The sequence below is a fragment of the Aeromonas piscicola genome (genome assembly GCF_000820005.1).
In the GTDB taxonomy this organism is placed as follows: domain Bacteria; phylum Pseudomonadota; class Gammaproteobacteria; order Enterobacterales; family Aeromonadaceae; genus Aeromonas; species Aeromonas piscicola.
In genome coordinates this window covers 287,947-344,373 of record NZ_CDBL01000073.1, presented here as the reverse complement: position 1 = coordinate 344,373, position 56,427 = coordinate 287,947, and the positions used below count along the sequence as shown (strand labels likewise).

The 56,427-nt window shown below is 61.2% G+C and carries 54 protein-coding genes, 1 tRNA gene and 2 pseudogenes (1 of these 57 only partly in view); 34 read left to right on the top strand and 23 right to left on the bottom strand.

The genetic code is table 11. The features are described 5' to 3' along the window. A protein-coding gene (ygfK, locus tag BN1128_RS19610) for a putative selenate reductase subunit YgfK (protein WP_042871845.1) crosses the window boundary here: on the bottom strand, positions 1-1,510 show its 5' end (the start). Its footprint begins 1,613 nt before the window's first position; the window shows 1,510 of its 3,123 coding nt (coding positions 1-1,510); its start codon is at positions 1,508-1,510; its stop codon lies beyond the left edge, outside the window. A 404-nt stretch (positions 1,511-1,914) separates the two neighbouring features. Continuing rightward, entirely contained in the window at positions 1,915-2,547 is a 633-nt protein-coding gene (gene mocA / locus BN1128_RS19605) for a molybdenum cofactor cytidylyltransferase (protein WP_082030482.1), read from the bottom strand. Between mocA and yqeC the strand changes: the two genes are divergently transcribed. Both yqeC and yqeB read left to right on the top strand, forming a co-directional pair. Next, the gene (yqeC, locus tag BN1128_RS19600) at positions 2,546-3,400 is read left to right on the top strand and encodes a selenium cofactor biosynthesis protein YqeC (RefSeq protein ID WP_042871841.1); all 855 of its coding nucleotides are present in this window, start codon (positions 2,546-2,548) and stop codon (positions 3,398-3,400) included. The two genes, mocA and yqeC, sit on opposite strands and share 2 nt — an antisense overlap. Positions 3,401-3,427: 27 nt before the next feature. Beyond that, positions 3,428-5,020, top strand: coding sequence for a selenium-dependent molybdenum cofactor biosynthesis protein YqeB (yqeB, locus tag BN1128_RS19595; protein WP_042871840.1), 1,593 nt, complete (start codon positions 3,428-3,430; stop codon positions 5,018-5,020). Positions 5,021-5,090: 70 nt separating this feature from the next. On the opposite strand, the gene BN1128_RS19590 is transcribed toward yqeB, so the two are convergent. From BN1128_RS19590 to fadI, 12 genes are all read right to left on the bottom strand, one after another. After that, the gene (locus tag BN1128_RS19590; RefSeq protein WP_042871838.1) at positions 5,091-6,014 is read right to left on the bottom strand and encodes a DMT family transporter; all 924 of its coding nucleotides are present in this window, start codon (positions 6,012-6,014) and stop codon (positions 5,091-5,093) included. 153 nt (positions 6,015-6,167) lie between these two features. Continuing rightward, positions 6,168-7,100: a carbamate kinase gene (gene arcC, locus BN1128_RS19585; RefSeq protein ID WP_042871908.1), complete on the bottom strand. Its 933-nt coding sequence runs from the start codon at positions 7,098-7,100 to the stop codon at positions 6,168-6,170. Between the two features lie 102 nt (positions 7,101-7,202). Further along, positions 7,203-8,639 (bottom strand): dihydropyrimidinase, encoded by a 1,437-nt coding sequence (hydA, locus tag BN1128_RS19580; RefSeq protein WP_042871906.1) that lies wholly within the window; start codon positions 8,637-8,639, stop codon positions 7,203-7,205. A 105-nt stretch (positions 8,640-8,744) separates the two neighbouring features. Beyond that, positions 8,745-9,962 carry a YgeY family selenium metabolism-linked hydrolase gene (locus BN1128_RS19575; protein ID WP_042871836.1) on the bottom strand — a complete coding sequence of 406 codons (1,218 nt, stop codon included), beginning with the start codon at positions 9,960-9,962 and terminating at the stop codon, positions 8,745-8,747. 140 nt (positions 9,963-10,102) lie between these two features. Continuing rightward, complete coding sequence (gene dpaL, locus BN1128_RS19570; RefSeq protein WP_042871904.1) at positions 10,103-11,302, bottom strand: diaminopropionate ammonia-lyase; 1,200 nt, start codon at positions 11,300-11,302, stop codon at positions 10,103-10,105. 125 nt (positions 11,303-11,427) lie between these two features. Then, positions 11,428-12,615, bottom strand: a complete 1,188-nt coding sequence (gene ygeW / locus BN1128_RS19565; RefSeq protein ID WP_042871834.1) for a knotted carbamoyltransferase YgeW — start codon at positions 12,613-12,615, stop codon at positions 11,428-11,430. Positions 12,616-13,031: 416 nt separating this feature from the next. Next, positions 13,032-14,912: a sigma-54-dependent Fis family transcriptional regulator gene (locus tag BN1128_RS19560; RefSeq protein WP_042871831.1), complete on the bottom strand. Its 1,881-nt coding sequence runs from the start codon at positions 14,910-14,912 to the stop codon at positions 13,032-13,034. A 215-nt stretch (positions 14,913-15,127) separates the two neighbouring features. Further along, positions 15,128-16,012 (bottom strand): AEC family transporter, encoded by an 885-nt coding sequence (locus BN1128_RS19555; RefSeq protein WP_042871830.1) that lies wholly within the window; start codon positions 16,010-16,012, stop codon positions 15,128-15,130. Positions 16,013-16,024: 12 nt separating this feature from the next. Then, positions 16,025-16,582, bottom strand: coding sequence for a YaeQ family protein (locus tag BN1128_RS19550; RefSeq protein WP_042871828.1), 558 nt, complete (start codon positions 16,580-16,582; stop codon positions 16,025-16,027). A 193-nt stretch (positions 16,583-16,775) separates the two neighbouring features. Further along, positions 16,776-16,916, bottom strand: coding sequence for a TIGR02808 family protein (locus tag BN1128_RS24930; RefSeq protein ID WP_005301193.1), 141 nt, complete (start codon positions 16,914-16,916; stop codon positions 16,776-16,778). A 301-nt stretch (positions 16,917-17,217) separates the two neighbouring features. Beyond that, positions 17,218-19,341 carry a fatty acid oxidation complex subunit alpha FadJ gene (gene fadJ, locus BN1128_RS19545; RefSeq protein WP_042871826.1) on the bottom strand — a complete coding sequence of 708 codons (2,124 nt, stop codon included), beginning with the start codon at positions 19,339-19,341 and terminating at the stop codon, positions 17,218-17,220. Continuing rightward, positions 19,341-20,651 carry an acetyl-CoA C-acyltransferase FadI gene (gene fadI, locus BN1128_RS19540; RefSeq protein ID WP_042871824.1) on the bottom strand — a complete coding sequence of 437 codons (1,311 nt, stop codon included), beginning with the start codon at positions 20,649-20,651 and terminating at the stop codon, positions 19,341-19,343. Before fadI ends, fadJ begins: the two co-directional genes overlap by 1 nt. 195 nt (positions 20,652-20,846) lie before the next feature. Here fadI and BN1128_RS19535 point away from each other — a divergent pair, with 195 nt between their 5' ends. From BN1128_RS19535 to BN1128_RS19485, 11 genes and pseudogenes are all read left to right on the top strand, one after another. Continuing rightward, positions 20,847-21,797, top strand: a complete 951-nt coding sequence (locus BN1128_RS19535) for an AAA family ATPase (RefSeq protein WP_042871822.1) — start codon at positions 20,847-20,849, stop codon at positions 21,795-21,797. Further along, positions 21,788-22,684 carry a DUF58 domain-containing protein gene (locus tag BN1128_RS19530; protein ID WP_042871820.1) on the top strand — a complete coding sequence of 299 codons (897 nt, stop codon included), beginning with the start codon at positions 21,788-21,790 and terminating at the stop codon, positions 22,682-22,684. The genes BN1128_RS19535 and BN1128_RS19530 overlap by 10 nt, the downstream gene beginning before the upstream one ends. Further along, the gene (locus tag BN1128_RS19525; protein WP_042871818.1) at positions 22,669-23,226 is read left to right on the top strand and encodes a DUF4381 domain-containing protein; all 558 of its coding nucleotides are present in this window, start codon (positions 22,669-22,671) and stop codon (positions 23,224-23,226) included. The genes BN1128_RS19530 and BN1128_RS19525 overlap by 16 nt, the downstream gene beginning before the upstream one ends. Beyond that, positions 23,223-24,230, top strand: coding sequence for a VWA domain-containing protein (locus BN1128_RS19520; RefSeq protein WP_042871816.1), 1,008 nt, complete (start codon positions 23,223-23,225; stop codon positions 24,228-24,230). Before BN1128_RS19525 ends, BN1128_RS19520 begins: the two co-directional genes overlap by 4 nt. A gap of 24 nt (positions 24,231-24,254) precedes the next feature. After that, positions 24,255-25,772, top strand: coding sequence for a VWA domain-containing protein (locus BN1128_RS19515; RefSeq protein ID WP_042871814.1), 1,518 nt, complete (start codon positions 24,255-24,257; stop codon positions 25,770-25,772). Continuing rightward, positions 25,769-27,310, top strand: a complete 1,542-nt coding sequence (locus BN1128_RS19510; RefSeq protein WP_156140527.1) for a BatD family protein — start codon at positions 25,769-25,771, stop codon at positions 27,308-27,310. Before BN1128_RS19515 ends, BN1128_RS19510 begins: the two co-directional genes overlap by 4 nt. Before the next feature lie 36 nt (positions 27,311-27,346). After that, complete coding sequence (locus tag BN1128_RS19505) at positions 27,347-27,937, top strand: sigma-70 family RNA polymerase sigma factor (RefSeq protein WP_082030481.1); 591 nt, start codon at positions 27,347-27,349, stop codon at positions 27,935-27,937. Continuing rightward, on the top strand, positions 27,930-28,673 hold the full coding sequence (locus tag BN1128_RS19500) for a DUF3379 domain-containing protein (RefSeq protein WP_042871808.1): 744 nt from the start codon (positions 27,930-27,932) through the stop codon (positions 28,671-28,673). Before BN1128_RS19505 ends, BN1128_RS19500 begins: the two co-directional genes overlap by 8 nt. Positions 28,674-29,082: 409 nt before the next feature. Beyond that, positions 29,083-30,381 (top strand): outer membrane protein transport protein, encoded by a 1,299-nt coding sequence (locus BN1128_RS19495; protein WP_042871805.1) that lies wholly within the window; start codon positions 29,083-29,085, stop codon positions 30,379-30,381. Positions 30,382-30,634: 253 nt separating this feature from the next. Further along, complete coding sequence (locus BN1128_RS19490) at positions 30,635-31,891, top strand: outer membrane protein transport protein (RefSeq protein WP_042871803.1); 1,257 nt, start codon at positions 30,635-30,637, stop codon at positions 31,889-31,891. 129 nt (positions 31,892-32,020) lie between these two features. Continuing rightward, positions 32,021-32,962 (top strand): annotated as a pseudogene (locus BN1128_RS19485) (EAL and HDOD domain-containing protein); the annotation flags it as partial. Positions 32,963-33,094: 132 nt separating this feature from the next. Here BN1128_RS19485 and BN1128_RS26595 read toward each other — a convergent pair. Both BN1128_RS26595 and BN1128_RS19480 read right to left on the bottom strand, forming a co-directional pair. Further along, positions 33,095-33,289, bottom strand: a pseudogene (locus BN1128_RS26595) (hypothetical protein); the annotation flags it as partial. Next, entirely contained in the window at positions 33,241-34,404 is a 1,164-nt protein-coding gene (locus tag BN1128_RS19480; RefSeq protein WP_042871799.1) for an acetyl-CoA C-acyltransferase, read from the bottom strand. The pseudogene BN1128_RS26595 and the gene BN1128_RS19480, both read right to left, overlap by 49 nt. Positions 34,405-34,537: 133 nt before the next feature. Here BN1128_RS19480 and BN1128_RS19475 point away from each other — a divergent pair, with 133 nt between their 5' ends. Beyond that, positions 34,538-34,933 (top strand): MerR family transcriptional regulator, encoded by a 396-nt coding sequence (locus tag BN1128_RS19475; protein WP_042871898.1) that lies wholly within the window; start codon positions 34,538-34,540, stop codon positions 34,931-34,933. A 192-nt stretch (positions 34,934-35,125) separates the two neighbouring features. Here BN1128_RS19475 and BN1128_RS19470 read toward each other — a convergent pair whose 3' ends face one another. Then, positions 35,126-36,370 (bottom strand): dicarboxylate/amino acid:cation symporter, encoded by a 1,245-nt coding sequence (locus BN1128_RS19470; RefSeq protein ID WP_042871797.1) that lies wholly within the window; start codon positions 36,368-36,370, stop codon positions 35,126-35,128. A gap of 269 nt (positions 36,371-36,639) precedes the next feature. Between BN1128_RS19470 and ppnP the strand changes: the two genes are divergently transcribed. From ppnP to BN1128_RS19455, 3 genes are all read left to right on the top strand, one after another. Continuing rightward, the gene (gene ppnP, locus BN1128_RS19465) at positions 36,640-36,924 is read left to right on the top strand and encodes a pyrimidine/purine nucleoside phosphorylase (RefSeq protein ID WP_042871795.1); all 285 of its coding nucleotides are present in this window, start codon (positions 36,640-36,642) and stop codon (positions 36,922-36,924) included. A gap of 210 nt (positions 36,925-37,134) precedes the next feature. After that, a complete protein-coding gene (locus BN1128_RS19460; protein WP_042871793.1) occupies positions 37,135-38,517 on the top strand; it encodes an L-serine ammonia-lyase in 1,383 nt (460 codons plus the stop codon). A gap of 276 nt (positions 38,518-38,793) precedes the next feature. Next, positions 38,794-40,164 carry an L-serine ammonia-lyase gene (locus BN1128_RS19455; protein WP_042871791.1) on the top strand — a complete coding sequence of 457 codons (1,371 nt, stop codon included), beginning with the start codon at positions 38,794-38,796 and terminating at the stop codon, positions 40,162-40,164. 174 nt (positions 40,165-40,338) lie between these two features. On the opposite strand, the gene BN1128_RS19450 is transcribed toward BN1128_RS19455, so the two are convergent. Together BN1128_RS19450 and BN1128_RS19445 are read right to left on the bottom strand one after the other, a co-directional pair. Continuing rightward, a complete protein-coding gene (locus BN1128_RS19450; RefSeq protein ID WP_042871788.1) occupies positions 40,339-41,298 on the bottom strand; it encodes a lytic murein transglycosylase in 960 nt (319 codons plus the stop codon). Further along, positions 41,298-41,576 (bottom strand): YcgL domain-containing protein, encoded by a 279-nt coding sequence (locus BN1128_RS19445; protein WP_042871786.1) that lies wholly within the window; start codon positions 41,574-41,576, stop codon positions 41,298-41,300. Before BN1128_RS19445 ends, BN1128_RS19450 begins: the two co-directional genes overlap by 1 nt. Before the next feature lie 107 nt (positions 41,577-41,683). On the opposite strand from BN1128_RS19445, the gene minC reads away from it, so the two are divergent. From minC to BN1128_RS19415, 6 genes are all read left to right on the top strand, one after another. Next, a complete protein-coding gene (gene minC, locus BN1128_RS19440) occupies positions 41,684-42,400 on the top strand; it encodes a septum site-determining protein MinC (RefSeq protein ID WP_042871784.1) in 717 nt (238 codons plus the stop codon). An 18-nt stretch (positions 42,401-42,418) separates the two neighbouring features. After that, positions 42,419-43,231 carry a septum site-determining protein MinD gene (gene minD / locus BN1128_RS19435; RefSeq protein WP_042037334.1) on the top strand — a complete coding sequence of 271 codons (813 nt, stop codon included), beginning with the start codon at positions 42,419-42,421 and terminating at the stop codon, positions 43,229-43,231. Positions 43,232-43,233: 2 nt separating this feature from the next. Further along, positions 43,234-43,500: a cell division topological specificity factor MinE gene (minE, locus tag BN1128_RS19430; RefSeq protein ID WP_005311265.1), complete on the top strand. Its 267-nt coding sequence runs from the start codon at positions 43,234-43,236 to the stop codon at positions 43,498-43,500. A gap of 195 nt (positions 43,501-43,695) precedes the next feature. After that, positions 43,696-44,022 carry an HI1450 family dsDNA-mimic protein gene (locus tag BN1128_RS19425; RefSeq protein ID WP_042871781.1) on the top strand — a complete coding sequence of 109 codons (327 nt, stop codon included), beginning with the start codon at positions 43,696-43,698 and terminating at the stop codon, positions 44,020-44,022. Positions 44,023-44,075: 53 nt separating this feature from the next. Further along, complete coding sequence (gene mtgA / locus BN1128_RS19420; protein ID WP_156140541.1) at positions 44,076-44,783, top strand: monofunctional biosynthetic peptidoglycan transglycosylase; 708 nt, start codon at positions 44,076-44,078, stop codon at positions 44,781-44,783. 357 nt (positions 44,784-45,140) lie between these two features. After that, entirely contained in the window at positions 45,141-45,464 is a 324-nt protein-coding gene (locus BN1128_RS19415; RefSeq protein WP_042871776.1) for an HI1450 family dsDNA-mimic protein, read from the top strand. Positions 45,465-45,503: 39 nt separating this feature from the next. On the opposite strand, the gene BN1128_RS19410 is transcribed toward BN1128_RS19415, so the two are convergent. Continuing rightward, complete coding sequence (locus BN1128_RS19410) at positions 45,504-45,815, bottom strand: DUF1289 domain-containing protein (RefSeq protein ID WP_042871774.1); 312 nt, start codon at positions 45,813-45,815, stop codon at positions 45,504-45,506. Next, the gene (locus BN1128_RS19405) at positions 45,816-46,688 is read right to left on the bottom strand and encodes a CvfB family protein (protein ID WP_042871772.1); all 873 of its coding nucleotides are present in this window, start codon (positions 46,686-46,688) and stop codon (positions 45,816-45,818) included. Positions 46,689-46,900: 212 nt separating this feature from the next. Here BN1128_RS19405 and BN1128_RS19400 point away from each other — a divergent pair, with 212 nt between their 5' ends. The 4 genes from BN1128_RS19400 (at position 46,901) to BN1128_RS19385 (ending at position 49,283) form a co-directional block, all read left to right on the top strand. Continuing rightward, entirely contained in the window at positions 46,901-48,115 is a 1,215-nt protein-coding gene (locus BN1128_RS19400; RefSeq protein ID WP_042871769.1) for a UPF0149 family protein, read from the top strand. A 170-nt stretch (positions 48,116-48,285) separates the two neighbouring features. Next, the gene (locus BN1128_RS19395) at positions 48,286-48,756 is read left to right on the top strand and encodes a MarR family winged helix-turn-helix transcriptional regulator (protein ID WP_042871766.1); all 471 of its coding nucleotides are present in this window, start codon (positions 48,286-48,288) and stop codon (positions 48,754-48,756) included. Continuing rightward, positions 48,753-48,941, top strand: coding sequence for a DUF4250 domain-containing protein (locus BN1128_RS19390; protein ID WP_042871763.1), 189 nt, complete (start codon positions 48,753-48,755; stop codon positions 48,939-48,941). Before BN1128_RS19395 ends, BN1128_RS19390 begins: the two co-directional genes overlap by 4 nt. Positions 48,942-49,103: 162 nt before the next feature. Continuing rightward, a complete protein-coding gene (locus BN1128_RS19385) occupies positions 49,104-49,283 on the top strand; it encodes a hypothetical protein (RefSeq protein WP_042871761.1) in 180 nt (59 codons plus the stop codon). A gap of 126 nt (positions 49,284-49,409) precedes the next feature. On the opposite strand, the gene BN1128_RS19380 is transcribed toward BN1128_RS19385, so the two are convergent. Next, entirely contained in the window at positions 49,410-49,997 is a 588-nt protein-coding gene (locus tag BN1128_RS19380) for an FMN-dependent NADH-azoreductase (protein ID WP_042871759.1), read from the bottom strand. Between the two features lie 226 nt (positions 49,998-50,223). On the opposite strand from BN1128_RS19380, the gene BN1128_RS19375 reads away from it, so the two are divergent. The 4 genes from BN1128_RS19375 (at position 50,224) to BN1128_RS19360 (ending at position 53,526) form a co-directional block, all read left to right on the top strand. Next, the gene (locus tag BN1128_RS19375; protein WP_042871757.1) at positions 50,224-51,114 is read left to right on the top strand and encodes a DMT family transporter; all 891 of its coding nucleotides are present in this window, start codon (positions 50,224-50,226) and stop codon (positions 51,112-51,114) included. Between the two features lie 87 nt (positions 51,115-51,201). Further along, entirely contained in the window at positions 51,202-52,380 is a 1,179-nt protein-coding gene (gene purT, locus BN1128_RS19370) for a formate-dependent phosphoribosylglycinamide formyltransferase (RefSeq protein WP_042871755.1), read from the top strand. Positions 52,381-52,508: 128 nt separating this feature from the next. Beyond that, entirely contained in the window at positions 52,509-53,168 is a 660-nt protein-coding gene (gene hxpB, locus BN1128_RS19365; RefSeq protein WP_042871753.1) for a hexitol phosphatase HxpB, read from the top strand. 154 nt (positions 53,169-53,322) lie between these two features. Further along, the gene (locus tag BN1128_RS19360; protein ID WP_005301298.1) at positions 53,323-53,526 is read left to right on the top strand and encodes a CPXCG motif-containing cysteine-rich protein; all 204 of its coding nucleotides are present in this window, start codon (positions 53,323-53,325) and stop codon (positions 53,524-53,526) included. Positions 53,527-53,643: 117 nt separating this feature from the next. Here the strand turns inward: BN1128_RS19360 and BN1128_RS19355 are convergent, their stop codons facing one another. Then, the gene (locus BN1128_RS19355) at positions 53,644-54,261 is read right to left on the bottom strand and encodes a riboflavin synthase (protein WP_042871751.1); all 618 of its coding nucleotides are present in this window, start codon (positions 54,259-54,261) and stop codon (positions 53,644-53,646) included. Positions 54,262-54,391: 130 nt separating this feature from the next. Here BN1128_RS19355 and BN1128_RS19350 point away from each other — a divergent pair, with 130 nt between their 5' ends. From BN1128_RS19350 to BN1128_RS19340, 3 genes are all read left to right on the top strand, one after another. Then, positions 54,392-54,598, top strand: a complete 207-nt coding sequence (locus tag BN1128_RS19350; RefSeq protein ID WP_042037351.1) for a YaeP family protein — start codon at positions 54,392-54,394, stop codon at positions 54,596-54,598. A gap of 151 nt (positions 54,599-54,749) precedes the next feature. Beyond that, positions 54,750-56,129, top strand: coding sequence for an MATE family efflux transporter (locus BN1128_RS19345; RefSeq protein ID WP_042871749.1), 1,380 nt, complete (start codon positions 54,750-54,752; stop codon positions 56,127-56,129). A gap of 161 nt (positions 56,130-56,290) precedes the next feature. Further along, a tRNA-Val gene (locus BN1128_RS19340) sits at positions 56,291-56,367 on the top strand. Positions 56,368-56,427: the final 60 nt, after the last annotated feature.

The following is a 56,427-nucleotide window of genomic DNA, read 5'->3' as shown; positions in this document are numbered from 1 at the left end:
TATGGCCGGTGATGGCAGGCAAGGCGTTGCGCTGATAAATCAGCTCAAGGGCAGCCACGTATTCACCCTCGCCCATCAGGCGAATGTACTCGGGAATATCCTGATGCACGGCGCAGGCAGTGACACAGGGCGCCACGTAGCAGTCGGTCAGCGGCAGGCCACCGCCCACTTCGATGCGATCCTCGGACTTCCACTCCTTCTGGGTGTAGTCCATGGTGAGGGCCTTGGCGGCAAGCCGCTCCAGCTTGGCCACATCCACCTGACTCATGCCCCAGCTGCCCGACGCATCTATCTCTTTGAGGCACTCAATCTGGCGCAGGTAGCCACCCGGTTTCAGCAGGTCGGTGGCCATGGTGATAGGACGGATGCCGGTTTCGAAGATCTCTGCAATGTTGAACTTGCTGGCGCCGCCCGAGTAGGAGATGGGCAGCTTGCCATCGAAGGCGCGGGAGAGCACGGCCGCCACGTTGATGGAGAGCGGGAACAGCGCCCGGCCGGACATGTACATCTCATCCCCCGGCAACGCCCCCTTGCGGTTGATGGTGCCGAGCGTGTTGGTCAGCTTGACCCCGAAGGTCAGCCCCTTCTCGGCCCCCAGCGCCATCAGGCGAACCAGCATCCCTTTGGCCTGATCCAGCTTGAGGTCGTGATCGAACGACGCTTCGCTCAGACCGATGTAATCAAAGCCGCAGGTGTCGAGGATCTCGCGCACCCGCGGGTAGCCCAGCAGGGTCGGGTTCAGTTTGACGAAGGTGTTGAGCCCCTTCTCTTCCAGCATGTAGCGGCAGATGGCCTCGATCTCGTTGGGCGGGCAGCCGTGCATGGTGGAGAGGGTGAGGCCGTGCACCATATCGGCTGGAATGCGATCCGCCAGCTGTTGCAGACGATCGCGACGGGAGCCCAGACCCAGCTCGGCGATAAATTGCGGGTCGGCCACCAGTTCGCGCACCACCTGCTGGTACTCGGCAAACTTCGGACTGGTGCTGGCATCCATCAGGCTGTGGATGAATTGCTGCATCGGCGGCTGTTTGATGCCGTCGAGGTTGTAGCCCACGCTCATGTTGAAGATGAAGGATTTGGCCTCTCCATCGAGGCGGGGGTCAAACACCTCCTCCAGCAGATAGAGGGCAAACCAGGCTTTCAGGTACTCATCGAACGCCTTGGGCAGGGTGAACTCGGTGGACCACTCGGTATTGAAGCACTCATCCTCGGCATCGATGCAGGGCTTTTCCAGTTCGAGACGGTCCAGGATCTGCACCGTCTTGAGCTCGATAAAGCGCCCGCCGGTCAGCCAGGAGGTGACGATGTTCTGGGCCAACTGGGTATGGGGGCCAGCTGCCGGGCCTATGGGGGTTTCGCAGGTTTCACCGAACACCTTGATCTTGCGCTCGTCCTGCTTGCGATAGAATTGCGCGGCGGGAATACCGAAAATGCTCTGACTCTCTTTATATTCCGCGAAAATACGGGTCAGAAGGTTCTTGAACGGAACGGGTCGCATAATATCGCCCATGATGATCTCCTTGCAGCGGCTCTGCTCATTGACTGGGTGAATAAATGGGGCTCATTCACAAGGCAGCCCCTTGAAACAGACAAGAGCAACAATCAGGCCAGTGCTGGCATATTTAAATTTGTGAGCGTAAAAGCGTGAGGCACCTCGAATTAATGAAATGTCGACAGGCAATACCTGTTTAGGGAATGAGAGCAGCTATCAATAACGCACATTAATAACGCAGCAATCGCGATAGATGCTGAGAAAGTATCACGTTGGCGGGGTTGGAATATCAGTTTGATAATCTCGTTGCGCCTGCCTTTATCAGGCCACGCAGGGTGATAATGTCGGCCACCATACCGGCAAAAATGCCGCGTTCGCCCTGGCTCCGACTTTCATAATTATGCACTCACCAACAGCCAGGCTCAGCCAGCGCCGTCTGCCCGCAACAGCGCCTGATAACGCTCAGGGGTGTCCACATCCAGCAGGATGGCGTCACTTTGCACCTCGACGAAGCGATGGGGATGTGCCATCAGCCAGCGACGGATGGAGCCTTGTACCGGCGCCTCGGCCAGCGCCTTGCCAAGCGATGATGGCAGCAACACCGGGTGCCCTGACTCTCCTTGATAACGGGGGAAAAGTGTGTGGGGCCCCCGTGCTTGCCAGAGCGTCTGGTAGACATCGAGGGGAATGCAGGGCAGATCGCCGTGGGAGATGAAGAGGTAGTCGCTGCTGCTGGCCGCCAATGCCAGCCGGATGGAGCTACCGAGCCCCTGTGCATAATCATGGTTTTCCACCAGCAGGATCTCGGGTCTGTCTGCATAGCGAGCCATCAACTCATCACCGCGATGCCCCACCACCAAAATAATCCGGTCACAGAAAGCGAGGGCATTTTTGAGACTCTCATCAAGAATCGTGCTCTGGCGATACGGTAGCATCAGTTTCCACGCGCCCATTCGCGACGAGAGGCCGGCCGCCGTTATTATGCAGTCGCATCTTGCTCTGGAATGACAGTGCTGTTCACTGTCTGCGCCCTTATTTGAATCGGTCGTTGCCATGCCCATCCCCTCACCTGTCCAGCGTGCCTTTCCCGATATTGAGACACTATTAAACCCGCTCACCGAAAATATAGATAGCCGTACCACCTTAATTAGCCTCTGCGGTGCAGGCGGCAAAACCAGCACCCTGTTCTGGCTGGCGGAATATTTTTATCGGCAGGGTAAAAAGGTGCTGTTCACCACCAGTACCCGGATGTTTCTGCCAGCCCAGTCACACTATCGGGAATTGATCCTGGAAGCCGATCCCGTCCGCCAGCTCACCCGCTGCCAGCAAGTGCCCGATGGCCCCACCCTGGTCGCCCTGTTCAGCCATATCGATCAGGCCAGCGGCAAGGTAGCAGGCCCCACGCCCCAGCAGATTGATCTCATCAAGGGGCAGCAGCGCTTCGATCTCATCCTGGTGGAGGCGGACGGCGCCCATCACAAGTTATTGAAAGTGCCCGCTTTGCACGAACCTTGCATTCCCCAGAGCAGTGATTGGGTGATCGCCCTGGTGGGCGGCGCCATGGTGGGGGCCAAGGCCGACCCCCAGCAGATCCACCGCTGGACCGAGCTCCAGGCCCTGTGCGGGATAGAGGCCGGTGACCCGCTCGACTGGGCGCTGTTTGACCGGCTACTCGCCCACCCGCAGGGGGTGTTCAAGGGCTCCCCGGCCAGGGCGCGCCGGATCTGGTTTATCAATGGCGATTATCAAAATGAGGCGTCATGGCAGCCGCAGTTGATAACGCTGCTGGCCCGTCATCCCGAGCTCCATGCCATCTGGCAGGGAGCGGTACGCGAGCCCATCGCCATTCGTCATGTGGTGAGCCAGGCCCCTCTGGATGGCGAACTGGTGGCTTCACCTCGCACATGACCCGTTAAGGATGAAATGAGGTACCTTATGAATCTTTTTTCACACGCAGCCCGACTGGAACAGGAGAACACCCCGTTCGCGATTGCCCAGATCATAGAGAGCCGTGGCTCCACCCCGCGCCATCAGGCCCAGATGCTGGTGATGGCCGATGGCCAGATCCTCGGCACCATAGGCGGCGGCATGATTGAACGGCTGGTGATCGAAGAGGCCGTGGCGGCCATTGGTGAGCGCAAGCCGCGCATCTTCCATGGCCGGATGGCCCGCAACGGCGAACATGCGGTGGGGTCGGATTGTGGCGGCGCCATGTCGGTCTATATCGATGTCTACGGCCTGCGTCCCCGTCTGGTATTGATCGGCGCTGGTCACGTCAACCGGGCGCTGGCCCATGCCGCCGCGCCGCTGGGTTTTGATATCCATGTGGGCGACTGCTTTGAAGGGAGCCTCAACCCCGATCACTTCCCCGCCGGTACCCATCTCAAGCAGGCCGATACCATCAGCGCGGTGATCGAGGCGCTGGCCATCGAGCCCGCCAACTTCGTCATCATCGCCACCAACCATCAGGACAAGGAGGCGCTGGATCGGCTCATCCCCCGTCCCCTCGCCTACCTGGGGCTGCTCGCCAGCAAGCGCAAGGTGCAGACCTTCACCCAGGCCCTGCGCCAGCAAGGGGTGAGCCAGCAGCAACTGCAGCGTTTGCACGCCCCCATCGGCTACAACATAGGTGCCGAGACGCCCGAGGAGATCGCCATCAGCATCCTCGCCGAGCTGCTGCAGGTGAAAAACGGCAAATCGGGTGGCCTGATGCAGGACGATGTGCGCCTCAAGCGGGATCGGCTGGTGGTGATGCGCGGCTCCGGCGATATCGCCACCGGGGTGGCGCTGCGGCTGCACAATGCGGGCTTCAAGGTGGTGATGCTGGATCTCGACAAACCTACCGTGATCCGCCGCACCGTCGCCTTCGCCCAGGGGATGTTTGACGGTGAAACCAGTGTCGAGGGGGTGCGCGCCAAGCGGGTAGAGAGCGTCGAGCAGGCGTTCGAGCAGCTGGATCGGGGCATTATCCCGCTGCTGGTTGACCCCGACTGCGCCACCCTCACCGAGCTCAAACCGCGCTATCTGGTAGATGCCATCCTCGCCAAGCAGAATCTCGGTACCCACAAGGAGATGGCCCCCATTACTGTGGCCCTCGGTCCGGGTTTTGAGGCGGGGCGCGACTGCGATGCGGTGATCGAGACCAACCGTGGCCACCATCTGGGGCGAGTCATCTATCAGGGCCCAGCCCAGCCCAACACCGGCATTCCCGGGGTGATCGAGGGGCACTCCGCCCGCCGGGTGGTGCGCGCCCCCGCCCCTGGGGTGATGAAGAGCATTATCAAACTCGGCGATCTGGTGCAGGAAGGGGATGTGATAGCCCATGTGGGGGATACCCCCATTATCGCGCCGCTCTCGGGCATGGTGCGGGGGCTGCTCAGCGATGGCATCGAAGTGCCGGTCGGCTTCAAGATCGGTGACATCGACCCCAGAGGAGAGCGCGCCGACCCCACCACAGTCTCTGACAAGGCTCGGGCGATCGGCGGCGCCGTACTGGAAGCCATGATGCACCTGGCACTGCGCAGATAAGCCAGCACAGAAGCAAAAAAGGGCCCGCCATGATGGCGGGCCCTTTGCTATTCCTTTACCTGCGATGGGCTCAACCGTGCTTGACCCGGGTCTCCCCCGCCACCGTCACCACGGATCGCTTGCCCTTGCGGCTGATGACGATAAGCGCCAGCACGATAAGCAAAATGCCGCTCCCCTCCACCGGCCCCGGATTCTCGCCGAGCAGCCACCAGGAGAGCAGCACGCCGGTCACCGGCACCGCCAGGGTGCTGAGCCCGGCAATCCCCGCCGGCAATTTTTTCAGCACAAACAGCCAGAGGCTCCAGGCCAGCGCGGTGGCGAAGATGGCGCTGTAGGCGAGTGCACCAAACACATAAGGCTGCCAGTCGATGGAACGTTCCGGCACCAACGCCGCCACCATCGCCATCACGGCAGTTGCGTAGATCATCTGCCAGGTGGTGAGAGACATCAGATCCACCCCTGGGTGGCGGGCATACATCCGCTTGGCGATGATGGCGCTGATCCCCCAGCAGATGCCGGAGGCGATCCCCAGCAGCGCGCTCTTCATCGAATCGAGGTGCAGCTGCCAGGGCTCTATCACCAGCAGCAGGCCGCAAGCTGCCACGCCGACCGCCAGATAGTGCAGCTTGCGCATCCGCTCACCGAGAAACAGGGCCGCGAAGATCACCACCCAGAACGGCATGGTGTAACTCAGGATGGCCACCTTGCCCGCCCCGCCGCTGATGAGCGCCCACTGGGCCAGCCCCACCATGCCGCAGGTCTGAAACAGGGCGATGGCCAGGGTGTAGCGAAACGGGGTGGGTGTGAGGTATTGGCGACCACGTAGACACTGCACCAGCAGCAGCACCAGGGATCCGCACAGGCAGCGCAGGGCGGTGAACTCGAAGGCCCCCGCGTAGAGCATCACCTGCTTCATCACTATCCAGCTGTAACTCCAGATGGCGGTGAGCAGGACCAAGCCCCCCAGCGCCGCCATATTGATCTTTGTGCTCATTGCTCTGCCTTGTCGCCTCTGCTGCTGGCCCATCTTATGCCAAGGGGGGCCATCTTACGCCTCTCCTTTCGCCCTGCCCATCGTCGGGTGGCGGGACTGTCGGCCAAACAAAGGGGGCCTTGGGCCCCCTGTTTGCAACCATCAAAAGCGAGGCTATTGGCTGATCAGGGTCCCCGTCTTGCCGGCGATCCCCTCGGCGGCCTTCTCCAGCAGGGTGATCAGGGATTTGCGCCCCGGCAAGGATGTGGCGAACGAGAGCGCCGCCTCCACCTTGGGCAGCATGGATCCCTTGGCAAACTGCCCCTGGGCGATAAAGCCGTTGGCATCGGCCACGCTCAGGGTATCGAGCCACTGCACATCCGGCTTGCCGAAGTTGATGGCGACTTTCTCCACCGCAGTGAGGATGATCAGCATGTCGGCATCAATCAGTTCCGCCAGCTTGGCACTGGCCCAATCCTTGTCGATCACCGCACTGGCACCGCGCAGATGATTGCCCTCGCGCAGCACCGGAATGCCGCCCCCGCCGACGGTGATCACCACCTGACCGGCGGCCAGCATGGCGGAGACTGTCTCTTTCTCTATGATGTCGATGGGTTTGGGGGATGCCACCACCCGGCGATAGCCACGACCGGCGTCCTCCTTGAGGTGCTCACCCTGCGCCATCAGCGCCTCGGCCTCCTCTTTGCTAAAGAAGCCGCCGATGGGTTTGCTGGGTTCGAGGAAGGCGGGATCGTTTTTATCCACCTCAACTTGCGTCACCAGGGTAGCGACCGGCTTGTGGATGCCGCGATCCAGCAAGGCTTCGCGCAGGGCGTTTTGCAGGTCATAACCGATGTAGCCCTGACTCAGGGCCACGCAGACCGACATGGGCAGATGGGGCGCTTTTGCGTCGTGGCGGGCCGCTACCTCGAACGCCTGCTGGATCATCCCCACCTGTGGCCCGTTGCCGTGGGTAACCACCACTTCGTGCCCCTGGGCGATCAAGTCGGCGATGGTGTGCGCCGTGCTCTGCACCGCCTTCATCTGCTCGGGCAGGTTGTTGCCCAGAGCGTTGCCCCCCAGGGCCAGTACGATACGCTGTTTCATCTTGTGCTCTCCGATGATAAGGGTGGCCGGCGTCATACCGGCTCGATTGTTCTGTCTATTGCTGTGCTGATTTTTGTTCTCTTGCCGCGACAAACGCCCGCCCTAGCGGGTTGCCAACTGTGTGGCGCAAGGGAATGGCGCGCGGACCGCGGCGCCCAGCAGCGGATCAAAGGGTGCCCGCGCCAGAAAGCGGCCGTGCCCCCGTTGCCCGGTAAATTCGCCATCGCGGGCCACTGTCTGGCCACGACTCAGGGTCATCCTCAGCCGGCCAGGGCAATGCATCCCCTCGTAGGGGCTGTAGTCGCCATTGTCATGCAATGCGGCGTGACGGATCTGGGTCTCACCACAGGGATCCATCAGCACCAGATCGGCGTCGGCCCCCGGTTGCAGGTTACCCTTGCGCGGCCAGAGGCCGAACAGCCTGGCCGGATTGGCGCAGGTAAGCGCCACGAAGCGCGACGGCGAGATGCGCCCACCGAGCACCCCGTGGGCAAACAGCAGCAGCATCCGGTTTTCGACCCCGGGCAGCCCGTTGGGGCAACGGCTGAAATCGCCGCCTGACAGGGTCATGCGCTGGGCGTGGGAGAAGTTGCAGTGATCGGTCGCCACCGTATCGATATCACCCGCGCTGATGCCGACCCACAGCTTGTCCTGCTCGCTGCGCCCGCGCAGTGGCGGGCTCAACAGGAAGTCGACCCCGTCTTCGCGGTAGTAGCAGCTGTCATCGAGTAGCAGATATTGCGGGCAGGTCTCCACCCAAACCGGCTGACCCTGACGGCGTGCCAGTTTCAGATACTCCAGTCCCAATCCGTTGGAGAGATGAACGATATAGAGCGGCGCATTGCCCGCCAGCCCCGCCAGATTGATCATCCGGGCGATGGCCTCCGCCTCGCACTCAAGCGGACGGCTCTGCGGGTGATACCAGGGTTCATGGTGGCCCGCGGCCAGCAGGGCCGCACGGCGCGCCGCGATGGCGGCATCGTTCTCGGGATGGACGGTGGCGAGCGCCCCCACCTCTTTGAGGCGGGCCAGCGCACGCAGCACGTCATGGTCCCCCAGCTTGTACTGGTAGGTGAGATAGAGCTTGAAGCTGCTGATCCCCTCCTCCTGCACCATGGCGGCCATCTCATGGAGAATGGCGTCATCCACATGCTGGATCACGCCGTGAAAGCTGTAGTCGATCACCGCCTGATCGGCGGCGTAATCGTGATAGCGGGCCAGCTGGTGATGCAGATTGCACCCCACCGGGCCAAATCCCATGTGATCGACGATGGTGGTGGTGCCACCACAGGCGGCGGCACGGGTACCGCTGAAAAAATCATCGCAACTGCGGGCAATCCCCACATCGATGTTGAAGTGGGTGTGGACGTCGATGCCGCCCGGCATCACGTAGCAACCGCTGGCATCGATCAGTTCGGTCTCGCCATCGGGCTGGATATCGGCGGCGCGCTCAAGGATCACCCCATTTTCGATCAGCAGATCCTGACGATATTCACCCTGTGCATCGACCAGCACACCGTTTTTGATCAGCCGTTTCATCCCCACCACCTCGAACATCACTTCAAACAGCAAAGCCCCGCCTCAATGGAGACGGGGCACTTTCAACAGACGGGCGGTGATGAAAATCACCGCCCGGCAGCCCCCTTACTTGTCCAGCTCGGCCAGATAGAGCATGGGGATCACCGCATACATGGCGGCGCACTTGACCAGATGCTCTTTCCAGGTCTTCTCGTTCGGCGCGTGGGCTTCCGGCTCTTTGCCCGGGCCAAAACCGATGACCGGAATGCCGTGGCGGCCCATGATGGAGACCCCGTTGGTCGAGAAGGTCCACTTGTCCACCACAGGCTCCTTGTTGAACAGCTCGCGATAAGCCTTGGAGAGGGTCCGGACCGTGATGTGATCCTCTTCCACCTTCCAGGTCGGGAAGTAGCACTCGGTCGGATAGACCAGACCGGTGTAGGCCGGACGATCGTACTGGTACATGGAGACCTCGGCACCGGCGGCTTGCACCGCAGGCAGGGCGCGGATCTCGTCGAGCGCACCTTGCCAGCTCTCGCCCCAGGTGAGGCGGCGGTCGATGGAGACAGCGCAGCTGTCCGCCACGGCGCAGCGGCTTGGCGAAGTGAAGAAGATCTCGGAGACGGTCAATGTGCCCTTGCCGAGGAAGTCGTCGTTGCCGAGGTTGTGGCTGAGCGCCTGCAACTCGCCCAGGATCGGGCCCATCTTGAAGATGGCGTTGTCACCGCGCTCCGGCGCCGAGCCGTGGCAGCTCACCCCTTGTACCTCGACGCGGATCTCCATGCGGCCACGGTGGCCACGGTAGATCTGGCAGTCGGTCGGCTCGGTACTGACCACGAACTCGGGGCGGATCTTGCTCTGCTCTATGATGTACTGCCAGCACAGACCGTCGCAGTCCTCCTCCTGCACTGTGCCTGTCACCAGCAGGGTATATTGATCTTCCAGCCCCATCTCCTTGATGAGCTTGCCGGCATAGACCATGGAGGCCATGCCCCCTTCCTGATCGGAGGCGCCACGGCCGCCGATGATCTCGTGATCTTCCATCCCCTCATAGGGGTCGAAGGTCCAGTTGGCGCGGTTGCCGACCCCCACGGTATCGATGTGGGCATCCATGGCGATCAGGTGCGGGCCCTGGCCGATATAGCCGAGAATGTTGCCCATGGGATCTATCTCGACCCTGTCGAAACCGACCTTCTCCATCTCCTCTTTGATGCGCAGCACTACCCGCTTCTCGTCGCAGCTTTCACTCGGGATGGCGATCATGTCGCGCAGGAACTGACTCATCTCGGCCTTGTACTGATGGGCCTTCTCCAACACCATTTCAAACGGAATTTGCTTGCTCATTGTGATTTCTCCAAACATTCGAGAGTGTGCTGCCTGTTCATCGGCAGCGCCCTGTGCCCGTTACCGCGCCCCGTTGGCTAGGCGCGATCAGTTCTTCAATTCGTGTCGCTGCTCTTGCAGGGAGTGACTCGCAGCCGGAGTTACTCGCAGGCTGGATGTTTGCCTTCCCACACCACTTCCCGGTAGTGGGTCACATCGGTATCCCCTTCGGTGTTGATGATGAGCACCACCGAGTTGCTATCCAGCCCGAGGCGAGCCATCAGCGCCGCGCGATCCGGGTGGTGACGCACTGCCGCCAGCACGCCGGTGCCGACCGAGCCGGACTCACCGGAGATGATGCGAGGATCGCTGCCAAGGGGGTTGCCCAGCACCCGCATCCCCAATGCCGATACCTTGTCATGGCAGGAGATGAACTGGGTGGTGCAGCTTTTGAGCAGCGGCCAGCCGAGGGGGTTGGGTTCGCCGCAGGCGAGACCAGCCATGATGGTGCGCATATCGCCCCCCACGTTGACCATCTCCCCCGCTACGCCGGAGCGGTATATGCAGTCAGCCTGATCCGGCTCGATAACTATGCTGTGCAGATTTTTCGCCCCGAAGCAGTCCACCAGATAACCCAGCACCCCGCCCGCCAGCGCCCCGACCCCGGCCTGCAGCAGCACGTGGGTGGGCTGCTTGGTGCCCATTCCCTGCATCTGTTCGACCGCTTCGTCGGCCAAGGTGGAGTAACCCTGCATGATCCAGGTCGGGATCTTGGTGTAGCCCTCCCAGGCGGTGTCCTGGACTATGAGCCAGCCGCGCTCTTCGGCCATCTTCATGGTCAGGCGCACGGTGTCGTCATAGTTCATGTCGGTGACGATGCACTCGGCACCGAGATTGAGGATGTGATCCACCCGCTCCTGCGCCGAGCCCTTGGGCATGTAGACCACCGCATGCTGACCTACCTGCTTGGCGGCCCAGGCAACGCCGCGACCGTGGTTGCCATCTGTGGTGGTGGCAAAGGTCATCGGCTCCTTGATGGTGCGTTTGATGAGATCGAAGGAGAAATCCTCGACTGCCACCCCATATTTTTCACAGAGCAGGTTGGCGATGGCGTAGACGCCCCCCAGCATCTTGAAGGCGTTGAGGCCAAAGCGCTTTGACTCGTCCTTGACCAATATATTTTTCACCCCGATATAGGCGGCCAGCGCTTTCAGGTCGCACAGGGGGGTCGGCTCATAACCGGCCAGTTTTTTATGAAAGGCACGAGCCTTCTGCGCCTCGGCGCGAGAAAACAGGGGCAGGGATTCACCGGTAAAAAAACGGTTATCGGCAATATCCATCTTCAGGGAGAATTGGGACATGAATACCTCACAGAGAGTCATCTCGCCGGGGATCATTGATTAAAAAGAGCCTTGGGGAGAGAACCCGTAACAATGATTGCGCCATGATGGCCGGGCGGGGAAATATTCCCGGCCCGGCCCAACCATTATTTGACGCGTTTTTGCGCCTCTTTGATCAAGCCCTCTAGCGCGGCGCCTGGCGCCGAGAATTTACGGGCAACTATCATGGCGGCGATAATATAGGGCTTCCAACTCGCCTCTTTATAAGTGGCGATGCGGTATTTCTCGAATACCCCTTCGCTCACCTCGCCCGCCTGACAGGAGACGCCGGTAATATCGGCCGGCAGGCAGTGCATATAGAGCGCCTCGCCCCCCTTGGTGAGGGCCATCATCTCTTCGGTGCAGTGCCAATCCTGATGCTTGGCGTTTTGCGCCAGGCACTGCTTTTCCAGCTCCTTGAGGCCGGCGTGATCGTTGGCCCGCAGCAGCTCGGTACGCTGCTCCATCACCTGATAGGGAGCCCAGGACTTGGGATAGACGATGTCTGCATCCTTGAAGGCCTCTTCCATGGAGGTGACCTGACGAAAGCTCCCGCCGGAGGCCTTGGCGTTCTCATGGGCCACCGCGATCACGTCCGGGATCAGGTCATACCCTTCGGGATGGGCCAGGGTCACGTCCATGCCGAAGCGGGTCATCAGCCCTATGATGCCCTGGGGCACGGAGAGCGGCTTGCCGTAGCTCGGGGAGTAGGCCCAGGTCATGGCAATCTTCTTGCCCTTGAGGCTCTCCAGGCTGCCGAAGTGCTCCTGCAGCCAGGCGAGATCAGCCATGGACTGGGTCGGGTGATCAATGTCGCACTGCAGGTTGACCAGGGCCGGACGCTGGGGCAGCACCCCCTTCTCGAACCCTTCGTCCAGTGCCGCGCCCACTTCACGCATGTAGGCGTTGCCCGCCCCCAGATACATGTCATCGCGAATGCCGATGGCATCGGCGCAAAACGAGATCATGTTGGCGGTTTCACGCACCGTCTCGCCGTGGGCAATCTGGGATTTGCCCTCGTCCAGATCCTGCTGGGTGAGGCCGAGCAGGTTGAGGGCGGAGGCATAGGAGAAACGGGTGCGGGTGGAGTTGTCACGAAACACCGAGATGCCAAGGCCGGTATTGAACAGCCTGGTGGCTATATTCTCGGCCCGCAGCCCCTTGAGGGCCTCAGCCAGCTTGAGGACCAGCGCCAGCTCCTGGGGGGTTTGCTCCCAGGTCAGCAGAAAGTCCTTTTCATGCAGGTTGGATTTGAGCTCATTGATCTCTTTGATTAACTGGTTCACTGCTTTCATCGTTAGCCCCAATCTGTTGATGAGATATGGATTGCTCCCCTTCCACTCACAAGGTCACCGAAAATAGGGCCATTAGGTGAGTTCATCGGTCAGCGTCAAACAAGAGCAATCAATAAGCATGCCAATGCGGTATTTAAGGGGGAATAACGAGAAACAGGAAAATAGATGTGAGCCAGCGCACATGACAACGCTATTTAGAGATACAAGGTGGCACTTTTACGATAAATGCCGACACGCCAAAGCCGTATTTAAAATAGTGACAGTATGCGCGCTGATAATTATCACCCTGGCTATCAGATACGGCCAGTTAATTGATAGGCGATGCGGGGGAATTATCATAATGATAATGGCCTTGCTCAAGGCGCAGCCATTATCTGCGAGCAGACCGCCGCTTGTGGCCAGCGGCGGTGTGAGGATCAGGCCTGCACGGCGATCTCATACTTCTTTATCTTGCGATAGAGGGTCGCAATCCCAATCCCCAACGCCTGGGCGGCCAGCTTCTTGTTGCCAAGGCGCTGCAAGGTCTCCTCTATCACCTGCTTTTCCATGCTCTCCAGCCCGTTTTCCCCGAGGGGCAGCTCCAGACCTCGCTCGGATGGGCCGGTTTCAGTCATGGCGGGAGAGGCAATGCCCGGCGCGGGACGACCCGCGACCACCGGGTTTTCCCCGGCGCTGCGCCATTGGTTGCGCAGCAGATGCATATCTTCAGGCGCCACCTCAGCGTCACAGCGCTGGTTGCGCAATATGTTGGGGGGCAGGAGTATGCTCTCGATCACCTCCCCCGCCTGCACCACGTTGACCAGGTATTCGATGAGGTTGCTGAGCTCGCGCACGTTGCCAGGCCAGCGATACCCCTCGAGCAGGCCCATCACCTCCGGGCTCAGCCCCGGATAGATGAGGCCGATGCGGCTGGTGTGCAGGTTGAGGAAGTAGTGGGTCAGCAGCGCCACGTCCCCTGCCCGCTCGCGCAGCGGCGGCAGGTGGATGGGGATGACGTTGAGGCGATAGAAGAGATCCTCGCGAAACTTGCCCTCGGCAATGTACTGCTCCAGATGCTGGTGGGTCGCGGCTATGATGCGAATGTCCACCGGCACGGGGCGGCTGGCACCTATCGGCGTCACCTCCCGCAGCTCCAGCACCCGCAGCAGCTTGGCCTGCATGGTGAGCGGCATGTCCCCTATCTCGTCGAGAAACAGGGTGCCCTGGTGGGCGGCCTGGATCAGCCCCTGCTTGCCGCCGCTGGAGGCGCCGGTGAAGGCCCCCTTCACGTAGCCAAACAGCTCGCTCTCCAGCAACTGCTCCGGAATGGCGGCGCAGTTGATGGCGATGAAGGGCTTGTCATGACGCGGGCTGAGCCGGTGAATGGCGCAGGCCACCACCTCCTTGCCGGTGCCGCTCTCGCCGCAGACCAGCACGCTGGAGGGGCTCAGGGCGATGCGATGGAGCAGTTTTTTCAGCGCCCGCATCGGCTTGCTTTCACCGATCAGCAGCGCCATGCCCTCGTCCGGCTCCAGCGGCTGGCTCAGGGCAGAGTGGGACTGGTGAAATGCCATCAGAAACAGCTGCTGGCCCTGCACATGGTGCAGCTGGCCTATGATGAGCTCCTGGCGATCCGCCAGTGTGATGATGTGCTGCATGTGCCCGGTCAGCCCCTGCTGGGCGAAGGTGAGCGGACGTACGCCAATCTCGCGCCCCAGCAACTGCTCCTGCTGGCAGTTGAGCTGCTTGAGCGCCACCTCGTTGGCATAGCGCAGCTGGCTCTTCTCGTCGAGCAGCAGGCAGCCCTGATCCATGTGGCTCATCAGGTTGAGGAACACCTTGTTGACCCCGTCTGACAAGCCGCGGGAATCGAGCAGCTTGGCCACGAAGATGCTGGAGATGTGTTGCACATAGTCGCACACCTCCTGCAGATTGTTATTGAGGCGGGCCTGCTGCTCGGCGTTGAAGGCCACCAGGCTGATGACCCCGATACAGGTCTCCTCCACCATGATGGGCACCCCGAGGAAGGCGCGTTCCCGGCAGCTATCCTTGCAGCTGCACCCCTCACAGACAGGATCCTCGCTGGTGTGGGTGACTATCTTCTCACTCTGGTGTTCGATCACGTAGCGCAACAGGCGGGAGTCTCCCTCCAGCTGGCGGCCGAAAAACGTGCCGTAAGGGCCGGTTCCCGCCACCCGCACCATGTTGGCGTCGACAATTTCCACTTCCAGTTGCAGCACGCTGGCCAGCATCTTGGCAAAGCGCAAGATGGTGGGCTGGATCTGCATCAACAAACATTGGTTACTGACGGACATCATGTTGTTAATCCCTTGGCTCCCACCCTGGGTGGGATTCATGCTGGCCAGATACTATGCCAATTCGACGGCAGCGACTTCGCCGAGGATCACGAAAAGGGAACTTGCATCCACCCCGCTGCCGGGAGTGGGCGCTAGCGCAGACTGGAGAAGAAGAGAGCGAAGGAGCAAGCCGCGGACGCCAGCAGGCGTCCACGAAAAATGCGGAAAAAACCGGCTCAGCCGTTGATGTGCAGGGCCAGCCAGACCGCCAGCGGGATCACCACGACCGAGAGCGCATTGCCGCCGAGCACGATACTGGCCACCTTCTCGGGCTGACACTGGTACTGCTCGCACAGCATGTAGTTGAGCACGGCAGGGGGCAGTGCCACCGACAACATCAACAGCGGGATCCACTCCGCCTGCAACGGCAGCAGCCAGACCGCCAAGCCCAGGGAGGCGCCGCCCGCCAGCAGGTAGAGCAGGTTGCACTTGAGGGCGAGCCCCAGGTGATCCAGCTCCCCTTCCATCAGCCGGATACCGAGGGCAAACAGCATCAAGGGCACCGAGATCTGTCCGAGCAGTGAGGCGCTGGTCACCAGGTATTCCGGCAGCGCAATGTGCAGGTTGGCCACCAGCAAGCCGGCGAAGGCGGCCCACAGCACAGGGCTGCGCAGCCAGAGCCAGCGGGAGGTATTGGCCGAGAGGATGAACATGCCCACCGAGAAGTGGAGCAGGTTGGAGAGCACGAACAGTATGACGATGGCGCCGAGCTGCTGCTCGCCAAAGGCCAGCACCATCAGCGGAATGCCGAGGTTGCCCGTGTTGCGAAACATGGCGGGCAGGATCAGCGCCGGTCTGCTGATGCTCTTGAGCCTGAGCAGGGAGAGCAGCAGACCCGGCAACAGGATCACCAGGGCCCCCGCCGCGATGAGCGGCAAATGGGCCATCAGTGCCAGCGGGTATTTGACCAGTGCCGAGAACACCAGCGCCGGGGTAAACAGCTCGATATTGGCCCGGTTGACATAGCCCAGCGCCCCGCCCGGCCGCAGCCGGCCATAGAGGGCACCCAGGCCCACCACGGCAAACACGGGGATGACGATATTGAGCAGAGCGCTGAACATGGGCGAGTCTCTTTACAGTTCGCGGGCGGGTGGCCCCATCAGCAAGACGGGATCCAGCGTCACTTCCAGCGTGCCGTTGCTGACCCAGAGCTGACCGTCGGAGATGGTGCAGGTGAGGTGCATGGTGCGCGCCACCATGGCGGTCAGCGGCAGGGTCTGGCTGTCGGAGAGTTCGATCACAGTGAGGTTGTCGTGCTGGCTGAGCTTGCCCTGATTCTGCTTCCACCAGACGTTGGTGCCACGGCCACCGTAGAGGTAGAGCACCACATGACGGGAGCGGTTGCACGCCTTCTTCAGACGACGCTCGTCGGGCTGGCCCATCTCGATCCAGAGCTCGATTTCATCGGAATAGTTCTTGCGCCACAGCTCGGGCTCGTCGTCAGCGGAGAGCCCCTTGGTGAACTCCAGCCGCTCGGCGGCGTGCCAGGCGAAGGCCGCCAGCCGGATCATCATGCGCTCATCGGTCTCGGAAGGGTGACGAGCCAGGGTCAGTGAGACGTCCTGATATTGGTGGCGGTCCATGTCGGACAGGCTGAGTTGAGCCTTGAATACGGTTGCCTTGAGAGCCATAGAAACCTTGAATACCTTGAGTGGTCAATCCGGGGTGGAAAAACTGCGCGCCAGTGTAATCAAAATCGGCGATCGGTTCGACCACCTTGGCCAAAGATTTGCCCTGAGCGGCGCGGATAAGTGCCGAAAAAGGCTCAAAAAACAAATGCCAGTCCGAAGACTGGCATTTGGCGGTATGAACGAAAGAAGCGGATCACTTCTCGGCGGACTTGACCCCGAAGGCATTGAGCAGCAAGCAGCAGGTCACTGCCACCGCCACAAACCCGCTCAGGAAGATAAAGGGCATGGCCCCGTATCCCAATACAGTCCAGATGGTTTGTTCAAGCAGACTCATTATGTGTCCTTCATCCAGTGAAATGGGTGTCCCTTTCGTGACGGAGTTATCTCCCCGTTCCTGATGATGCTATTTGACCCCAACCAGCGCCTGAGTCCTATGCCACCAAAGTAATAAATAGGGGGCGACTTTGCGCTGGATCAACAATTTAGCCCTTGGTCAGGACAAATATGGACACAACTCAGCCAGTTGTCAGCCGACTGTGCCTGCCGCCCACGGCATGGATCGCGCAAAACGAAGGAGGCGACCCCGGGGTCGCCTCCTTGACATCAGCCCTGCCGTCACCGGCAAGGTGCGATGCTTAGTAGAAGCTCAGCTGCTCCGCCGCCATCGCCTTGAGGCGCTCACAGGGTGCAAAGCGGTCGCCATAGCGTTTCTGGTAGTGCTCGAGGCGCCCCACCAAGTGCTCTATGCCGAGGCTGTCCATGTAACGGAAGGGGCCACCGAGGAAGGGCGGGAAGCCGATGCCAAAGATGGCGCCAATGTCGCCGTCACGGGCCGAAGCCACCACACCGCTGTCCAGCGCCATGGCCGCTTCGTTGAGCATCATCAGCACGCAGCGCTCGGCAATCTCCATCCGGGATTGCTTGGGCACAGGCTTGACTCCCAGTACGGCGTAGACACTCTCGTCCACCTTCTTCTTGCCTTTGGCCGCCTTGCCATAGAGGTAGAAGCCCTTGCCGTTCTTGCGCCCCTTGCGATCGTTTTGCAGCAGCTTGTCAAACGCCGCCGGGGCCTGGAAGCGCTCGCCACCCAGCTCTTTCTCCAGGATGGGCGAGATCTTGGCACCCACGTCTATCCCCACCTCGTCGAGCAGGGTAATGGGACCGACCGGGAAGCCGAAATCGAGCAGAGCGCCGTCCAGCACCTCCACCGGCTCCCCTTCCAGCACCAGCCGCGCCGCCTCGTTCATGTAGGGGGCCAGGATGCGGTTGACGTAGAAACCGGCCTCGTCTTTCACCACGATCGGGGTCTTGCCCTGAGCACGAGCAAACGCCAGCGTGGTGGCCACCGTCTCGGCACTGGTGCCAGCGTGGGGAATGATTTCAGCCAGCGGCATCTTGCCCACCGGGCTGAAATAGTGCAGCCCAACGATCCGCTCCGGGTGCGCCGCCTCGGCCGCTATCTGGTGGATGGGCAGGGAGGAGGTGTTGGAGGCAAACACTGTGTGCTCACCACACTCACGCTCCACCTCCTTCACCATCTGATGCTTGAGGGCGAGATCTTCAAACACCGCCTCCACCACCATGTCCACCCGGTGAAAACCGGAGTAGTCGAGGGTGCCTGACAGCAGGCTCATCTGTTTCTCCAGCTCGCTGCGCAGAATGTGGCGACGCTTGAGTTTCTTGGCCAGGATCTCATAGCTGTAGCGCATGGCATTGCCGATACCGGCACTCGCCACGTCCTTGATCCGCACCGGTACCCCCGCCTTGGTGGCGGTGACGAAGGCGATACCGCCCCCCATCAGGCCCCCACCCAGCACGGCGGCGTGCGTGACCTTGCGCGGTTCGGCTCCCTGATAGGTGACTTCCTTCTTCATCTCTGTGGTGGCGAAGAAAATGGAGCGCAGGGCAGCGGATTCCGCCGTCATCACCAGCTCGCCAAAGTGGCGGGATTCGGCGGCAAGGCCTGCCTGCATCCCCTCTTCCACCCCGATGCGTACCACCTCGAGGATCCGCTCCGGCGCTGGGTAGTTGCCGCGGGTCTTGGCCTTGACCCCCTTGCGGGCCTGATCGAACAGCACCTTGCGACCCAGCGCATTGGTCTCCAGCAGCTTGCCCTGCAGATCCCGCTTCAGCTCGTGACGGGGTTTGCCCTTCTTGGCCAGCTTGATGGCAGCATCAAGCAGGATGGAAGGCGGCACCACATCGTCCACCAGTCCCAGTTTTTTGGCCTGTTTGGCCCGCACCTGCTTGCCGGTCAGCATCAGGTCCAGCGCCTTGGCCACCCCGATGAGGCGCGGCAGCCGCTGGGTCCCGCCGGAGCCCGGCAGCAAACCCAGTTGTACTTCCGGCAGCCCCAGCACGGTTTTGCCGTGATCTGTCACCACCCGGCCATGACAGGCCAGCGCCAGCTCCAGCCCGCCGCCGAGGCAGGGACCGTGAATGGCGGCGATCACCGGGATGGCCAGCGACTCGATCTCGGCAAAAATCACCTGCCCTTCCCGCGACAGCGTCTGGGCATCCTGGGCACTGGTGCAGGCCGCCAGCATGCTGATGTCGGCACCTGCGATGAAGGAGTCCTTCTTGCCGGAGGCCACCACCAGACCGATCAGCTCCTTGTTGGCCTTCACCTCGGCCAGCACGGTGCGGATCTCGTCCACAAAAGCGGCCTTCAGGGTATTCATGCTCTCGCCCGGTACATCCATGGTGAGGATACCGATGCCATCCTGGCGCACCGCCAGGGAAAAAGTCTTCTCGCTCATCACTCTACCTCCAACACCATGGCCACACCGAGCCCACCCGCCGCACAGGCGGTATTAAGCCCCAATCCCCCACCCCGACGACGCAGCTCGTGCAGCGTCTGGGTGATCATGCGCGCACCTGTTGCGGCAAAAGGATGGCCATAGGCCAGGGAGCCACCGAGCACGTTGAACTTGTCCATGTCCACCTCGCCGATGGCCTGATCGCGGCCCAATTTGCTCCGGGCAAACTCCAGGCTTGAAAACATCTTGAGGTTGGCCAGGGTCTGGGCGGCAAAGGCCTCATGCATGTCGATCAGGGTGAGATCGGCGAGGGTGATGCCGGCGCGGTCCAGCGCCAGCGGCGTGGCATAGGAGGGGCCCATCAGCATGTCCTGCCAGACATCGATGGCAGAGAAGGCGAAGCTGCGGATATAGCCAAGCGGCTCTAGCCCCAGCTCTTTGGCCCGCCCTTCGCGCATCAGCAGCACGGCGGCGGCACCGTCGGTGAGCGGGGTGGCGTTGGCGGCGGTGACAGTGCCATGCACCCGGTCAAACACGGGTTTGAGCTTGGCGTAGCTCGCCAGATCGGACGCTTCGCGGATGTTGTTGTCCCGCTCCAGCGGCGACTTGTAGGGGGGCACGTGGGCGGTGAACACCTCGCCGCTCAGCTTGCCATCGGCCCAAGCTTGCGCCGCCAGGCTGTGGGAGCGGTGGGCCAGCGCATCTTGCGCCTCGCGGCTGATCTGGTGGCTCTTGGCCATCTGCTCGGCGGTCTGCCCCATGGAGAGACCGGTGGAATACTCGGCCACAGCGGGCGGCACCGGCATCAGATCCTTGATCCTCAATGCCCGCAGAATATTGAAGCGCTGCTGCAGGTTGCGAGCCTTGTTGAGATCCACCAGAGCGCGCGCCAGCGTCTTGCTGACGCCGATGGGCAGTACGGAGGAAGAATCGGCCCCACCGGCAATGGCGATGTCGACCGTGCCGGCCATGATGGATTCGGTGACGTTGGCCACCGCCTGGAAACTGGTGGCGCAGGCGCGCGACACGCTATAGGCATCCGTGGTCACGCTCATGCCGGTGCCGAGCACGATTTCGCGGGCGATATTGGGCGCTTCCGGCATCTGTACCACCTGGCCGAACACCAGCTGGTCGATGAGTTTGGGATCGAGATCGGTACGGGCGAGCAGTTCACTCACCACCAGCTTGCCGAGATCCACCGCGGGCACGCCGTGAAAGGCGGTGGCCTGCTTGGCAAAGGGGGTACGCAGACCCGCCACGACGGCAATCCGTTCGCCCTGGCGAGTCGTCAGTTTCAATGGCTGTTTCATCCTGGCTCCTTGGTTAAACGAGAAGATTAAAAGGAAGAGGTCTGACCTCCATTGGGCCACATCTTAACAATCCACTCACAAATTTCATACGGCTGATTGAAACTAAATTGCCCCCATCTTTGCACCCTCCCTCGCCCTTGGGGGCCAACTGGAGTATAAAAAGATCAACCTCCATAAAAACAACGGGTTCATCACATGGCAGCGGCCGAGTTCAGAGCGCTTGGGGACTATCTTGGCAGTCAAATTCTGGGACAGGGAGCACTGATAGAGGGGCTGCTGATCGCCCTGCTATGTGAAGGACATGTGTTAATCGAAGGGGCCCCCGGTCTTGCCAAGACCCGCGCCGTCAAGGCGCTGGCCGGGGCCGTGGAGGGGCGCTTCGCCCGCATCCAGTTTACCCCCGACCTGCTGCCTGCCGATCTCACCGGCAGCGAGGTGTTTCACCCGCAAGATGCCAGCTTCGTGTTCCAGCCCGGCCCATTGTTCAACCACCTGGTACTGGCGGACGAGATCAACCGGGCCCCTGCCAAGGTGCAATCCGCGCTGCTGGAGGCCATGGCCGAGCACCAGATCACGGTGGGCAAGAAGAGCTGGCGCCTGCCACCGCTGTTCATGGTGGCGGCGACGCAAAATCCGATAGAGCAGGAAGGAACCTACCCGCTGCCGGAGGCCCAACTCGACCGTTTCCTGCTCAAGCTGCTGGTGGATTACCCCAGCCCCGCCATGGAGCTCGCCATCTTGCAGCTCAACGCCCGGGGCGAACAGCTGACGCCACCGCCGGTCACCCTGAGCCAGGCCGACCTGCTGGCGGCCCGCTCGGCGGTACAGGCAGTCCAGATGCAGGGGCGGCTAGAGCACTATCTGGTGCAACTGGTGTGCGCCACCCGCCCGGGCAGCGGCCTGTGCCCCGAGCTTGAACCCCTCATCGCCGTGGGTGCCAGCCCCAGGGCCAGCATAGGCCTGGCCCGCACCGCCCGCGCCCAGGCCTGGCTCACCGGACGGGACTTCGTGCTGCCGGAGGACATACAACAGCTGGCGCCAGCCATACTGCGCCATCGCCTGATTCCCAGCTATCAGGCGCTGGCAGACAACCTGGACAACGACACCCTGATCGCCCGGCTGCTGGACGCGATACCGTGCCCTTAACTCCCCACCCGGATCCCCGCGCGCATCCCGCTATTGCCCTCACCCTGGCCCAGTTGCTGGCCATCCGGCTGTGGGCGAGACAGGGGCCGAGGGCGCGTGTCCAGCCGGCCCAGCAGGGCAGACTTGGCCGCATGCCGGGACTCACCTTTCGCGAGCTGCGCGCCTATCAGGCGGGGGATGAGGTGCGCCACATCGACTGGCGGGTCACAGCACGGCTAGGTCGCCCCTACACCAGACTCTACAGCGAGGAGCAGGATCAGGCACACTGGCTGCTGATTGATCTCTCCCCTGCCATGTACTTCGGCTCACAGGTGCAACTCAAGGCCCGCCTGGGCTGCGAGCTGGCAGCAGCTCTCTTGTGGCAGGGGGAGAAACAGGCCAACACCCTGATCTGCCACGGCGTTGAATGCCATGTCCAACCCCAGCGCGGCTCCCTGGTACCCTTGCTGGAGGCCCTTTGCCACCACTATGACAAGGGGCTGGATCGCACGCCCCTGCCGCACTCGCTGGCCCGGACCCTGGCACGGCTTACCCTGCCCCATGGCGCCAGATTGACGATCATCACGGATCACCAGCCCTGCGATGAGCCACTCCGCCAACAGTTGCAACTGCTCGGTCGCCGCCACGATATCCATTGCTGGCAGATCCGGGATCCGCTGGAGGCAAGCCTGCCCGCGCAGGGACGGCTGGCGGTGCAGGCGGGCAGACAACGCGGCTGGCTCGATGCCACTCAGCCCGGCTTTGCCCACCGCTACCAGCGAGCGGCCGAGCGGCTGGCCAGGCAGTGCCATCAGCAACTGCTGCCGCTGGTGCAGCGTCTCTACCGGCTCGACAACGGCCAGCCGCTGCAGCGTCAGTGGCAGGAGGGTGCATGTCGCCAGTTCTGAGCCTGATCGCCGCCGTCTCCAGCGCGCCCCCCATGTCTGCGCTGGCGGCGCAGCTGCGCGACATACACCCTGGCCCCATGTTGACCCAGGCACAGGATCCCCGGCTTCAGGGCTGGTGGGCGCTGCTGATCATGCTGCTGATGGGGGCGCTGATCGGCGCGGCCCTACTCAGCCTGCTGCGCTATCGCCGCTGGCAGCGACAAATCGACTGGGAGGCGCCCGAGCTGGTGCCCCGACTACAGGCTGCGCTGCGCGAGGCCGCCCTTGTCCGCTGGCCCGAGGCGCACACCTTGCAAGGGGAGGCCTGGCTTGCGTTTCTGGACAGGCAGGGCAGCAGCCAGTTTCGTGAATTTACGGCCCTCTGGCCACGCTGGCTCTACGGTCAGGGGATACCGGATCCCCGCCAACGGGAGGCGCTGCGCCGTGCCTACCTCAGCTGGGGAAGAGCCTGCTGCTGCCTGCCACAGAGGGTGATCACACTCAGATGCCGCTGGCAACAGGGCCTCATACGCCTGCGCACCAGCATCAGGAGAGCGTCATGATCCTCGCCTGGCCCTGGTTTGCGCTGGCACTGGCACTGCCACTCCTGGTGCGCTTCGGCCTGCCGCCCCGTTCAACCGACCAGCACAATGGAACTACGCTGGCGCACGACGGCTTTCCTCTGTTGCGTGCCCACGCCGGCCAGCCACTCTGGCGCATGGCCCTGTGCTGGTGCGCCCTGGTACTGGCCTTGTGTCGCCCTCAATGGCAGGAGCCACCCCTCGTCAGCTACCAAAGCAGCCGGGATCTTATCCTGGCGGTGGATCTCTCCGACAGCATGCGCACCCAGGACATGCTGGATGAGGGGGAGCAGCGGGACAGGCTCAGTGCGGTGCGCCAGCAGATAAGTCAGCTGATCCAGGCGCGCCCCGGCGATCGCATCGCCCTCATCGTCTTCGCCGATCACGCCTACCTGCTCTCGCCACTGACCCAGGAGACCCAGGCCCTGCTCACCCTGGCCCGCGAGCTGGACTTCGATCTGGTGGGCCGCACCACGGCACTGGGGGAAGCCATACTGCTGGCCCGCCAGCATGCCGACCCCAAGCGTCCCACCGCCCTGCTGCTGGTCACAGATGGTCGCAACACCGCGGGCAGCGCCGATCCCCTGAGTGAGGCCAAACGGGCCGCCGTCAGCGGCATGACCCTCTATACCCTGGGGGTGGGGGCTGATCCCGATACCTTTGCCGAGGCACTGTCCCCGGCACTGGCTCCGGCGCAGAGCGATCCCAGCGCCGAGCTGGACGAGGCCCTGCTGCAACAGCTGGCCAAGGTGGGCCATGGCCGCTATTTCCGTGCCCGCACCCAAAGCGATCTCGCTGCCATCAACCAGACCCTGGATACCCTGGAGCCCGTCGCCACGCCCCACACCCGCTATCGGCCAAACGTGGAGCTCTACCCCTGGCCGCTGGCGCTGGCCTGGCTGCTGCTGATCTGGCCCGCCCAGCTACGCTGGCCCCGCTCCTTGCGTCTGCGCTCGCGACTGCCACGGGGGCAGGCTCATGATTAAGCTCCCCTGCCAGGAATGGCCGTCATGGAGCTGATCCTGTTGCGCCCGCTCTGGCTGCTGGCCCTGCTGCCCTGGCTGTGGCAGGGCTGGCGTCGTCGCCGGCAGCCACAGCTGCTCGCCCCCGCCATGCAGGCCTACCTGCTGCCGGGCCGGCGCCGTACCCTGCCCTGGCTCTGGCTGGCGGGCCTGCCCGTCATACTGGCCCTCAGCGGCCCCGCCCTGCGCCAGCAGAGCCAGGCCATAACGACGCCAGCCCTCGACATCTGGTTGCTGGATCTCTCCCGCTCCATGCTGGCCACCGATCTGCTGCCAGACAGGGCCACCCGGGTGCGGGTGCTGCTGCAGGATATGCTGGCCGAGGCACGCCCGAGCAAGGAGGGACGTCCCATCGCCCTCATACTGTTTGCCGGCGATGCCTACCTCGCCATGCCCGCCACCCGGGATCACCAGGCCATGGCGCTGCTGTTGCCCGACCTGCGCCCGGCCATCATGCCCAAACAAGGGAGTGCACCCGAGCGCGCCGTGGCGCTGGCGCTCGGCCAGATCCCCCCGGGCCAGCAGGCACGCCTGCTGCTGGTCACCGACGGTCTCTCGGCGAGACAGGCGGACCGGATCCGTGCGCTCTGGCCCTGTCAGGGCAGCCTGTTTTGTCATGAGCAGGCGACGCCCCGCCTCGACATCCTGCTCGCCAACGGCGGCAAGAGCAGCAGGCTGCCGCCCGCCACCAGCGAGGTGCAGGACGTTGGCGCAGCCTTCGGCCGCGAGCTGCCCGCCCCCGATGTGGCGACCATGCAGCAACTTGCCAGCGAGCTTGGCGGTCAGTTGCAATGGCTACAGGCCGGGCTGCCACGCTTTGCGCCCCTGCCCATGAGCCAGACGCTGACGGCCCATCAGTCGCGGGATCTCGGCCCCTGGTTGCTGCTGCCCCTGCTGCCGCTCGCCCTGCTGGCCCGCGTCGGCACGCTCTGGCTGCTTCTGCTGGTCGCAGGCGCCGGTCTCTTCACCCCGCCGCCCTTGCTGGCCAGCCCAGCCGCCACGTTACCCTCACAGGAGAGCCAGGCCTGGCAAGCGTTCCAGCAGGGACACTATCTGGCGGCGGCTCGCCGCTTCCAGAACCCCATCTGGCAGGGAAATGCCTGGTACAGAGCCGGTGACTACGCCCGGGCCGTCGCCGCCTACGCCAGTGCGAGCAGTGCCACCGCCCACTACAACCGGGGCAATGCGCTGGTGCAGCTCGGGGATCTGGCCGCCGCCGAGCAAGCCTATCTGGCGGCGCTGGCGTTGGAGACGGGCCACCAGGATGCGCTCTACAACCTTGCCCTGCTGCGGGCCCAGCCACCCCAGGCCAGCCCGGCCGCGCAGGATCCCGAGCCCATCGACGCCCCCGAGCAGGCTGCCACCCCGGACACGCCGCTGCCGCCAGCCCCCCCTGTGGTGCTGCTGGAGCAGCGGCTGCGCAAGGAGGCCCAGCGGCGCCAACAGCTCAGGGAAGAGGTGAAAGGCGCCTGGCCTTCAGCGCTGAAAGGGGATGACAGCTGGTGAAGATCAATCCTCTGCTGCGTTGGCTGCCTTGCTGGCTGCTGCTCTGCCTGCTTTCAACCCCGGCCCTGGCCGCGCCGCCCAGGGCCGAGCTGTTGCCGGGGGCCGACAGCCGTGACTGGCTGCTGATCATAGAGGCGGACGGGGAGCGCCAGAGCAACGAACTCGCCATTGCTCCCCTGCTGCGCCAGTTCGCGGTGGGCAAGGTGACCATGAGCCGGGTCACCACTCCCGTGCGCAGCCTGACCCGCTGGCAGATCCCGCTGCACACTCTGGATACGGGCCCCGGGGTCGTGCCCTCCCTGTCACTTGGGCCGGAACAGACCCCGGCCTTGCCCCTGCCAGAACGCAGCCAGGCGGGCACGCTGGCAGCCCAACCCAGCCAGCCCATCTCCCCCATAGAGCTGCAGGCCAGGGTGCTGCATCAGGGGCCGCTCTATCCGGGCCAGCCCTTCATCTATCAGCTCAGCCTCTGGTTGCCCGCCAACATGGAGGCCCCCAACCTCACAGAGCCGGCCAGCGACGCCTTCACCATTCGCCGCCTGGGAAACGATCAGTGGCAGGCTCCGGCGGGGGCGGGATTGCCGGGCCGGCTGACCCGCAACTGGCTGCTGCAGGCCAGGGAGCCCGGGCTGCATCCGCTGGTGTCACCGCGCTTTCAGGGCCGCCTGCCCCAGGATAACGGCACCAGTGACCCCCTCTCGGCCAGAGCGGCCACCCTGTTTGTGAAAATCGACCTGGCGCCGCAGCAACCAGTGGCCAGCCAGTTGACCCTGAGCCAGCAGTTGAGCCCGGCCTCGGGCGCCAGGGAGGGAGAGCCGGTGATCCGCACCCTGACGCTGGTGATGGAGGGCGGCGATGGCAACCGGCTCACCCTGCCCAGGCTCACCGGGCCCGCTGCCCTGCCCGCCGGAATGCAGGCAAGACCGGATGGGGAACAGCAGCAGGAGCGCTTTCTCGCCAAGGGGGCGCTGCGCTTCGAGCGCCAGTGGCGTCAGGCCCTGACGGCCACAGCGCCAGGCGACTACCTGCTGCCGGCCATCACCCTGCCCTGGTTCAACACCCGGAGCGGGCGCATCGAATACGCCCGCCTGCCCGCTACCCCGCTGCGCATCGAGGCGGGCACACCGGCACAGGAAGCCTTCACCGACCCAAACCATGAGAGCCTTCACTGGGTGATCTGGGTTCTGCTGCTGCGTGCCCTCTGGCAAGGATGGCCACGCTGGCACGCCTTCTATCGCTTGCAGCGGGCACTGCGGCGCGAGGATGCGAACCTCGCCAGAGCGGCCTTGCTGGCATGGGCCAGTCTGCGCTGGCCACGGCGCCATACGCACCTCAGCGCGCACCTCACCGGCTTGCCCTGTCGCCATTCCCCTTCGCTTGCCGCCGGACTCGCCGCGCTGGATCGCGCCTGTTTTGCCGCCCAGGCCACCCCCGTCGACCGTCAGCGCCCATGGCAAGGGCTCGCCGGTCCGCTATGCGCGTATGAAACTTTTGCGATAGCCTATGGCCTCAGGCAACTGGCCCGCCTGGGTCACTGACCCTTGAGGACCCTCATATAAAAAGGAAGCCCAGCGATGGCCTTAGGTTTTTTCAGAAAAAAAGGTGCCACGGTCGGAAAGGATCCCACGGCTTCACCGGTCTATGGAGACATGGCAGACAAACAGACCAAATACGAAGCCCTGGTGCATGCCCTGCACGGGGATATTTATCGCTACGCCTACTGGCTGTGCCGGGATCCGCAGGTGGCGGAGGATCTGGTGCAGGAGACCTTTCTGCGCGCCTGGAAAGGCATAGACTCGCTGCTCGATGACAAGGCTGCCAAGGCCTGGCTCATCACCATATTGCGACGGGAAAATGCCCGCAGGTTCGAGCGCAAGCAGTTTGACCTCGTCGATCTCGACGAGCATCCCCAAAGCGATCCGGATGCCTTGCACAACGAGCAGGAGATGGAGAACGAGTGGCTCAGACGCCACATAGCCCGCCTGCCCGCCGAGTATCAGGAGCCCCTGCTGTTGCAGGTGCTGGGGGGCTTCAGCGGCGACGAGATAGCGGCGCAACTGGGACTGAACAAGAACACCGTCATGACTCGCCTGTTTCGGGCCCGCAACCAGATCAAAGAGGCCATGGAGTCAACGACACAACAGAGAGGACACACCAATGGATGAGCTGGAATTTCGCCGTCGGGCCATCGCCCATCCGCTGGAGCATGATCCCGCCTTTGTCGACGCGGCGCAGGCCTCCCCCGCCAATCGCAAGCATCTGGACGAGATGAAGCAGCTGGATCGTCGCCTGTATCAGGCGCTGGAGGTCGAAGTACCGGCCGGGCTGGCCGAGCGCATCCTGCTCAGACAGGCGCTGGAAGCCGAACAGGAGAACCTGGTTCACCTGCCGGTGCGCCCGCGCAGCCAATGGCGCCCGCTGGCCATGGCCGCCTCGATCGCCTTCCTGCTCGGCATGAGCACCCGCTGGCTCAGCTGGCCGCTGACACAGCCCGCTGAACTCTCCCTCGCCCAGGTCGCCATGGCCCACGTCTACGGTGAGGAGCCCTTCATCAAGGATGTGGATGAGAAGGTGAGCCTGCGCACCATCAACGCCAAGATGGAGAAATACGGCGCCACCCTGATGGGCATGCAGGGCCTGAAGGTCACCTACGTCAATCACTGTGCCTTCTACCAGGGACCGGCGCTGCACATGGTGTTCCAGGGCAAGATGGGGCCCGTGACCCTGTTCCTGGTGCCCAAGCATGTGCCGCTCACCCTGCAGCCCACTTTCGAAGATGGCCAGCTCAAGGGGGAGATAGTGCAACTCAAGGGGGCCAACATGGTGTTGATCGGTGACATGCAGGAGCTGCTGGATCCGGTGGCGCAGGCGCTGGAGTCCCGTCTGCACTGGTCGATTTAACAGGGTTTAACCCAATCCTGACTCGCACCGCATCGAGTCAACTACACGGGCAGACAATCCGGTTGTCTGCCCATTCCTCTCCATTCCCACCACAATCCTCACTCATTTGCCGCCCAATCACCGCAAATGGTCAAAATTATTTTTGTGATACAGATCAGCATTAACGCTCGAATTTCACTCAATAAGTGGCAAAAGAGACTATTTAAACGCCAGGTTAAAACAAATGATTAACACAATAGATACTTTTATGTATTCTGCTGTCACTGGTCTGATTTCTTACCTCCTACCAGATCCATAGAATCACGCCAGAATTGAATGGGAAGAAGCTGAAATAACAACAGATCTTGTCGTATACGGTGGCAAAAAAGCCCTGATGCTGACAGAAAATCTGCCTACAAGAGAGAACACTATGACAACTGCCTTTTTCAAAAAGAGCCTGATCGCTGCCGCCGTCACCCTGGCCAGTACCCAAACCTTCGCCGCCGCGTTCCAACTGAACGAACACTCAGCCTCCGGTCTGGGTCGCGCGTACGCAGGGGAAGCCGCCGTGGCGGACAATGCCTCCGTGTTGTCACGCAACCCGGCAGCCATGACCCGCTTTGACAAGATGGCACTCTCCGTCTCCGGCACCTATATCAAGCCGGATGTGGATGTAAATGGTGATATCTATGCCGGCTCCACCAAGCTGGCAAGCGCCAGCGAAAGCGGTATCGCGCCGAGCGCCTTCGTGCCTGCCACCTACTTCATCCAGCCGCTGAACGACCAGTGGGCTTGGGGTATCGGCATGTTCTCCAACTACGGTCTGGCCACCGAGTACTCCGACAACTTCAACGGTGGTTCCGTTGCTGGCAACACAGAGCTGCTGACCTTCAACATCAACCCGAACATCGCCTACCGCGTCAACCAGCACTTCAGCTTCGGTGCCGGTCTGAACCTGGTGTATGCCAAGGCTGAACTGAACCGCCGTGCCGGTGTACTGGCAGCCGTGCCGCCGCTGAATGGCGTGCCGGGTATCGGCAAGGACACCATCGTCAGCCACCTGAAAGGGGATGACTGGGGTTACGGCTGGAACGTGGGCACCATGTATGAGGTGAACGAGAACAACCGTTTCGCCCTGACCTATCGCTCCCAGGTAGACCTGACCTTCAAGGGTGACTATCAAGGCACCTCCTCCGGCTTCAAGACAGTCGGTGGCGAGCTGCCGCTGGATCTGCCAGCCCAGGCCGAATTCGCCGGTTACCACCGTCTGAACCAGCAGTTTGCTGTGCACTACTCGGTAAACTGGACCGACTGGAGTGCCTTCCAGGAGCTCAGAGCCACCAGTGGCCAGTGCAACAGCAGTGACGGTGCCGGTGTCTGCCTGTACAAGCCGGAGAAGTTCAAGGACTCCACCCGCTACGCCTTGGGCGGTACCTGGTACGTCAATCCGTCCTGGGAAGCCCGCATCGGCTTCGCCTACGACAAGACTCCGATCAAGCCGGAATACCGTAGCCTGAGCATCCCGGACTCCGATCGCGTATGGTACAGCGCCGGTGCCACCTACCACATCGACAAGGACATGAGCGTCGATTTCGGTATGGCCTATCTGGACGGTAAGAAAGTTGACGTCAACGAGAAGCTGGTCGAAAGCAACGAAGCGCTGCGCTGGAAGGGTACCTCCCACGGTAACGCCCTGCTGGCCTCCGCTCAGTTCAACATGAAATTCTGATCATCAGCCAATCGACAAGAGCGCCTGCGGGCGCTCTTTTTTTATGCCAAATTCTGCTTTCAGCGTACAGCTGTAGCAAACAGCTGTACGCTTTTCCTTTTTTATCAAGCTATTAGCCCCCTATCCCTCAGCATTTAATCTTGTTTTTCTCCCCACGACTCCCCTGCCGTTGCCTTACTGGTCATACCATATAAAATCCTGCACCCAACCATAAGACAGATTGAACGCCGAGTTCACTTTCAAGGACCATCCAATGCACTTCATCATGAAGCCGTCTCTTATCGCCCTGCTGGTGCTGTCAAGCCAAGCCCAGGCGGCAGGTTTCCAGCTGGCCGAACAATCCGCCACCGGCATGGGCCGCGCCTTCGCAGGCGAGGCCGCCATCGCCGACAATGCCAGTGTGCTCTCCCGCAATGCCGCCGCCATGACCCGTTTTGATCGCATGGCCTTCTCCGGCGGATTCATCTATGTGCGCCCCGACGTCAATATCGAAGGGATCACCCGGGTGCCCACCGCCACGGGGCCCGTCACGCTGGATGCGAGCGCCCACGACATTGCCGATGATGCCTGGGTACCGAACGCCTACCTGATAGTGCCGCTCAATGAGCAGTGGCGACTGGGGCTGGCGGCGACCTCCTACTACGGCCTCGGCGTCGAGATGCCGGACAACTACAATGCCGGTCACTTCGGCAACGTCTCCGATATCAAGACCCTGGATCTGGGGGCCTCGCTGGCCTATCGCATCAACCGTGTCTGGTCCGTCGGGGCCGGCCTCTCCGCCATTCAGGGGGAAGGAGAAGTGGGTGGCACCTTCCCCTCCAACAACAAGATCGCCAAGCACCTGAAGGGGGATGGCTGGGCCATGGGCTGGAACCTGGGTAGCCTGCTGGAGCTGTCGGATGCGACGCGCATCGGCCTCTCCTACCGCCACGACGTGACCCTGAAGCTCTCTGGCGATGCCATCGGCATCGATCAGAACGGTCAGCCATTTACCGATACCGGCAGCCTGGAACTGCCCCTGCCCGCCACCGCCGAACTGGCGCTGTTCCACCAGCTGACACCCAGCCTGGCGCTGCACTCAAGCATCAACTGGACCAACTGGAGCAAGTTCGTGCAGCTCGAATCCGAGCTCGACCACCACGGCGTCATGCACATCAAGGACGAACACTGGAAAGACAGCTGGCGCTACGCTCTAGGCCTGACCTATCAGCTGACGCCGCAATGGCAACTGCGCTCCGGCCTGGCCTATGACCGCAGTCCTGTGCCGGCGGATCGCCGCACCATCTCCATCCCTGACTCTGATCGGGTCTGGTACAGCGCCGGGGTGGGTTACCAGATCGACCGCAACCTCTCGCTGGATCTGGGCCTGACCCTGATCGATGGCAAGAAGGTGGATGTGACCGAAACCATGCAGCTGAAACCAGGGATCCCGCAGACCACCTCCACCTTCCAGGGTACCTCGGAAGGGGATGCCTGGCTGGCTGGTCTGCAGTTGAACTACCTCTTCTAGTCCAAGCCGGGGCAGATCCTCCTCCCATACAAGCACTATGCCAGTTATTGACCGTTTCCGGCCCGGCAGTACTGGCATAGTGCGCATCTTCACAATAAAATCAATCCAGTACCCACACTGGAGAGATGCATGTATTCATACGTAGCAAGGCAGCCCATCCTGGATAGGGAGTTGAATACCCACGCCTATGAGCTCCTGTTTCGCGACAGTCTGAATAATGTCTTTCCGGTGATCTCCTCTCAACAAGCCACAGCCAGACTGGTGGTCGAGCAGTTCCTGCAACAGAACATAGATCAGCTTCTCGGTGGCCGTCCCTGCTTTATCAACTTCCCCCACTCCCTGTTGCTGGAGGGGCTGGCCGAGTGCTTGCCACAAGAAAAGGTGGTGATCGAGATCCTGGAGGATGCCGATCCCGATGATGCCCTGCTGGCCAAGGTACAGCAGCTGCATGGGCTGGGTTATCAGCTGGCGCTGGACGACTTCACCATGTCGGACGAGTGGGAGCGCTTCCTGCCCTATATCCACATCATCAAGTTCGATCTGCGCGCTACCTCGCTGTTGCGGATCAAGGTGTTCATCCAGCAGCATAAACATCTGAAGCTCACCTACCTGGCGGAGAAGGTGGAAGACAAGGCGGAGTTCGAGCGGGTAAAACGGCTCGGTATCGATCTGTTCCAGGGCTTCTTCTTCAGCCGACCCGAGATGGTGAAGCAGGCCACCATGGAGCCAGCCCAGGTGGTGGTGATGCAACTGCTCAACGTGGTCAATCAGGAGGAGCCAGACCTCAATCGCATCGAGCAACTGCTGAGTCAGGACATCTCCCTGTCACTCAAGCTGCTGCGTTACGTCAACCACCTGAAGAGCCACGCCAATCCCATCTCCTCCTTTCGCCAGGCCGCCATCTATCTTGGCCACGCCCAGCTCAAACGCTTTGTGACTCTGGTCGCCGCCACCAGTGCCGGCCATGGCAAGAGCGCCGAGCTCTATCAGATGTCCATGATCCGAGCCCGTTTCTGCGAACTGCTGGCCCACGCCCATGCTCCTACCCAGCAGGCACAGCAGGCCTTCATCACAGGCTTGTTCTCGCTGCTGGATGTGCTGATGGAACAGCCGATGGACAAGCTGCTCGGCACCATTCCCCTGATCGAGGAGATCCGGGTCGCCCTGCTGGAACGCAAGGGCAACCTGGGGTTTTATCTCTCGTTCTGTGAGGACTATGAGAGTGCGAACTGGCAGCGCATCACCGCCAGAACGGCCCGGCTCGGGCTCAATGAAGAGAAGGTCAGCCAGCTCTATCTGGCCGCCACGGCCTGGGTCAACCAGCAACTCCAGGCCATGGCGGACACGGATTAACTCAGTTCGAGGGCAATCGCCGTCGCCTCTCCCCCACCGATGCACAGGCTAGCCACTCCCCGTTTCAGGCCGCGCGCGCGCAATGCATAAATAAGGGTGACCAGGATCCGGGCGCCGCTCGCCCCCAGCGGATGGCCCAGCGCGCAGGCCCCGCCGTTCACGTTCACCTTGTCATGGGGCAGCTTGCAGCCCGCCATCGCCAGCAAGCTGACCATGGCAAACGCCTCATTGATTTCGAACAAGTCCACCTCTTCCACTCGCCAGCCCACCTTGGCCAGCAGACTGTAGATAGCACCGACCGGGGCGCTGGTGAATTCGGCAGGCACGGCGGCATGGCTCTGATAACCCACCAGCTTGGCCAGCACCGGCAGGCCCAGTTGCACCGCCGTCTCGGCGCGCATCAGGATCAGCGCCGCCGCCCCATCCGAGATGGAGCTGGCGTTGGCCGCCGTGATGGTGCCCTGCTTGCTGAATGCCGGTTTCAGATGGGGGATCTTCTCGGGCCTGGCCTTGGCCGGCTGTTCATCCTCGGCGAGCAGCAGGGTATCTCCGGCCATCACAGGTGCCAGCTCGGCCTTGAATGCTCCGCTCTGTTGCGCCGCCAAGGCACGCTCCAGAGAGGCGATGGCAAAGGCGTCCATGTCGGCGCGGGTCAGCCCGGCGCGATCGGCACTCTGCTGGGCATAATGGCCCATCAGCTGACCCTCATAGGCATCCTGCAAACCATCGAGGAACATGTGATCCAGCACGCTCTGGTGCCCCATCCGAAAACCGCTGCGCGCCTTGTCGAGCAGATAGGGAGCGCGACTCATGCTCTCCATCCCTCCGGCGATCACTATGTTAGTGTCACCGAGGCGCAAGCCGTCTGCCGCCAGCATCACCGCCTTCATGCCGGAGCCACACACCTTGTTGACCGTGGTGCAGGGCACGCCGTCCGGCAAGCCGGCCTTCAGCACAGCCTGACGCGCGGGCGCCTGCCCCACCCCTGCGCTGAGCACATTGCCCAGATAGGCTTCATCGATTTGATCGCCTCTGAGCCCGGCCTGCGCCATGGCGGCGGCGATGGCACAAGCCCCCAGCTCGGGGGCAGTCTGGTTGGCCAGGGCCCCCTGAAAGGCCCCCATGGGGGTACGTTTGGCCGCAACAATCACTATATCCATCAATTGCACTCTCCTTGTTACATGGACATAACATATGCTGCCACCGCAGCAGGAACAAGACTTGCGGGGCAGTTGACGTTTGGGTAAGGTGCCAGCCTGCATTGACAACCAAGATGGCAGCCAAGACAGCCGTATGACCAAATCCAAGGATGACACGCGGACCTACAGCATCAGCGAACTGGCCCGTGAATTTGATGTTACGACCCGAAGTATTCGTTTTTATGAAGATCAGGGACTTTTGAATCCTGCCCGCCAGGGACAGACCCGGATCTACAGCCGGCAGGACAGGGTGCGTCTCAAGTTGACCCTGCGCGGCAAGCGGCTGGGCTTCAGCCTGGCGGATATCCGCGATCTGTTCGATCTCTACGATGCAGACAAGAGCAGCCGAACCCAGCTGCAGACCATGCTGGGACTGGTGGCCGACAAACGGGAGATGCTGGAACAGCAGCTGGAAGACATCAAGATGGTGCTGCTGGAACTCGATGCCGCCGAGCAGCGTTGCCAGCTGGCACTGACCCAACTGCGATGAGCTCCTGTCAGCCGTCATCAAAGAGAGGGGCCCTCAGGCCCCGCTGAAACTCAACGCCGCCGAGCCGCGTTGCCAGCAGGCATTGGGCCAGCTGACCCCCTGAGTCGGCGGGGGTGACAATCCCTGCCCGAGGAAAATAAAAAGAGGGAGGCTTGCGCCTCCCTCTTGTCATTCATGGCAGTGAGCCTGGTCTCAGGCTTCCTTGCTCCAGCGATCCGGATCGTAATCCGGGCTGTAGCGATCGACGATAATGGCGCAGGCCGCATCCCCCGTGATGTTCAGGGCGGTACGGATCATGTCGAACAGACGATCCAGTGCAAACAGCAGCGGCAAGCCCTCGATGGGGATCCCGGCAGCCAGCAGCACGGCCACCACCAGGAAGCTCGGGCCCGGCACACCGGCCTGACCAATGGCTCCCAGGGTCGCGGTCACTATGATGGCGGCCCAGGCACCCATGGAGAGATCTATGTTGTAGACCTGGGCGAAGAAGATGGCGACCAGACCGTAATAGATGGCGTTGCCGCTCATGTTGATGGTAGCGCCGAGTGGCAGCACGAATGACGCCGTGGCGTTGGTCACCTTCAGATCCTGCTCGCAGGTTTCCATGTTGACCGGCAGGGTCGCCATGGAAGAGGCGGTGGAGAAGGCGACGATCTGCGGCTTCTTCATTGCCGACAGATACTTGCGCACCGGGGTGTTGGAGAAGAGCACGATCAGCAGCGGGTAGACCACGAAGGCGAAGATCAGAATGGCGGCCAGATAGACCAGGAACAGCTTGAGCACCAGGGTCAGCACGTCGAAGCCGTAGGTACCTATGGCCTCGGCCATCAGACCAAATACCCCGAGCGGCGCTATCAGCATCACCTTGTTGATCATCCAGACGAAGGCATCCACCAGGGTGTTGAGCCCGTCCACCAGCGGCTTGGCGCGCTCGCGGGGCTGCTTGGCCAGCGCGATGCCGAGGAACATGCAAAACACCAGGATCTGCAAAATGTTGGCCTCGTTCAGTGCCTGGAACACGTTGGTCGGGATCATGCCGAGCAGGGTCGACACCGCATCTGGCAAGGCGCCCTTGTCGGCGTAATCACCGGAGAACATGGAGGCCATGGAGCCAAACTCGACCCCGACGCCCGGTTTGAAGATTTGCCCCATCACCAGCGCCAGCAGCACGGCCAGCGCAGAGGTACCGAGGAAGAATACCAGGGTGGTGACCCCTATCTTGCCCGCCGCCGGGCTGGCGCCCAGGTTGGCCGCACCCGACAGTATGGCGACGGCCACCAGCGGGATTACCAGCATCTTGATCAGCTGGATAAAGAGGGTGCCGAGCGGCGCAAAGACGGTGGCTTGTTCACCCATGAACGCCCCCACCAGTGCCCCCAGCACCATGGCCACCACTACCTGGAAGCCAACGTTCTTGATGAGTCCTTTTGTTAACACAGAATGTTCCTTTAATTAGCAAATATTCACACTTTCCCAGTGCAATTAACCAAACAGGGGAAGAACCTCTGTTCATTCCCCTGAGCGCGCGCTTTATCTCATATTTATCTGCTGTTTTAAATCGCCGGATCGTTAACGGGAGTTATTGATAAGTTTGCAACAAAGTGAAGATTCAAAAGGGACATGGCGATTTTTGCCGCTTTGTTCATGACAACTGACAAAACATTGTGCTACTTTTGCTGGGCAAACGTGCATACAGGGATGAAAACATGCTGAAAGTTAACGAGTATTTTGACGGAAATGTAAAATCTATCGCTTTCGAGCAAAAAGGCGACAAAGCCACAGTCGGAGTGATGGATGCGGGCGACTACCAGTTCAATACCGCCGCCCCCGAGCGGATGACAGTGGTCAAGGGAGCCCTCACCATCCAGCTGGCCGATGAAGATGAATGGCACACCTATAGCCAGGGCCAATCCTTCGACGTGGCGGGCGACTCCTCCTTCAAGCTGGAGGTGAAAACCCCCACTGCCTATCTGTGCGAATTCCTCGACTGAGTGACTGAACGCAGATGAATGGCTGAACAGTGCCAGGGAGCGAGCCCAAGTCTCGCTCCTTCTCTTTGATGCCGCGCGCCAATTCCAACCTTTATGCCCGCTGCCAGCCACTCATTTGTATGCCGCCATCACACGTCTCAGCTTCCCCGCTTTCCATCGACTACAAAAAAATTACAATGTTTAGACAAAACCCATAATCGGAGTGGTGTCATGATCAGTGTCTTCGACCTGTTTTCCATCGGGATCGGTCCTTCTTCTTCGCATACGGTGGGGCCGATGCGGGCCTCCTGCGCCTTTGTCAAAGAGCTCAAGCGGCAGGATCTGCTACCCAGGATCGAACGGGTAGAAGTGGAGTGCTACGGCTCCCTCGGTCAGACCGGCAAGGGCCACGGCACCGGCAAGGCCATCATTCTGGGGCTGGCCGGTTTTGAACCGGAATCGGTAGACATAGAGGCCATTCCCGCCTTCCTCGGCGAGGTAGATCGCAACCAGTCGCTGCTGCTGGCTGGCGAGCAGCCATGCCAGTTCGCCCGGATCGGCGCCATCATCTTCAATCGCCGCAAGACACTCCCCGCCCACTCCAACGGCATGACGCTGCGGGCCTTCGCCAGCGGCGCCCTGCTGTTCGAGCAGACCTACTACTCGGTCGGCGGCGGCTTCATCATAGAAGAGAGCCATTTTGCCAACGCCAAGGAAGAGGCGGCCCGCTTCGATGCCGCCCACCCCATTCCCTACCCGTTCGAGAGCGGCGCCCAGTTGCTGGCTCACTGCCAGGAGAGCGGTCTCTCCATCTCGGGGCTGATGCTGGCCAACGAGAAGGTGTTTCGCAGCGAACAGGAGATAAAAGCGGGGCTGCGCAAGATCTGGCAGGCGATGCAGGCCTGTGTCGAGCGCGGTTGTCGCAGTGAAGGCGTGCTGCCAGGCGGCCTCAAAGTGAAACGCCGGGCCCCGGCCCTCCACCGTCAGCTCAGTTGCGAGACCAACTTCAACAAGGATCCCCTGATGGTGATCGAGTGGGTGGACCTGTTTGCGCTGGCCGTCAACGAAGAGAATGCCGCCGGAGGCCGGGTGGTGACTGCCCCCACCAACGGCGCCGCCGGCATCATTCCCGCCGTGCTGCACTACTACGATCGCTTTGTGCGCAAGGTGGATGATGAGCTGCTGCTGAGCTACTTCCTCACCGCCGCCGCCATCGGCATCCTATATAAGAAAAACGCCTCGCTGTCGGGAGCCGAAGTGGGCTGTCAGGGAGAAGTGGGCGTCGCCTGCTCCATGGCCGCCGGTGCCCTGACCGAAATCCTGGGTGGCAGCCCCGCCATCGTCGAGAATGCCGCCGAGATCGGCATGGAGCACAACCTGGGCCTCACCTGCGATCCGGTGGGCGGGCTGGTGCAGGTGCCCTGCATCGAACGCAACGCCATGGGCGCGGTCAAGGCCATCAATGCCGCCCGTCTGGCCCTGCGCGGCACGGGCGAGCACAAGGTGTCGCTGGACAAGGTAATCAAGACCATGTGGGAAACCGGCAACGACATGAAGACCAAGTACAAGGAAACCGCCCGTGGCGGCCTGGCGGTTAACATTACAGAATGTTAAAAACAGCCAATTGACTCCACTTTGTCCCCCGATACCCGGCCTGGCCGGGTATTTTTATGGGCAAACGCTTAACAAAATGGATAAGCATCAAAATAAATTTTATACTCGCGCCTCTGATTCAACAAAAATAGATCTATTTCAACTTTTTTTAGGCTTTGAACCGTTACACTGCGGTTATCTGGTTCATTGACCTCGGCGACGACGCCCTCGTCCCATGGATCACCCCGTTTCTGCGAGTGGGCATGGCGCCCCCTTCTATCCTGAGGTAATTGTTACATGATCAGCGTTTTTGATATCTTCAAAATCGGTGTTGGCCCCTCCTCTTCCCACACTGTCGGCCCGATGAAAGCTGCCAAACAGTTCGTGGATGAACTGCGTGCAGGCGGCAAGATCCGTGACATCACCCGGATCCAGGTCGATGTCTATGGCTCACTCTCCTGGACCGGTAAAGGTCATCACACCGACACCGCTATCATCATGGGTCTGGCGGGTAACCTGCCGGAAAACGTCGACATCGACGCCATCCCTGAATTCATCTCCCGCGTAGAGCAGACCGGCCGCCTGCCGATCGGCCTGCACTGCCACACTGTCAGCTTCCCCAAGGGCGCCATGGTGTTCCATGACGAAGCCCTGCCGCTGCACGAAAATGGCATGAAGCTGACCGCCTTCATCGAAGATGAAGCCGTCTACAGCAAGACCTACTACTCCATCGGTGGTGGTTTCATCGTCGACGAAGAGAACTTCGGCAAGGCCGACAGCGGTGACATGTCCGTCAGCTACCCGTTCAAGAGTGCGGCAGAGCTGATCGCCCACTGCAGCCAGACCGGCCTCTCCATCTCCACTCTGATGCTGGAGAACGAGAAGTGCTTCAACACCCCGGAAGAGATCTACAAGAAGCTCGGCAAGATCTGGAACACAATGCGCGAAGGGATCGAGCGTGGCTGTCGTACCGAAGGTGTGCTGGCCGGCCCGCTGCGTGTACCCCGCCGTGCAGCGCCCCTCTACCGTCAGCTGACCACCAACGAGAATCTCTCCAACGATCCGATGAACATCATCGACTGGGTCAACATGTTTGCCCTGGCGGTGAGTGAAGAGAACGCCGCCGGTGGCCGCGTGGTCACGGCCCCGACCAACGGCGCCGCCGGCATCATCCCGGCCGTGCTGGCCTACTACGACAAGTTCATCCAGCCGGTGGGTCGCGACGAGTACACCCGTTTCTATCTGGCCGCCGGTGCCGTGGGCATGCTCTACAAGATGAACGCCTCCATCTCGGGTGCCGAAGTGGGTTGCCAGGGTGAAGTGGGTGTCTCCTGCTCCATGGCCGCCGCGGGTCTGACCGAACTGATGGGCGGCAGCCCGGAGCACGTGTGTGAAGCCGCCGAAATCGGCATGGAGCACAACCTGGGTCTGACCTGTGATCCGGTTGCCGGTCAGGTGCAGGTGCCCTGCATCGAGCGCAACGCCATCGCGGCCATGAAGGCGGTCAACGCCTCCCGCATGGCCCTGCGTCGTACCTCCAAGCCGCGCGTCTCCCTGGACAAGGTCATCGAGACCATGTACATCACCGGCAAGGACATGGACTCCAAGTACCGTGAAACCTCCCGTGGTGGCCTGGCCATCAAGGTGATGCAGGTTGCCTGCGAATAAGCAGCATTTGCCCAAAATACAAAAGGCGGGAATTCCCGCCTTTTTGTTGCCCGTTATTTCGATTGTCTCGCCTGACTCATTACCCCTGCTCATCCCATATTCCCGCGCCCCATTCACCTCTCCAGATAAACACAGCGTTCCGCGCGTCATCTGAGCCACCCGGCTCTGCAGCGGTTATTCCACTATGCGATCAGCCAGGGTGCCCACCGCCACCACGAAATAGTGGGAGCGATTCCAGTGACGCAACACCAGATAGTTGGGATAAGCCAGATAGGTGCGCCCCTTGGCATCATCGGGGCGCACCAGGGAGGCCTGCATCTCGACCCCTGGCAAGGGTGAACCGTCGAGCTGACGTACGCCAAGGGTCTGCCACGCCGACAGCAGCCGGGTCTGCTCCAGCCCGAGCAGGGCGGGATCCAGCCCCTCAGGCACCTTGACCTGGCGCCCCCAGGTTTCATCCCCGTGCCAACCATTCTGCTGCAGATAATTGGCTGCCGAACCAAACACATCCGCCAGATTACCCCACAAGTCCTTCTTGCCGTCCCCATCCTGATCGACCGCGTATTTGAGGAAGGAAGACGGCATGAATTGCACCTGCCCCATGGCGCCGGCCCAGGAGCCCTTGAAGGCGGCTGGGGTCACATGTCCCTGCTCTATGATGTGCAGCGCATCCAGCAGCTGACCCTTGAAAAAGTCCTCCCGCCGCCCATCCCAAGCCAGGGTCGCCAGCGAGGAGATCAACGGATATGTGCCGGTCAATTTACCGAAATTGGTTTCTATGCCCCACAGGGCGACAATAAAACGGGGTTGCACGTCATATTCTGCCCCTATTTTTGTGAGCAGCGGCAAATGCTGACGATATAAGGCCTTGGCCTGATTGACTTTCCATTGCGGAACCGCACGGGGAATATAGCTGTCCAGCGTCAGTTTAAATTCCGGCTGGCTTTTATCGTACTTGATGGCGGGATCTATGACCCGAATATCGGCAAAGGCGGCCGCCACCGTTTCGGGCTTGATTCCGGCGGCTAGGGCCTGTTGTTTGAGCCCAGTCACATAGGCGTCAAAATCGGGGCTGGCCTGCAAAGGGGCACTTAACAGCCCGCACAATAATAACAGTGCCAGCCGATCCTTCATCAGCCCGAGGCCTTTAATTGTGCCTTGTGCTGCTCCAGCAGATTTTCCGGCGGCGGTGGCACCTGCAGATAGAAGCCCTGGCTTTTCAGCGCCTCCATCACCCGGCTGCTCGAGGCGATCCCCAAGGGCCTGGCTGGGTCCAGCTTGGTCATCAATACCAGCTCGGGGCGACCAAATGTACTCATCAGCACCTCGGGTACGCGGGAAAAATCCTCTCTTCTTTCAACAAAAAGATAGGTCTCGGCTTTTTTGCGACTTTTATAGACTGCACATAACATGGAAATTGATATAATCCGACGGGTTTATTGCCTCTGATGGTGGCAAACTATAACATCAGGAATTGAATAACAATAACGGATTACCGTCTCTGTCTCGGGGAAGATTCATGGTTGAGCGCGATAACGAATTGAAAGGGACCACCTTCACTATTTCTGTGTTGCATATCAGCGATGGCAAGCCTGAGCGGATCCGCCAGTTGCTGGCGGCAAAGGTCGCCCAGGCACCCCAGTTTTTTAATTGTGCCCCCCTCGTCATCAATGTGGAACGACTGGCGGATATTCCTGACTTCGAACAGCTCAAAGAGCTGGTGGAGTCGGAGGATTTCGTGCTGGTCGGGATCACGGGGACACAGAACGAGGCGATGAAGACGGCCGCCAAGGCGGCGGGCCTGGCGGTGATGGCGTCCGGCAAGAGCCGCAAGGCCGAGCTGCCGCCGGAAAGCGCGCCAATCCCGGCGCCCGTGATCGAGGTCAAAGCCGCCCCGGCGCCTCTGGTGCCGAGCAAGGTACATGTAGGCCCGGTGCGCTCCGGTCAGCAGCTCTATGCCGCCGGCACCTCGCTGGTGATACTGGGTTCGGTGAGCCCGGGGGCCGAAGTCATCGCCGATGACAGCATACATATTTATGGCACCCTGCGCGGCAGGGCCATAGCCGGTGCCAAGGGCAACACCCAGGCACGGATCTATTGCCAGCAATTACAGGCCGAGCTGCTATCCATCGCAGGCACGTTCCAACTGAGCGATGCACTGCCAGCCGGCCTGATACAACAGCCGGTACATGTCCGGCTGGATAACGAACAACTCCGAATAGACCATATCAAATAGAGTTACAAGGAAGCGAGAATGGCGCGAATCATAGTCGTTACATCGGGTAAAGGTGGCGTTGGCAAGACCACAACCAGCGCGGCCCTGAGCACAGGTTTGGCTCAGCGTGGCCACAAGACTGTGGTCATCGATTTTGACATTGGCCTGAGGAATCTGGATCTCATCATGGGCTGCGAGCGGCGCGTGGTGTATGACTTCGTCAATGTGATCAACGGTGAGGCCAACCTCAATCAGGCCCTCATCAAGGACAAGCGCTGCGAAAATCTGTTCATCCTGCCTGCCTCCCAGACCCGGGACAAGGACGCCCTGACCCGTGAAGGGGTCGAGAAGATTCTGGATCAGCTGGCGGAGATGAAGTTCGATTACATCGTCTGCGACTCGCCGGCCGGGATCGAAGCGGGTGCCCTGATGGCGCTCTACTTTGCCGACGAGGCCATCGTCACCACCAACCCGGAAGTCTCTTCCGTGCGTGACTCGGATCGCATCCTCGGCATCCTGGCCTCCAAGTCCCGTCGTGCCGAGCGAGGCGAAGACCCGATCAAGGAACACCTGCTGCTCACTCGCTACTGCCCAACCCGCGTCAGCCGTGGCGACATGCTGAGCGTGCAGGATGTGCAAGAGATCCTGGCCATCAAGCTGCTCGGGGTGATCCCGGAGTCCCAGGCTGTGCTGCGCGCCTCCAACTCGGGGGAGCCGGTCATTCTGGACAAGGAGTCCGATGCCGGTCAGGCCTATGAGGATGCCGTTGCCCGTTTGCTGGGTGACACCAAGGATTTTCGTTTTCTGGAAGAAGAAAAGAAGGGCTTCTTTAGCCGACTGTTCGGGAGTTAAACATGTCATTATTGGATTATTTTCGTTCCAACAAGAAACAAAACACCGCACAACTGGCCAAAGAGCGGTTGCAGATCATAGTCGCGCACGAGCGTTCATCCAGAGGGGGGCCGGATTACCTGCCCCAGCTCAAGCAGGACCTGCTCGACGTGATCCGCAAATATGTGCAGATAGACCCTGACAAGATCACGGTCCAGCTGGACAAGAAGAGTGATGAGCTGTCTGTGCTGGAGCTCAACATTACCTTCGCCGATGACAAGAAGGGATGAGCTGACGCCCCATGCGTGACCCCTTCCCTCAATGAAGACCGGATCCTGTGCCAGGATCCGGTTTTTTATTGCCACAAACGGGGCCGGCTCGCAGAGCCGGATCTCGCCAAGGGAGAAGGGGCCAGCTAGAATACCGCGCGCCACCGTCCGGCATCGCCGACGGGGCTTCTCTTTTTTATTATCTGGAACAGACCAATGTCTTTGAACGACGAAATGCACAGCGTCGAGGAACTGCTCGACACCGCCCTCGAACTCTTCATGGAGCTGGCCTCCGACAACCTGCCGGAGCAGGAGATAGCCCTGTTCAACCAGTCGTTCAACGATCGGGGTCTGCTGGCAGAGACAGATCCGGCCGATGACTGGGAAGCGGACGTGGGTTTTGCCGTGAGCGATGCCGAGTACGCCGAGATCTGGGTCGGGCTTGGCAATGCCGAGCAAGAGTATGAGCACCTGTTTGCCCGCATGCTGCTCTCCCGCCGTGTTGACGAGAAGTTTTGCCACATCGAATGGCTGCCCCAATAATTCCGGATCCCGATGATCCGCGCCACTACGTCTGGGAGACCGAGACCGACCCCGTGCGACCAGCCCTGAGGCGGCGCCTGCTGAGCTGGCTCGGCAAACTGCTGCTGGCAGCGCTGGTCAGCTCCATCGTCTCGGTGGCGCTGCTGCGCTTCATCGATCCCCCCATGTGGACCTGGCGCATCGAGCGGGCCTTGTTTCCGCCCGCCAAGGTGGCCGAGGTCAAGCACGACTGGGTGCCGCTCGAGCGCATTTCGCGGGAGCTGCAGCTGGCGGTAATCGCCGCCGAGGATCAGCGCTTTCCCGATCATAACGGCTTCGACATGAATGCCATCAGCTCGGCGCTCAAGCACAACCAGCGCAGCGAGCGGGTGCGGGGTGCCAGCACCCTCAGCCAGCAGACGGCCAAGAACCTCTTCATGTGGAGCGATCGCAGCTTCTTGCGCAAAGGGATCGAGGCCTGGTTCACCCTGCTGATGGAGCTGGGCTGGGACAAGTCCCGCATCCTCGAGGTCTATCTCAATATCGTGGAGTTCGGTCCAGGCATCTATGGCGCCGAAGCCGCCGCCAGGCATTATTTTGGCAAACCGGCCGCCCGCCTGACCCGCTATGAAGCTTCCCTGCTGGCTGCCGCCCTGCCCAATCCCTGGCGCTATCGGGTCAAACCACCCTCCCCTTATGTGCAGCAGCGCTCGGCCTGGATCCGCCGCCAGATGGGCCAGCTGGGCCAGGTCACCCTCAACAGGGTGCATCAGGCCGACTAAGGCATTCAGGCTCGGTGGAGATATCTCGGCCGGCAGGCCCAGAAGATCAATCAGAGCCCGGCGGGGAAGCCTCGGCCGGCGGGCCAAGATGACCGCCTACCGTGCCCTGGTGCAGCGGCAGATAGTGCCACCACCAGGTCTCCCGCCGCCGCTTGATCTGCTGTCGCCGCACCCGTCGCTTCATGGCCCCACTCCTGTGAACAGGGCCCGGGCTCAGCCAGCCCGGGTTAACCACCTCTTCAACCATACCTCCTGCCCGCTTCGTTGAACAGGCAGCAAATGGCCATCCGCACTGGTCTGGCCGCCACCGTCAATACTTGCTACAGTAGCGAACCTCGATGTATCTGGAGTGATTTCATGGAACAACGTACCCCGGATCAGCTGGTCGAATGGGCCTATGATCAGTTTCTTGAGCAGGCCGCAGACATGCTGGCCCCCGAACAAATCGTCGACATCACCCTGGAGTTTGAACAGCGTGGCGCCGTCGAGGCAACCCTGCCCAACGGAGACTGGTCAACCGAACTCGGTGTGCCGGTCGACATGGAGCGCTGGGTCGAAGTATGGGTCGGCTTGCTGGACCATCAGGATGAGTTTGAGGTGACCTATGCCACTTTCCTGCTGCCCCGTTATCTGAACGAACACGATGTCCATGTGCGCTGGCACCGCCAGCAACAGGCATAAAAAAGGCGCCATTGGCGCCTTTCTTGTTTTTGTTCTCTGCTAAGCCTGCGCCGTTATGGCCTTGGCCAGACAGCGACGACACCAGCAGACGCTCGCCTCGTTCATGGGCAAGACGGGCAGCTGGCTGCACCAGCACTGAGCTATGGTCTGACCGGCGGAGACGGCGCAAAACGCCGGCTCGCCACAGCCAGGGCACGCATGGGTGCTTTTTGACCCATCCAGCTCGGCCATTACCGCCAGCTGGGCGTCGCTCTCCATAGTAGACCAGTGCCCGATCTCGGTCAGGGTACGGCCACAGCCGAGGCAGAGCCCGTCTCGGGCCTGACACTGGCCGATACAGGGACTCGGCACTTATTCGCCGTCCGGCGCGCTATCGACAGCAACGAGCGTGATGCAGTTGTCTTCGATGACAATCTTGCCCTGCTTGTAGAGGCCGCCGATGGCCTTCTTGAAGGTACCCTTGCTCATGTTGAACAGCTTGTAGATGAGCTCGGGTTCGCTCTTGTCGCCCACCGCCAGACTGCCACCCTGCTTCATCAGCCGGGTCAGGATCCGGCCACCGGCATCGTCCATCCGATCCATGCCCGGCTTTTGCAGGGTCAAGTCCAGCTTGCCGTCGTCACGTACCTGCTTGACCCAGGCGGTCAGCGGTCGACCCGTCATCACCCGGCCAAATACCTCGTTCTTGAACAGCATGCCGGAATATTCACCGTTGACGATCGCCTTGATGCCAAGCGGCGTGTGTTCGCCCGGCAGCGCTGTTACCTCGTCACCGGCCTTGAAAGGGGGATTATCGGTGCGCAGGAAACGCTCCAGCCGGCTGGTGCCCACCATCCGCCCCTCGTTGTCGAGCATCAGATGCACCAGATAGACGTGGCCCACCTGCATGGGTTTGTTCTGCTCGCGGGTCGGCACGAACAGATCCTTTTTCATGCCCCAGTCGAGGAAGGCACCGATCTTGTTGGCATTGACCACCTTGAGGCCGACTATGTCACCCACCATGGCAAACGGCTTGTCGGTGGTGATCACCGGCTCGCAGTCGGCATCCAGATAGAGAAAGACTTCCACACCGTCATCCTCGGCCACGCCTTCCGGCAGCTGGCGCTTGGGCAGCAGCAGCTCGCCATATTCGTCGGCCGCAAGCCAGGCGCCCCTGTCTTCAAGCTCGATTACGGTGAGGGTGTTCATCTTGCCAATCTGTAACATGGTGATCTCTTCTTTCATTATCCGGATGGTCAATTTTTCATTGCCCGTATGGGCGCGCATGTTACCTCAAGAGCGGTAACCGGGCCTAGTCCCTTGCCCTTCTCTCACACGATTTTCGGGGCGGCCAGCGCGGTTTGTGGCGATATAATCGTCAGTCAGCCAGGGCTTTGCTGCAAATAACCCCACTTTTGGGTAGACTGCGCCGCTGTTCAAATCCAGAGGAACTGTCGATGAATCCATCCACTCGTACCCGTCATCTCAATCAATGGATCCAGACCCACAGTGGGCAGGACATGACCTACCCGGCGCTGCACGGTTTTCTGTGTGCCCGTCTGGTGGGGCCGGATGCCCCTGACTGGCAGACCCCGCTGGCCGGTCTGTTGCCACATGACGCCGAGCTGGATGAGAAGAGCGCCGAGGCGCTGCACCATCTGATCGCCGAACTGGAAGCCCAGGCGGACGAGGCCCAGCTCGCCTTGCCAAGCCAGTGCCGTCTCTCCACCGAGACCCCGGAGCAGGTGTTCGCGCAGAGTCACCCCCTCGGCCAGTGGTGTTACGGTTTCAGCCAGGGGTTTGCCAGCTGGCCCAAGCCGAAGGATCTGAACGATCCCACCACCCAGTACCGTTTCAGTCTGGCCGCCGAACTCAGCCTGTTTCGCGACAAGCCCATGGCCCAGATGCTGCACGCGGCCGCCGGCAGCGAGCTGCCCTTCATGGAATTTTGCAAACGCCAGCGTCAGAACATGAAGACAGCGCTCAACCAGCTGCTGCAGCTGGATGAGTATCAGGGAGTGCCCGGCGTTCAGGCAGCCCTCGATAGCGAGCAGGCCGAGCAGTGGCAGCAGTGGTTCGAGCTGGCCGATGCCTGCCGCGATCCCCCGGCTCGTCTTGGCTGGTTTGACAAGGTGATTGACGATGCCGAGCCGCTGTTCGATGCCGCTTTCTGGCAGCAGATGGCCGGCCACGGCTGGAGTGCCCACGAGGCCCGCCCCCTGCTCGCCGCCAGGGCCGGCAGGGCCGATTGCCTGTTGCGTCTCGGCCAGCTGGAGCAGGCTCGCCAGGAATATCTGGCGCTGCTCGACCTGTGCATCGCCGATGAGTTGGGTTGCCGTTATCCCCTCTCCAGCCTCTATGCCCTGCAAGGGGATTGGGCCGCCCTGCGCGCCTTGCTGGTCCGCTTCGACGAGGCCTCCAGCTGGCTGCTCTACAACAGGGCGCTGATGGCGTTTGTCTGTGACGGCCCCGAGGCGGCGCAGCCACGGCTGGATGCGGCCATCAAGGCCAATGCCCATGTGCCGGCCTGTCTGCTGGGTCAGCGCAAGCTGCCCAAGCAGGAGCCACAGAGCTGGCAGGCGGGCAGTCGCGATGAGGCGGCGCTCTACACATTGCAGAGCCGCGAAGCCTGGCTCAAGCACAACGCTTTGATCTGGTTGCGTAAAGGCTGAGCAACACGAGGCAAAAATCAGCTTCGAACAGACCCGGTTGCGGCGGATGACGTGCGCAACCGCACATTTCTCTGGTGCTTGTTCAGACAAATGTCCTTGTGTTACGTATCATCAAGGTCAAAGTATCAAGAGAAACTGCACCCGATGCAGCCGTCACAGCAGGATGTCATATGTCAAAGATCATAGAGCTGCTTGCGCACTACCCCCCCTATCAGCTGGTTCACGCCGCCGAGATGGTGCGCGACACCTTTGAGCAGTTTTACCAGCAGCGCTATCAGCTGACGGTGCCCCAGTGGCGCTTGATGATGGTGCTCGGCCCCAACTACCCCATCAGCCAGAAAGAGCTGGTAGAGGCAAGCGGGATGGACAAGGTGCGGATCTCCCGCGAAATCCACCGTCTGGTGGAGAAGGGGATCCTGTTTACCGAAAGTAGCGAACAGGACAAGCGGGTGAGCCTTGTGTCACTCACCCATGCCGGGCTCACCCTGTTCCAGCAACTCAAGACCGAAGCGGGTAGCTGGCAACACACCCTTACCGACTATCTGCCTACCGAGGCGCGCCAGACCATTCGCCTGCACCTGCAAAGCGTCAGCGACGCTATCGAACAGCTGCATCTACTGGATAACGAGCACAAGTCATGAACCTGAACAATTTCGCCACCATGGACGTCAACATGCTGCTGAGCCTGGTCAACATGCAGTTGCGTGATCGTTACGATGATCTGGATGATCTCTGCAAGGCGCAGGATCTCGACCAGGAGGCCCTGGTCGCCAGACTCGCCAGCGGCGATTTCCACTACCTGCCGGATCAGAAACAGTTCAGATAGGGATCCGGATCACAACCCGGCCAACGGCACTGGCCCCGGCGGTAAAAGCTGATATGGTGATGATGACACCGTGGAATGACACTCAGCGACATGTATGGATACATCAAGCTGTCATACACGGTGGTTAGCCTTTCATTAGCGACCGCCAGCCAAGGACGACCCATGATGATCCTGACCCGACAGACCAGCCTGATCACCCTCTGTGCCCTTCTCATGATCAGTTTGTTTTCCCCCAGCCTGCCCGACAGTGCCGAACAGTGGCTCAGCACCTTGTTGCTGGGCTCTCTGGTTGTCGTGTGCCTGATGGTGGGCAGCGGCTGTCGTCACTTCATTCAGGATTGACCCACCCCGACTGACCGCTGCCGCCCTGCCTGCACAGAAACAACAACGCAGCCCTTGAGCTGCGTTGTTTTGTTTGGTACGGCATGGCACTGCGCCATGCCCTCTCCCTCATGGTCAGTCTCTTGATCAGAGTGCCAGGGTTTCCAGCTGGCCTTTGGCCTGCTCAATGCCTTTGGCTTGCGCATCCGGACCCATGCCCATGCCTTCGGCGTAGATGAAGTCCACGTCCTTGATGCCGATGAAACCCAGCACGGTACGCATGTAGGGGGTCACCAGATCGGTGGCGCTGCCGACGTGCATGCCGCCACGGGGGCTGATCACCAGGGCGCGGGTGTTTTCCACCAGACCGACCGGACCGGTTTCGGTGTAACGGAAAGTCACGCCGGCACGGGCAATCAGGTCAATCCAGTTTTTCAGCTGGGTCGGAATACTGAAGTTGTACATGGGGGCGGCAATCACCACCAGATCGCTCGCCTTGAGTTCGGCAATCAGCTCATCGGATTGGGCCATGACGGCCAGCTGACGTTCGTTCAGGTTGTCACCACCGCGCAGACCCGAGGCCAGTTCACCGTCCAGCACCGGCAGGTTCAGGGTCGCCAGATCACGCACCGTGACTGTATCGGACGGGTGGTTAGCCAGGAAGCCGTCTATCAGGGCGTTGGATTGGGAATATTGGCCCAGGATGCTGGACTTGAGTACGAGGATATTGGCCATGGTGAAACTCCATTTGGTTGTCGGTTGAACAGCTTGGCTGTCGATGGAGGTCACTCTAAACATTGAGCTTCTCTGCGGATAGCGAAAATAGATGCTCAACTTGTTCAAAAATTTTGACCTTAGTTCATTCTATCGCCAACGGTCCCATGGCCAACCGTCCAATGCTTGGCAGAACAAACGATTGCCGTTATGATCCGCCGCACTTTTTTCCAGCGACCCGGATCCCATGGCACCCTCGCGCAGGCACTCTCCTTTTGCCGGTGCAGTCTGGATGATGGTGGCAGGCCTCTGCTTTGCCGCCGTCAACAGTCTGAGCCAATATGTGAGCTTCAAGCTCGGCCTTCCCTCGACCCAGGTTGCCTTTCATCAATACCTGATCGCCCTGGTGTGTCTGCTGCCCTGGCTGGTGCGCCATGGCCTGCGTCAATCCCTGATGACCAACCAATTGCGCCTGCACCTGCTGCGGGTCGCCCTGGCCGTGGTCGGCATCCAGTTCTGGCTATGGGCGCTGGCGGTGCCCGTTCCCATCTGGCAGGGGATAGCACTCTTGATGACCTCCCCTTTGTTCGCAACCCTGGGTTCTGCCCTGCTGCTCAAGGAGCAGGTGAGCCGGGCACGCATTCTGGCAACCCTGGCGGGCTTTGTCGGCGCCATGGTGATCCTGGCCCCCTGGACCGATGATTTCAGCTGGGCCTCCCTGCTGCCGGTGGCGGCCGCCCTGTTCTGGGCCGGTTACTCCCTGCTGGTACGCTATCAGGCGGCGAGCGAATCGTCCCACACCATAGTGGTCTACCTGCTCATCTTCAGCACCCCCTTCAACGCCATGCTGGCCCTGCCGGAATGGCAGTGGCCGAGCGAAACCCAGTGGCTGCTGGTGGCGGTGTCAGGGGTGCTGTCTGCGCTGGCCCAGATGTCCATCGCCCGCGCCTACAGCGTGGCCGAGGCCTCCTTCGTCCAGCCCTTTGATTTTGCCAAGCTGCCCATGAACGTGCTGGCAGGCTGGCTGGTGTTTGGCTGGGCACCGCCCGGCCGATTGTGGCTCGGCGCTGCCATCATCATTGGCGCCATCACGCTGCTTACCCATCTGGAGCAGCGCGCCCATCAATCTGTTTCCTGAGGTACGCCATGCGTGCCTCTTTTTTTGCCTGCTATTGCTGCCAATAGCGACAGAGACATTGTGACCATCGACATCAGGAGAGATCGTATGTTTGGAACCGCCACCCGCCCCAGCGCCACCCGCGCCCTGCTGCTTGGCTCGGGCGAACTCGGCAAGGAAGTCGCCATCGAGTTGCAACGGTTCGGGATCGAGGTGATCGCCGCCGACCGTTACCCCAATGCCCCCGCCATGCAAGTGGCGCACAAAGCCCATGTGCTGGACATGCTCGACGGCAATGCCCTGCGCGCCTTGGTAGCCCAGGTCAAACCCGATCTCATCATTCCTGAAATCGAGGCCATCGCCACCGATACCCTGGCACAGCTTGAGCAAGAGGGGGTCAAAGTGGTGCCGAACGCCCGCGCCACCCAGCTCACCATGAATCGGGAAGGGATCCGCCGGCTCGCCGCCGAAGAGTTGGGTCTGCCCACCTCCCCCTACCGTTTTGCCCAGAGCAAGGAGGAGTTCATCGCCGCCGTCGAAGCCATCGGCCTGCCCTGCGTGATAAAACCCGTGATGAGCTCGTCGGGCAAGGGTCAGAGCGTGCTGCGGGACCTCGCCAAACTGGACGAGAGCTGGACCTACGCCCAGGAGGGTGGCCGTGCCGGTCACGGCAAGGTGATTGTTGAAGGATTCGTCCCCTTCGAGTACGAGATCACCCTGCTCACGGTGCGGGCCGTCGATGGCATTCATTTTTGCGACCCCATAGGCCACCGCCAGGAAGATGGCGACTACCGCGAATCCTGGCAGCCGCAAGCGATGAGCAAGCTGGCGCTGGCCCGCTCCAAGGAGGTCGCCGCCAGGGTGGTCGAGGCGCTGGGCGGTTATGGCCTGTTCGGGGTCGAGCTCTTCATCAAGGGCGACGAGGTGTGGTTCAGCGAAGTCTCTCCCCGCCCCCACGATACCGGCATGGTGACCCTGATCTCCCAGGATCTCTCCGAGTTTGCCCTGCACGTACGCGCCATCCTGGGGCTGCCGGTCGGCACCATCACCCAGTACGGGCCGAGCGCGTCGGCCGTAGTGCTGCGCGAGGGACACAGTCAGGACATCCGTTATCAGGGGATTGGCGAGGCGTTGGCCCTGGTGCCAGGTGCCCAGTTGCGGCTGTTTGGCAAGCCGGAGATCGCCGGTCGCCGCCGTCTCGGCGTGGCGCTGGCCTGCGCAGAGGATTGCCCGGATGCGGTGGAAAAGGCCAAGGCGGTCGCCGCCAAGGTAGAAGTGATTTTCTGACCCTCATTTTTTGTCACAGCAAAACAAACGTTTGCTGATGTGATCGGGCGCAGGGGGCATGGCAATGCCCCTTTTGCATTTGCCCGTCAGGCTTATAATCCCCCCTTCAAATTTGTCAGGAGTACAAGATGTTAGCTGCCGTGATCTTCGATATGGATGGTGTTCTGATCGACTCGGAACCCTTTTGGCAACGGGCCCAGATGGCCGTTTTCTCCGAGCTGGGTCATCCCCACAGCGAGGAGGATTGCAACTCCACCATAGGCGTGCGCATCGATCAGCTGGTGGCACATTGGTATCGCCTGCGCCCCTGGGTTGGCCCCAGTCAGGAAGAGGTGGTGCAGCGTATTCTGGATCGGGTCAACGCCCTCATCCTGAGCGAAGGCGAGGCCAAGGCCGGTGTACTGGACACGCTGACCCTGATGGAAGCACAGGGGCTTAAAGTGGGTCTGGCGACTTCCTCCCCCTTCGCCATGGTGGAGGCGGTACTCGGCAAGCTTGGCATCCGCGATCGCTTCCTGGCGGTGCACTCCGCCGAGGTGGAGCGCTTCGGCAAACCGCACCCGGATGTCTATATCCACGCCGCCGAGAAGCTCGGCGTAGACCCCGTGCATTGTCTGGCCATCGAGGACAGTTTTACCGGCTTGCTGGCAGCCAAGGCGGCCTCCATGAAGGCGCTCATAGTGCCGGATCCCGCCCTGGTGGGCGATCCGCGTCTGGCCATCGCCGATCACCAGCTGCGTTCGCTCGCCGAACTGGATGCCGACATGCTGGCCAGCTGGGTGGCGTGAACGCGTGCGGGAGCCAGGGGCGCATAGGGCCAGAAAACCTGAAACAGCGGCGTCCTTGATCTCTGTCATAAACGTGCGCTTGCTCGCGGTTAACCCCCTCCCAGCCGACTAGAATCAGGGGAAATAGGCGGCCACTCGGCCCCAGGAGGTCACCATGATCGAGTACACCAGCAAGCGTATCGTCTGCCCCCACTGTGGTCATCACACCCGGGTCGAGCTGGATGCCAGCCAGGGGGATCAGGAGTTCTACGAGGATTGCATGGCCTGTTGCAATCCCATCCACCTGCGGCTGCATCGGGATGAAGCCCGCGACTGTCTGCAGCTGTTTGTGGATGCAGACGACGAGCAGATGTTCTGATTGCGAGTCACAAAAAGCTTTGATTGCGAGCGAAAGCGACCAAGAGATCACAAAGGGCCTGCATGATGCAGGCCCTTTTCTATGGCAAATCGCCAGAGACGAGTTAAGCCAGTCAGATCACCCCGGCTGGCGCGCCGCCAGCACCCGCTCCACGGTATCGACGATGGCCTGGGTCTGGGGATCTATCTCGATATTGGTGTGCCAGCCCGCTTTGACCCAGCCCAGGTTGGTACGGGCTAGGGTCTCCGGGATCAGGTTGACGCAAAATGTGTTCTCACGTACCTCCCCCACGGTCAGGCTGATGCCGTCGATGCCGATGTAACCCTTGGTCAGCACATATTTCATCAACTTGGGGGCCAGCCGATACCACACCTGACGGTTGTTGGGGGTGTCGATGACGGAGATCACCTCAGCCGTGCCCATGATATGGCCGGACATGGCATGACCGCCGATCTCGTCGCCAAAGCGGGCCGCCCGCTCCACGTTGATCTTGTCCCCCGTTTGCAGCTGGCCGAGGTTGGTCAGACGCAGTGTCTCCTGCATCAGATCGAAGCTGACCCGATCCCCTTCCACCCGGGTGACCGTCAGGCAGCAGCCGTTGTGGGCCACGGAGGCGCCGAGCGCCAGCCCTTGACCCCAGGCTTGGCTTGGCATGCGGATCACGTGGGTGCGAAAGTTGGGCAGCTCTTCGATGGCCACCAGTTCGGCGGTCCCCTGCACTATGCCGGTGAACATGTCTCGTCTCCTGCTACGAAAAAAAGCAGGTTAACCCCGCGTCGCGGCACTGACAAGCGCACCAGCTGACAAGTCAGCCCTCGATCGCTATAGTGACGGCGTTCACATTCGGGTTAACGAGGAAAAAGAAATGCAGGTATATCAATGTTGTGAGGCCATTCGCATCGCCTATAACCAGATCGGCTCAGGTGATCAGGGCTATGTGCCGCAGGCCATCGCAGCGACCATCAGGGCGCTCAACGCCGTGGCCTCTGATGAGCGGGTGCCGGCCGATCTACGCGAACAGGCCGCCTATGCCGCCGCCAATCTGCTGATCAGCGATCACGAAGACGCCTGATCCAGCGACAAAGCCACGCCTCAACCGTTTCGCGATGGTTGATTTTCAGGCTAAAATAACACCCCCGCATGTTGTCTCCCCGCAGTGGGGAGACAAAAGCCCATCCCGTTATCCGTTCTTTCTCTTTTATCTGATCCACTCGGAGGTGTCAGTGCAACGTTATTTGTCCGAGGCGAGGCAACTCGTTCGTTTAGCCAGCCCCATTCTGGTGGCCCAAGTGGCCCAGATCGCCATGAACTTTGTCGATACCGTGATGGCGGGACAGGTCAGTGCCGTGGATCTGGCCGCCGTGTCGGTCGCCTCCAGCTTCTGGTTGCCGATCATCTTGCTGGTGCAGGGCATCATAATGGCCCTCACCCCGATCGTTTCCCAGCTCAACGGCGCCCGCAAACGGGACGAGATCCGCCCGGCCGTGCACCAGGGTTTCTGGCTGGCCCTGATGGTGACGCCCATCGCCATGGTAGCGCTCTATTTCAGTCCGCTGGCGCTGCAGTTCATGGATGTGGATCCGGTCATGGCCGCCAAGACCGCCGGCTACCTGCATGCCATTTTGTGGGGCCTGCCCGCCTTCGTGATGTTCCAGGTGTTGCGCAACTTCAGTGAGGGACTCTCCCACACCATGCCCACCATGGTGATAGGTTTCGTGGGATTGGCGGTCAATATCCCGGCCAACACCATCTTCATCCACGGTCTGTTCGGCATGCCCAAGCTGGGTGGCGTCGGCTGTGGCGTCGCCACCGCCATCGTGCTGTGGGCCATGCTGCTGGCGATGATCATCTACGTAAAGCTCTCCCCCCACTTCAAGAAGATCAACTTGTTTGTCCAACTTGTACGCCCTAACGGCAGCCGGATCTGGCGCCTGTTTCGCCTCGGCTTCCCCATCGCCATGGCCATTTTCTGCGAGGTGACTCTGTTTACCGTGGTGGCCCTGATGCTGGCTCCGTTTGGTGCAGAAACAGTGGCGAGCCATCAGATAGCCCTGAACTTCTCCAGCCTGGTGTTCATGCTGCCGCTGTCGATTGGCGTCGGCGTCACCATCCGGGTCGGTCACAGCATAGGGGAAGGCTTGCCGGATCACGCACGGGTCTCGGCCCGTACCGGTATCATGCTTGGCATGGCTGTCGCCGTCTGCACCGCCGCTCTGACAGTGCTGCTGCGCGAACAGATAGCGACCATCTACACCGACGACCTGCAGGTGATCACACTGGCGGCCACTCTGCTGTTCTTTGCCGCCATCTATCAGGTTTCCGATTCGGTGCAGGTGGTGGCTGCCGCCGCGCTGCGCGGTTACAAGGACACCAAGGCGATCTTCTACGTCACCATAGTCGCTTACTGGGGCCTGGGGTTGCCCACCGGCATGATCCTGGGGCTGACCGACTGGGTCGTCCCGCGCATGGGGCCGCAGGGCTTCTGGGTCGGCTTCATCGTCGGCCTGACCGGTGCCGCTTTGATGCTGGGAGCAAGACTGCGCCATACCTATGGCCGCTTCGCCAGCCCGGCCGCGTGCAGCGCGCTTTCCAGGGCGCAATAAGGGGCGACTCGCCTGCAAAATCAACAGGCTGCGCAAGAACTGGGCAAACAGTCTCCTTTGTGTGTGCGGCCTGTTGACAGCCTTGGGGGGCATGGGTAGTATGCCGACCACGTCAGCAGTGCTGGCGTGATGAAACGGGTTTGTTGCCCTGTTCATGAAGTGGGTTTATAGCTCAGTTGGTTAGAGCACTACCTTGACATGGTAGGGGTCGTTGGTTCGAATCCAATTAAACCCACCACTTTTCCGTGATGCGTCCTTAGCTCAGCTGGTTAGAGCACCACCTTGACATGGTGGGGGT

Excerpts from the sequence above, each read along its gene's own strand:
- purT (WP_042871755.1), top strand. The coding sequence starts at position 51,202 with ATGTTTGGAACCGCCACCCGCCCCAGCGCCACCCGCGCCCTGCTGCTT.
- BN1128_RS19500 (WP_042871808.1), top strand. The coding sequence starts at position 27,930 with ATGGATGAGCTGGAATTTCGCCGTCGGGCCATCGCCCATCCGCTGGAG.
- BN1128_RS24930 (WP_005301193.1), bottom strand. The coding sequence starts at position 16,916 with ATGAGTCTGCTTGAACAAACCATCTGGACTGTATTGGGATACGGGGCC.
- BN1128_RS19550 (WP_042871828.1), bottom strand. The coding sequence starts at position 16,582 with ATGGCTCTCAAGGCAACCGTATTCAAGGCTCAACTCAGCCTGTCCGAC.
- BN1128_RS19575 (WP_042871836.1), bottom strand. The coding sequence starts at position 9,962 with ATGAGCAAGCAAATTCCGTTTGAAATGGTGTTGGAGAAGGCCCATCAG.
- BN1128_RS19495 (WP_042871805.1), top strand. The coding sequence starts at position 29,083 with ATGACAACTGCCTTTTTCAAAAAGAGCCTGATCGCTGCCGCCGTCACC.
- BN1128_RS19385 (WP_042871761.1), top strand. The coding sequence starts at position 49,104 with ATGATGATCCTGACCCGACAGACCAGCCTGATCACCCTCTGTGCCCTT.
- BN1128_RS19450 (WP_042871788.1), bottom strand. The coding sequence starts at position 41,298 with ATGAAGGATCGGCTGGCACTGTTATTATTGTGCGGGCTGTTAAGTGCC.
- fadI (WP_042871824.1), bottom strand. The coding sequence starts at position 20,651 with ATGAAACAGCCATTGAAACTGACGACTCGCCAGGGCGAACGGATTGCC.
- BN1128_RS19560 (WP_042871831.1), bottom strand. The coding sequence starts at position 14,912 with ATGATGTCCGTCAGTAACCAATGTTTGTTGATGCAGATCCAGCCCACC.
- minC (WP_042871784.1), top strand. The coding sequence starts at position 41,684 with ATGGTTGAGCGCGATAACGAATTGAAAGGGACCACCTTCACTATTTCT.
- BN1128_RS19395 (WP_042871766.1), top strand. The coding sequence starts at position 48,286 with ATGTCAAAGATCATAGAGCTGCTTGCGCACTACCCCCCCTATCAGCTG.
- BN1128_RS19355 (WP_042871751.1), bottom strand. The coding sequence starts at position 54,261 with ATGTTCACCGGCATAGTGCAGGGGACCGCCGAACTGGTGGCCATCGAA.
- BN1128_RS19535 (WP_042871822.1), top strand. The coding sequence starts at position 20,847 with ATGGCAGCGGCCGAGTTCAGAGCGCTTGGGGACTATCTTGGCAGTCAA.
- dpaL (WP_042871904.1), bottom strand. The coding sequence starts at position 11,302 with ATGTCCCAATTCTCCCTGAAGATGGATATTGCCGATAACCGTTTTTTT.
- BN1128_RS19445 (WP_042871786.1), bottom strand. The coding sequence starts at position 41,576 with ATGTTATGTGCAGTCTATAAAAGTCGCAAAAAAGCCGAGACCTATCTT.
- hydA (WP_042871906.1), bottom strand. The coding sequence starts at position 8,639 with ATGAAACGGCTGATCAAAAACGGTGTGCTGGTCGATGCACAGGGTGAA.
- BN1128_RS19380 (WP_042871759.1), bottom strand. The coding sequence starts at position 49,997 with ATGGCCAATATCCTCGTACTCAAGTCCAGCATCCTGGGCCAATATTCC.
- BN1128_RS19405 (WP_042871772.1), bottom strand. The coding sequence starts at position 46,688 with ATGAAAGAAGAGATCACCATGTTACAGATTGGCAAGATGAACACCCTC.
- hxpB (WP_042871753.1), top strand. The coding sequence starts at position 52,509 with ATGTTAGCTGCCGTGATCTTCGATATGGATGGTGTTCTGATCGACTCG.
- BN1128_RS19525 (WP_042871818.1), top strand. The coding sequence starts at position 22,669 with ATGTCGCCAGTTCTGAGCCTGATCGCCGCCGTCTCCAGCGCGCCCCCC.
- mocA (WP_082030482.1), bottom strand. The coding sequence starts at position 2,547 with ATGGCAACGACCGATTCAAATAAGGGCGCAGACAGTGAACAGCACTGT.
- fadJ (WP_042871826.1), bottom strand. The coding sequence starts at position 19,341 with ATGAGCGAGAAGACTTTTTCCCTGGCGGTGCGCCAGGATGGCATCGGT.
- BN1128_RS19555 (WP_042871830.1), bottom strand. The coding sequence starts at position 16,012 with ATGTTCAGCGCTCTGCTCAATATCGTCATCCCCGTGTTTGCCGTGGTG.
- BN1128_RS19390 (WP_042871763.1), top strand. The coding sequence starts at position 48,753 with ATGAACCTGAACAATTTCGCCACCATGGACGTCAACATGCTGCTGAGC.
- arcC (WP_042871908.1), bottom strand. The coding sequence starts at position 7,100 with ATGAAACAGCGTATCGTACTGGCCCTGGGGGGCAACGCTCTGGGCAAC.
- BN1128_RS19425 (WP_042871781.1), top strand. The coding sequence starts at position 43,696 with ATGTCTTTGAACGACGAAATGCACAGCGTCGAGGAACTGCTCGACACC.
- BN1128_RS19505 (WP_082030481.1), top strand. The coding sequence starts at position 27,347 with ATGGCCTTAGGTTTTTTCAGAAAAAAAGGTGCCACGGTCGGAAAGGAT.
- BN1128_RS19415 (WP_042871776.1), top strand. The coding sequence starts at position 45,141 with ATGGAACAACGTACCCCGGATCAGCTGGTCGAATGGGCCTATGATCAG.
- BN1128_RS19360 (WP_005301298.1), top strand. The coding sequence starts at position 53,323 with ATGATCGAGTACACCAGCAAGCGTATCGTCTGCCCCCACTGTGGTCAT.
- BN1128_RS19400 (WP_042871769.1), top strand. The coding sequence starts at position 46,901 with ATGAATCCATCCACTCGTACCCGTCATCTCAATCAATGGATCCAGACC.
- yqeB (WP_042871840.1), top strand. The coding sequence starts at position 3,428 with ATGAATCTTTTTTCACACGCAGCCCGACTGGAACAGGAGAACACCCCG.
- BN1128_RS19460 (WP_042871793.1), top strand. The coding sequence starts at position 37,135 with ATGATCAGTGTCTTCGACCTGTTTTCCATCGGGATCGGTCCTTCTTCT.
- BN1128_RS19520 (WP_042871816.1), top strand. The coding sequence starts at position 23,223 with ATGATCCTCGCCTGGCCCTGGTTTGCGCTGGCACTGGCACTGCCACTC.
- minD (WP_042037334.1), top strand. The coding sequence starts at position 42,419 with ATGGCGCGAATCATAGTCGTTACATCGGGTAAAGGTGGCGTTGGCAAG.
- BN1128_RS19475 (WP_042871898.1), top strand. The coding sequence starts at position 34,538 with ATGACCAAATCCAAGGATGACACGCGGACCTACAGCATCAGCGAACTG.
- BN1128_RS19480 (WP_042871799.1), bottom strand. The coding sequence starts at position 34,404 with ATGGATATAGTGATTGTTGCGGCCAAACGTACCCCCATGGGGGCCTTT.
- yqeC (WP_042871841.1), top strand. The coding sequence starts at position 2,546 with ATGCCCATCCCCTCACCTGTCCAGCGTGCCTTTCCCGATATTGAGACA.
- ppnP (WP_042871795.1), top strand. The coding sequence starts at position 36,640 with ATGCTGAAAGTTAACGAGTATTTTGACGGAAATGTAAAATCTATCGCT.
- BN1128_RS19375 (WP_042871757.1), top strand. The coding sequence starts at position 50,224 with ATGGCACCCTCGCGCAGGCACTCTCCTTTTGCCGGTGCAGTCTGGATG.
- minE (WP_005311265.1), top strand. The coding sequence starts at position 43,234 with ATGTCATTATTGGATTATTTTCGTTCCAACAAGAAACAAAACACCGCA.
- BN1128_RS19590 (WP_042871838.1), bottom strand. The coding sequence starts at position 6,014 with ATGAGCACAAAGATCAATATGGCGGCGCTGGGGGGCTTGGTCCTGCTC.
- BN1128_RS19455 (WP_042871791.1), top strand. The coding sequence starts at position 38,794 with ATGATCAGCGTTTTTGATATCTTCAAAATCGGTGTTGGCCCCTCCTCT.
- BN1128_RS19350 (WP_042037351.1), top strand. The coding sequence starts at position 54,392 with ATGCAGGTATATCAATGTTGTGAGGCCATTCGCATCGCCTATAACCAG.
- BN1128_RS19490 (WP_042871803.1), top strand. The coding sequence starts at position 30,635 with ATGCACTTCATCATGAAGCCGTCTCTTATCGCCCTGCTGGTGCTGTCA.
- ygeW (WP_042871834.1), bottom strand. The coding sequence starts at position 12,615 with ATGAAAGCAGTGAACCAGTTAATCAAAGAGATCAATGAGCTCAAATCC.
- BN1128_RS19515 (WP_042871814.1), top strand. The coding sequence starts at position 24,255 with ATGGAGCTGATCCTGTTGCGCCCGCTCTGGCTGCTGGCCCTGCTGCCC.